A 47,411-nucleotide genomic window follows, 5' to 3' on the forward strand; every position below is an offset into this window, starting at 1 on the left:
GTCGCAGATCGACGTTCGCCGCCCCCGTGAACCTCGATCTGCGACACCTCAGCGAGGTTGCCACCCGCGCCCGCGCCGGTTTCGGCAGCCGTCGTTGCGGGAGCGGGCTGAGCAGACGGACGAGGCCCGCGGATGTCGCGGGGGACGTGAAAAGGCCCGTACCGGCCCCAGGGGGCTGGCACGGGCCTCTCGGCAGTGCGGGCGGGTCAGCGACCCGGCGGGTCAGGCGATGCTGACGGGCTTTTCGTCCTTTTCCGCGTCAACGTCCTTAGCGAGGGTGCCGAGGTAGAGCTCGATGACCTTCGGGTCGTCGGCCAGCTCGCGCCCGGTTCCCGTGTACGCGTTGCGGCCCTGGTCGAGCACGTAGCCGCGGTCGCAGATCTGCAGGCAGCGGCGGGCGTTCTGCTCGACCATCACGATCGTGACGCCGGTCTTGTTGATCCGGCGGGTGCGGATGAAGGTCTCGTCCTGACGCACCGGGGACAGGCCGGCGGACGGCTCGTCGAGGAGCAGTACGGACGGGTCCATCATGAGCGCACGAGCCATCGCGACCGACTGGCGTTCGCCGCCGGACAGCGAACCGGCACGCTGGTTGCGGCGGTCGGCAAGGGCGGGGAACAGGTCGAAGATCGCGTCGAGTCGTTCGACGAGCAGCTTGGGCCGCAGGTACAGACCCATCTGCAGGTTCTCCTCGATCGTGAGTGAGGGGAACACGTTGTTGTTCTGGGGGACGAAGCCGACGCCGGCCTGCACCAGGCGGTTCGCCTTGAAACCGGTGATGTCTTCGCCCTTGAGCGTGACGCTGCCGCTGCGGACGGACACCAGTCCGAACAGCGCCTTGAGCAGCGTGGACTTGCCCGCGCCGTTCGGGCCGATGATTCCGATGAGCTCACCGGGGTAGACATCCAGGTTGCAGCCGTTGAGGATGTTGACCCCGGGAACGTAACCGGCGACGAGATCCGTCGCCTGCAGGACCGGAGCGGGGGAGCCTGTGGGTACAACCATGACTACGCGTCGCCTTCCGTGCGGTTTTCGAGTTCGACCTCTTTGGCCAGTTCCTCCGCGACTTCGTCCGTGAGGAGCGCGTCGTCGCCGAGGTCGGTGTCGTGGTGGGCGCCGAGGTAGGCGTCGATCACGGCCTGGTCGTCCATCACGGTGGCCGACGGGCCCTCCGCAACGACCTTGCCCTCGGCCATGACGACGACCCAGTCGGAGATGTGTCGCACCATGTGCATGTCGTGCTCGACGAACAGAACGGTCATGCCCTCGTCGCGGAGCGACTTGATGTGGCCGAGCAACGACTGGGTGAGTGCGGGGTTGACCCCGGCCATCGGCTCATCGAGCATGATCATGGTCGGTTCGCTCATGAGCGCCCGCGCCATTTCGAGGAGCTTCTTCTGGCCGCCGGAGAGGCTGCCGGCCATGTCGTTCTTCTTCTCGAGCAGCTTGAAGCGTTGCAGGAGGTCCTCGGCTTGCGCCGTGATCTCCCGTTCGCGCGCCGCCCAGAGCGGCTTGATCACCGCGGCGAAGAGATTCTCGCCCGGCTGGTCCTTTGCGCCGAGGAGCATGTTCTCGAGCACCGTGAGCCTGCTCAGTGCCTTGGTCAGCTGGAAGGTGCGCACCATGCCGCGCTGGGCGACCTTCGCCGCACCCATGTTGTTGACCGAACGTCCGTTGAACACCGCACGGGAAGCGTGTTCGGCCTTGGGGCCGCCCACGAGGCGCGGAGCGGAGCTCGGCTTGTCGAAGCCCGTGATCAGGTTGAAGAACGTGGTCTTGCCGGCGCCGTTCGGGCCGATCAGGGCCGTGATGATTCCCCGCTGCACCTCAAGGTGCGGCACGTTGACGGCGGTCATGCCGCCGAACTGGCGAACGATGTTGTCGACGACGAGGATCGGGTCCGGCTTGGGGACGCCGGGAACGGTCGCTACGGTGGCGACGCTCGCGGTGGCGGCGGCGGCGGCCGCGGTCGGGGCGGCGGCGAGTCCGAGGTCAGTTGACATTGAAGCTCAGCTCCTTCTTGTTACCGAGTACACCCTGGGGTCTGAAGATGACCACGAGCATGAGCACCACTCCGATCAGGATCCAGGAGAACTGTTCGGCCTGCTGGCCGTTCATGATGCTGTCCGGCACGAACTGGCCGGCGATGCCCTGCACGAACAGCCGCAGGGCGAAGAAGATGATCGAGCCGAGCACGGGACCGAACACGGTCGCGGCGCCGCCGAGCAGCAGTGCGGTCCACACGAAGAACGTCATCGAGCGTCCCATGCTGTCCGCCTGGACGGATGCCGGCAGCACGTAGATGATGCCGCCGAGCGCGCCGATGGTGCCACCGAGGATGAGCGCCTGCATCTTGTAGCTGTAGACGTTCTTGCCCAGGCTGCGGATCGCATCCTCGTCTTCGCGGATGCCGCGGAGCACGCGACCCCACGGGCTGCGCATGAGCAGGAAGACGAAGAGGCAGAGGATTCCGACGATGGACCAGGCCACCAGGCGGATCCACCAGCCGTTCGACCCGGTGTTGTCATAGGTGAACGGGCCGAGGGTGGTCTGGCCGTCGCCCAGGAAGGACAGGTCGGTGAACGGGCCGCGGTAGCTCTGGCCCGTGAGGCCGTTGGACCCGCCGGTGATGTCGGTCAGGAGCGACGAGCGCCCGATCATCCGCACGATCTCGGCGGCCGAGATCGTGACTATCGCGAGGTAGTCACCGCGCAGCTTCAGCGTCGGGACACCGAGGATGAGCGCGAACACCGCAGCGGCGACGAGCGCGATCAGCACGGCGGGGAACAGCGGGATCCCGGCGACGATGGAGATGGCGAAGGCGTATGCGCCGACGAGCATGAACCCGGCCTGGCCCATGTTGAGCAGGCCGGTGTAGCCGAAGTGGATGTTGAGCCCGATGGCGGCGATGGCGAGTGCCGCCGTCGATGGCGAGAAGGCGGAGGCGGCGATCGCCGTCAGGGTCGTCAGAAATTCATTCACGGTCTTGTCCTTCCTAACCGATGCGCTCTCGGCGCCCGAAAATGCCTTGTGGCCTGACGAGCAGGACGAGGATGAGAATGAGCAGTGCCGTGGCGTACTTGAAGTCGCCGGGCAGCACGAGGTTCGTGAGCTCGACGACCATGCCGATGATCATCGCGCCGGCGAGGGCGCCGAACGCGGTGCCGAGGCCGCCGAGTGTGACCGCGGCGAACATCAGCAGCAGCAGCTGCAGGCCGGTCTGCCAGTTCACGCCGTTGAGCACGAGGCCGAGCATCACTCCGGCGAGTCCGGCGAGACCGGCAGATGCCGTCCAGACCAGGCGGATGATGGCGTCGACGTCGATCCCGGAGGCCGCGGCAAGCGAGGGGTTGTCCGAAACGGCGCGGGTGGCCCGGCCGATGCGGGAGCGGAGCAGGAAGAGGCCGACGAGGATGATGACCGCGACGGCGATCCCCATCGCCCAGAGCGACTGCACCGAGAGGGTGATCGGGCCGATTTCCACGGTGACCGGGTTCGCCTTGTCGATGCGGACCGTCTTGGCCCCGATGAAGAACTGGAACGCATACTGCAGCGCGATCGAGAGCCCGATGGTCACGATCATCAGCTGGGTGTTCGGCAGGCCGCGCTTGCGCAGCGGCTTCCAGATCAGCGCGTCCTGGAAGTACCCGGTCGCCGCGCAGACGACGACGGTGAGGAAGGCCGCAAGGAAGAGGTTGAGGCCGAGCTGGTTGGCGAGCACGAACGCCAGCAGTCCACCGAGGGTGACCTGCTCGCCGTGGGCGAAGTTGCTCAGCCCGGTCGTCCCGTAGATCAGCGAGAGGCCGACGGAGGCGAGGGCGAGCAGCAACCCGAGGCGGATGCCCGACGCGGCCTGCTGGAGGAAGCGCTCCCACGTGACGGAGCCGGTCGTGGTGGAGTCACCGGGCGACGGGGCAGCGGTCGAGAGGCCGGTGCTGTCCGCGCTGACCAGTTTGAAGATGGTACCGGCGTTGCGGCCCAGGCCGCCGTTGACGGTTGCCGGGTTGGCGATGCTCGGGTCGAGCGTGTTCCCGCTCGGCAGGCTCGTGGTGTCGAGGGTGACGGTGGAGGGACCGGTGACCGTGATCGCCACGCCCCACTTGCCCGCGGCATCCGTCACGAGGTTCTCGGTCGTGCCACCGGTCGTGACCGTGAGCTTGACGCCGACCGCGGGGTCGCCGTTGCCCTGCTTGATCGTGCCCTGGATGCAACCCGTGGTGGCATTGGCCACACACGCCGTCGTCGGCGTGGCCGTCGCGGCTGATGCGCTCGTCGCGCCGAGGCCCATCAGGCCCAGACTGGCGACTCCGATGAGCAGGAGACCGGCGAGCATCCGCCGGGACGACAGGAGGCCTGCCGTGCGGGTTCGCTGCGTGAGTGGTGTCAAAACGTAACCTCCGTGAACGGGCGGGGCCTAGGGGCGGTCGAGGGGAAAAAACTCGGGTGAACCGGCCCCTGCCAACTTCTTCGTTGACAGTACGTCCCGATTATGTCGCAAATGTTTCGGAGTGGTCCTCGGAATCGATTCCTTCGTCAAGGAATGCGCACGCGGAGAAGTCGCTTAACATTGATGAACCGGTCGTTTCGATGAATTCCCGGACTTTTCTGTAATTACTGTGCACCAGCAAAAAGGGGTTTCATGGATCAGCCAGATCCGTTCGGTTTCACCGGGCTCACCTACGACGACGTCCTGCTCCTGCCGGGCCACACCGACGTCATTCCCAGTGAAGCAGTGACAATGTCGCGGTTGACCCGCAGAATCAGCGTCGCGACGCCGCTGCTTTCGAGCGCCATGGATACGGTCACCGAGACCAGGATGGCCATCGCCATGGCCCGCGAAGGAGGGCTCGGTGTCCTGCACCGCAACCTCTCGATCGCGGACCAGGCCGAACAGGTCGATCTCGTCAAACGCAGCGAATCCGGGATGATTACCAATCCGGTAACAACTTCGCCCGAGGCCACCGTCGCGGACGTCGACGCCCTCTGCAGGCAGTTCCGGATCAGCGGACTCCCCGTCGTCGACGCAGACGGCGTGCTCGTCGGCATCATCACGAACCGCGACATGCGCTTCGTCACGGCCACCCAGAAGCACACCATGCGGGTGCGCGAGGTGATGACGCGGATGCCGCTCATCACCGGCAAGGTCGGCATGGCCCCGATGGATGCGGTGGCCATTTTCGCGACCCACAAGATCGAGAAGCTTCCCCTCGTCGACGACGCCGGGAAGCTCACGGGTCTGATCACCGTCAAGGACTTCGACAAGAGCGAGGAATACCCGCACGCGACGAAGGACGACGCCGGCCGGCTGCGGGTCGGAGCGGCCATCGGCTTCTTCGGCGACGCCTGGCAGCGCGCTACCGCGCTGCTCGACGCGGGCGTCGACGTGCTCGTCGTCGACACCGCCAACGGCGACAGCGCCGGCGTGCTCGAGATCATCCGCCGCCTCAAGACCGACCCGGCCTTCGCTGCCGTCGACGTCATCGGTGGAAACGTCGCGACCCGGAGCGGGGCGCAGGCGCTCATCGACGCCGGCGCGGACGCGATCAAGGTCGGTGTCGGGCCAGGCTCCATCTGCACGACCCGCATCGTCGCCGGTGTCGGAGTTCCGCAGATCACGGCCGTCTACCAGGCCTCCCTCGCCGCGCGCGAGACCGGGATCCCGGTCATCGCCGACGGCGGCCTGCAGTACTCCGGCGACATCGCCAAGGCGCTCGTCGCCGGCGCGGACACGGTCATGCTCGGCTCGCTCCTCGCCGGCTGTGACGAGAGCCCGGGCGAGCTCGTCTTCGTCAACGGCAAGCAGTTCAAGACCTACCGCGGCATGGGCTCACTCGGCGCGCTGCAGACCCGCGGCACCAAGACCTCCTATTCCAAGGACCGCTATTTCCAGTCGGACGTCCCCTCCGACGACAAGCTCATCCCCGAGGGCATCGAAGGCCAGGTCCCGTACCGCGGCCCGGTGTCCGCCGTCGCGTACCAGCTCATCGGCGGCCTCCGCCAGTCGATGTTCTACGTCGGCGCGCGCACGATCGACGAACTCAAGCAGAAGGGCAAGTTCGTGCGGATCACCTCCGCAGGGCTCAAGGAGTCGCACCCGCACGACGTGCAGATCGTGGTCGAGGCCCCCAACTACCGCCGCTGAACCGGTGCGGCTCAGGTCGCAGCGGCGATTCGCGAGACGGCCTCGCTGAGCACCTCGGGTGAGCAGCCGAAGTTGAGTCGCGCGAAACCGGCGCCCGGGGTGCCGAAGAGCAGCCCGGGCATGAGGGCGACTTTTGCGCGCTCGAGGGCGACCGCCGCCGGGTCGTCACCCCAGCCGAGGGAGCGCAGGTCCAGCCAGGCCAGGTAGCCCGCATCCGGCTGTTCGTACCCGACACCGCCCAGGTGCGCGTGGAGCAGCTCGGCCAGCAGCCCCCGGTTCGCCTCGAGCGCCGTGAGCGCGTCGTCGAGCCACGGTCCGCCGTCGCGGAAGGCCGCGGCGCTCGCGAGCAGCCCCAGGTGGCCGGTGCGCTCGCGGATCCCGGGCGGCAGGGCGGAGGTGAGCAGGCGCATCCGCTCTGACGCCGTGACGATGAGCGCGCAGGTGAGCCCGGCGAGGTTCCACGCCGTGCTCGCGCTCGTCACGCAGACGCCGTGCTGGGCTGCGGCGGGGGACACCGTGAGATACGGCGTGAAACTCTCGGTGCTGTAGGCGAGCGGGGCGCTCACCTCGTCGCTGACCACGAAGGCCCCGTACCGGTCCGCAAGCTCGGCGAGGGCGGTGAGGTCTTCGATGCCGTGTGGGTGGCCGATCGGGTTCTGTGGATTGCAGAGCAGCACGGCGCGGGCGCCCCGCCGGAGCGCGGCTTCGAGGCCGTCGAGGTCGAGCGTCCAGCCGGTCTGGCCGTGCAGGAGCGGCACGTCGACGACCCGGCCGCCGGCCTCGGGCACGAGGTCGAAGAACGGCGGGTAGACCGGGGGAGTGATCACGACCTCGTCGCCCGGCTCGAGGATCATCCGCAGCACCTCGACGACGGCCGAGCCGACCTCGTTCGTCGCGACCACCTGCCCGGGGTCGACCGGCCAGTCCCAGCGCCGGGCGGCGAAGGCGGCGAACGCCTCGGCGAGCGGGTCGGCGGATGCGGCGTAGCCGGTGTCGCTGCGGCGCACGGCCTCGAGCAGGGCATCCCTGATCGGCTCTGCGAGCGGGTAGTCGAGCTCGGCGACGAAGAACGGCAGCACGTCGTCGGGGAATGCGCGCCATTTGAGGCTCGTGCGTTGGCGCAGCAGGGACAGCGGTTCGGCGAAGATCTCCATGCCAGCAGCTTGCACCTCCTGTGCCGCCGCCGCACCCGGTGATGCCCCCGCTGAGGTGTCGCACATCGAGGTTCGCGGGCGTCGCGAACGTCGATCTGCGACACCTCACGAAAGCGGGGGTAGGCAGTTAGCGCGGGCACGCGGGGCGCGCGGGGCACGCGGGGCGCGTGGGTCAGGGGACGGTGGCGGTGCCGCTCGCGGTCGCGCTGTTGCCTCCGAAGTCGGTCACCGTCAGGTCGACCCGCAACCGGCTGCCGGACGGGAGCCTCGCGAAGGCGTAGTGCAGGGCCGGGAGGTCGGCGTAGAGGCCGTAGTCGCTCGTGCCGACCCAGCTCTCGCTGCCGTCGCCCTGCACGTTGAGACGCTCGGGAACGATGATGCCGGCGGGGTCCGCGGTGAGCTCGCCGTAACTGCCGAGCTTGTCGTCGTACGCGAAGTAGGTCTCGTTGAGGATGTTCCCGCTCGCGCGATCGAGGGTGAGGCTCAGGAGCACGTCCTGGTAGGTCTCTCCTGCGACATCACCGGGCGAGTAATACGCCATCGGCACGTCGATCGTGACGGAGCCGGACCCCGAGTCGGACGCAGGCGTGGCCGTGCCCGCGTCGTCGCCGCGCTGCGCGTATGCGGGCGTCGTGTCGGTGCCGTCGCCGAGGGTGAGCTGGGTGAGGTCGTAGCTGCCCCGCACCCGTCCCGTCCCGCCCTCGTCCACCGTCGCCGGCCGCTCGCCGAGGTAGGTGACCGAGCCGTCTGCCTCGATGAGGCCGTAGCGAATGGATGCGCTCGCCGCGTTCCCGAGCCCGGCCGGGTCGAGCGTGGCGCTGATGCTCAGGCCCTCCGCGTCGAAGGAGACCTCGGCGTCACCCCCGGTGAACCGGGCCTTCTCGTCGCCCGGGATCGCGTCGCCCGCCGTGTAATAGGAGGTCAGGAAGTCGAGCCAGCCACCCGCGGTACCGAGTGCGCGGTAGCCGTCCGCGAAATAGGCCTTCCGGGGCGGGAAATAGATCGACAGCCCGGTGGCACCCGCGGTGGACTGGCCGTCGACCTTGTCGACCACCGCGGCGCTGATCGCCCGCACGAGTGTCTCGGCCGCGTCGGCTTCCGCGGTGTCGCCCTGTCCGATCTCGCCGGCGAGGATGCCGAGGTCGGTCATGAACGAGTCCTCGGCCGGATCGGGGCTGCGCCCGAAGCCGAGGGTGCTCGCGAGAGTCCGGCCCACGACGGGAGCGAGACCGGCCCCGCGTCCGACCAGGCTGCTGCTGAAGGCGGCGAGGGCGGCATCCACCGCGGGCAGCTTGCCGAGGTCGATGAGGGACAGCGTGATCTCGGCCGCGTCCCCCTCGGTTTCGGCCTGGGCCTTGAACCCGTTGATCAGGGCGGAGCCGAGCTCGTCGGTGGTGGCGCCGTCGGCGGCCGTCTCGAGGGCCGTGTAGTTCCAGCCGTGACCGGGCTCGAGCTCCTGGGAGGCGAGGAGGCGGTCCGCGCGCGGGGCCAGGGTGCTTGCGACCTCGTAGGTCGCCATCAGGCAGGCGTCGAAGCCAAGCAGGTCGAGCTTCGCCACACCGGCCGCGCTCAGTCCACTGCCGATGGCGTCGTTCAGTTCGGCGAGGCTCAGCGAATCGCCGCCGGCCGACTCGTCACCACCGACGCCCGGCCAGGATGCGCCGTGATCGGAGATGATCACGGCGTAGTGCTCGGCGGGGTACGCCCTGATGCCGCGGGCGATGAAGTCGGAAAGCACGGCGGGGTCGCCGGTGTCCACGGGGCCGAGGTCGTCCATCACCTCGGAGCCGCCGGGCAGGATGTGCAGGAGCTTTCCGCCGGTCCAGTCGGGCTGGCCGAGCACGGGTTCTGCGCTGTAGTCCGCCGAACGGTCGACGAGGGCGACGAGATTGAGGCCGCCGTGCGAGCCGACCTCGCCCATTTCGCCGAGATCGGCCATCATGAACGGCTCGAGGTCGGTGTCGGCGATGGAATACGTGAGCACTGTCCAGCTGCCGGCGGCAGGCCCGTCACCCCCGTTCTCGGTGGGGGTGTTCCCGGTCGTGCATGCGGCCAGGCTGATGACCAGGGCCAGTGCGGCCAGCGCCGCAAGGGTCCTGCGCGCTGTTCGTGCCGCTCGCACAGCGCGCCCGCTACAGGCCGACGTAGGGAATCATTGCGGTCAGCGCGGCCGCCACGACGAAGATCACCACACCGGTCGACATCAGGACGAGCTGCACCCTGAACTGTCGCACGAGGGCGGCGATGCCGAGCAGGAAGAGCGAGATGGACATCAGCACGGTGTTCAGGGTGAGCCGGTCGCTGAAGCTGTTGTACACGTCACCCTGGCTGATCGTCGCGACCGACTTCGCCTGCGTCTCCGCGTAGCTGCCGAACAGGGTGCTCTGGTATTCCTTGTCGTCGAGCGGGCTGTGGTACACCGTGGCGTCTGCCGTGTTCTCGGCGTCGGCCCGGGCGATGGCCGCGGCGAAGTCCGTCGACACCGCCTGGAAGGTGAGCGTGTCGTACTTGCCTGTCGCGTCCGCGGCGATCGCGGCATCCGTGCTGTCCTTCTCGATGTCGAGCTCGGCGAGACGGTTCCAGACCTGGGTGTCCTCGAGGAACTGCTGATTGGCCTCGAGGTAGAGGGACTCCGCCTCGGTCGACTGGGTCGATCCCTTGGTGTACGAACCGGCCATCTGGCTGTCGTAGAGGGCCGCCTGGAACGATGCGTACGCCGTGGCAATCGAGACGAGGCCGAGGAGCACCGCGATCACGAGCTCGAGATTGCTGAACATCAGGTTGAGGCGGGGTTTCGCGGACTCGGTGGGGGCGTCGGACGACAGCGGGTGCTCCTGGTGCATCGGGCAGGGTTGCGGGTCTCTTCTGCAGGATTTGCGCCAGCCTAGCGGTTCACACCCTCCGGTTACGGGCTGCGCCTAAGCTGGGGGTATGGAAATCGAGATCGGCCGCTCCAAGCGCGCTCGCCGCGCGTACGCCTTTGATGACATCGCGGTCGTGCCCAGCCGGCGCACCCGCGACCCCGAAGACGTCAATGTCAGCTGGACGATCGACGCGTATGAATTCGCGATCCCGTTCCTCGCGGCTCCGATGGACTCCGTGGTCTCCCCGACGACGGCGATCATGATGGGCCAGCTCGGCGGCATCGGCGTTCTCGACCTCGAGGGCCTCTGGACCCGTTACGACGACCCGGAACCGCTCCTCGCCGAGATCCGCGAGCTGCCGGCCGACCGTGCGACGGCCCGCATGCAGGAGATGTACTCCGAACCGATCAAGCCCGAACTCGTCACCGCGCGGCTCGCCCAGATCCGTGCGGCCGGTGTCACCGTCGCCGGGGCGCTCTCCCCGCAGCGCACCCAGGAACTCTACGAAACCGTCGTCGCCGCCGGCGTCGACCTCTTCGTCATCCGCGGCACCACCGTGTCCGCCGAGCACGTCTCGCTCAACCAGGAGCCGCTCAACCTCAAGAAGTTCATCTACGAGCTCGACGTCCCCGTCATCGTCGGCGGCGCGGCCACGTACACGGCGGCGCTGCACCTGATGCGCACCGGCGCTGCCGGCGTGCTCGTCGGCTTCGGCGGCGGCGCGGCTTCGACCACGCGGGCCTCGCTCGGCATCCACGCCCCGATGGCAACGGCCGTCGCCGACGTCGCCGGCGCTCGCCGCGACTACCTCGACGAATCCGGCGGACGCTACGTGCACGTCATCGCCGACGGTGGCCTGAGCACCTCCGGCGACATCGTCAAGGCGCTCGCCTGCGGCGCAGACGCCGTCATGCTCGGCACCACGCTGGCACGGGCGACGGATGCCCCCGGCGGCGGATTCCACTGGGGCGCCGAGGTGCACCACCCGCAGCTGCCCCGCGGCAAGCGTGTCGAGGTCGGCACCGTCGCCCCGCTCGAGACCATCCTGTACGGCCCGACGCCCATCGCGGACGGCACCGCCAACCTCGTCGGCGCCCTGCGTCGGTCGATGGCGACCACCGGGTATTCGACATTGAAGGAATTCCAGCGCGTCGAGGTGGTTGTCGCGCCGTACCGAACGAACTAGCGTCGAGGTACGCACCACCACCTCGATGGGAGTACGCACATGGCAACAGGGAATTCGGTCACGCGGTCGAACAAGCTGGGACCGGCGGAACGCGCCGCGGCCATTGAGCGGCTGAAATCCAAGGAGGTCGACATCCTCGTCGTCGGCGGCGGGATCGTCGGCGCGGGAAGCGCCCTCGATGCGGTCACCCGCGGACTGAGCGTCGGCATCCTCGAGGCACGGGACTGGGCCAGCGGCACGTCGAGCCGCTCGTCCAAGCTCGTGCACGGCGGCATCCGCTACCTCGAGCAGCTTGACTTCCGCCTCGTGCGGGAGGCGCTCACCGAGCGGGGGCTGCTGCTGCAGCGGATCGCCCCGCACCTGGTCAAACCGGTGCGCTTCCTGTACCCGCTGAAGAAGCGCGTCACCGAGCGCTTCTACGTGGGCGCTGGCATGTTGCTCTACGACATCTTCTCCTACACCGGCGGTCGGCCGCCCGGCGTTCCGCACCACCGGCACCTCTCCAAGCGCCAGGTGATGGGCATGATCCCGAGCCTCGACGCCGAAGCCACGGTCGGCGGCATCACCTACTACGACGCTCAGGTCGACGACGCCCTCTATACGGCGTCCCTCGTGCGTACCGCGTCGTTCTACGGAGCCCACGCGGCGAGCCGGGTGCGGGTCGAGGGCTTCATCAAGGTCGGCGAGCGGGTCGTCGGGGTGAAGGCACACGACCTCGAGACCGACGAACGTTTCGAGGTGCGAGCCAGGCAGGTCGTCAACGCGACCGGCGTCTGGACCGATGACACCCAGCGGATGGTCGGCGAGCGCGGCACCTTCAAGGTGCGGGCGAGCAAGGGCATCCACCTCGTCGTGCCGCGCGACCGGTTCCAGTCGGCGATGGGGCTGCTGCTGCGCACCGAGAAGAGCGTGCTCTTCGTGATCCCGTGGGGCAGGCACTGGCTCATCGGCACCACGGACACCGACTGGCACCTCGACAAGGCGCACCCCGCCGCGACGGCCGCAGACATCGACTACCTGCTCGAGCACGTCAATTCGGTACTGCGGGTTCCACTGACCCGCGAGGACGTCGAGGGCGTCTACGCTGGCCTCCGGCCGCTCCTCGCCGGGGAATCGGAACAGACGTCGAAACTGTCCCGCGAGCACCTGGTCGGGCACTCCGTTCCCGGTCTCGTCGTGATCGCCGGCGGCAAATGGACCACCTACCGGATCATGGCGAAAGATGCCATCGACGCGGCCATCGACGCCCTCGACGGGAAGATCGCCCCGTCGACGACGCACGAGATCCCCCTGCTCGGTGCGGAGGGGTACAAGGCCGCGTGGAACAAGCGCACCCGGATCGCCACCGCCTTCGGGTTGCACACCGTGCGGGTCGAGCACCTGCTCAACCGGTACGGCACCCTCACCGACGAGCTGCTCGACCTCATCCGTGAGCGCCCGGAGCTGATCGAACCGCTTCCGGGAGCCGACGACTACATCCAGGCCGAGGTCGTGTACGCGGCCGGTCACCTGGGGGCCCTGCACCTGGACGACGTGCTCGCGCGCCGCACCCGCATCTCGATCGAGGCGTGGGACCGTGGTGTGTCCGCCGCTCCCGTCGCGGCCCGGCTGATGGCCGGCGTGCTCGGCTGGGACGCCGAGCACGAGGAACGCGAGGTCGCCGTCTACCTCAAGCGCGTCGCCGCCGAACGGGCCTCGCAGCTCGAACCCGACGACGAGTCCGCCGACCGGGTGCGCCTCGAGGCACCCGACATCGTCCTGACCGAGCGGTCGGCGATGGGCGACTCCGTCACGACCTGACACGCAGCACCACTCCCGGGCGGATGCCGGGCGCACGACGTGCGCCTGGCATCCGCCCGTGTCCTGCGCGCCCCCGCGCGCCCGCGCCGGTCTTGGCAGGCCGCGCAGGGTTGTGTTCGAGCCCGCGCCGGTTTCGGCAGGCCGCGCCCGCCGTTTCGGGTGCGGCTTGCGGAAACGGGCGCGGCGGCGGGTGCCGAATGTGTGGCCTGCCTGTCCTCCGTGGCTGCCCGGCGTGGGCGTGAGGTTCATGCCGGCGCCCGCGCCGGTTCCGGCGGGCCGCGCCGGTCGTGTTCGCGCCAGTTTCGGCGGGCCGCGCCGGTCTATGTTCGCGTCCGCGCCGGTTTCGGCAGCCCGCGCCCGCCGTTTCGGGTGCGGCTTGCGGAAATGGGCGCGGCGGTGGCGTCAGGATGCGGGTCGCGCCCGGGTCTCCGTGGCCGTCCGGCGTGGGCTTGAGGTTCAGGCCCGCGTTCCCGCTCGCGCCCGCGCCGTCGGACCAGGCCGTCAGCGCACCTGCGGAACACCCCGGGCGGTGAGGAATCGGCCGAATGCGGAGGGGTCCTTGAGTAAGTCCCAATCCCACCGAGAAACCGTCGGGCCACAGGCGCGGACCCGGTCTTCGCGGCGCTTTTCGTCCATGATGACTTGCACCAGCGTGCGCCCCTTGGTGTATTCCTCTTTGACGTACTTGCCGAAACCGTCGAACTCGCCGACCTTCGAGATCGTGCGCCAGTAGAAGTCGACGAAGGCAATGAAGCCGGCTTCGTCGTCGAAGCGCACCTGCAGTTCGGGCACGACGAAGCCCAACATGAATACCAGCGCGCGGCTCACGGACTCGCCCGCCGAACCTGATTCGGGGTTGGCGAAATCGACCGCCCGGAATGCCGCAGACCGACCGATCGCGCGTGCATGGCGGGGAAGCCCGTCGAGGGCGGTCTCGAGCTCCTCCCGGGTCGCCAAGGCCGTGCCGTGTCGCGGTTTGTGGATCGCCCTGTCGACGATCGCGACGGCGGCAGGGAAGGAAACCACGCGCGCGAGCGCGACGGCGGTGTCGGCCGGGGCAGTGACGAGGAGGCCGTCGTGTTCGACGATGGAGACCGGTCCGTCCTGGAATCGCCGGATCGTGCCGTGTTTCGACCGGCCGCCGCTGGCCGCAGCCGTCAGGACCTCGATTCCCGCCGGCCAGCGGCCCACGACGGGCAAGTCCCAGATCGCGGCGGCGGAGTGATGCGAGAAGACGACCGGTGCCTCGCTCATCGCGGCCAGCGCGCGAACGCGGAGCAGATACTGCTTTTCCGGCTTGAGTAGCCTCCATTCGACCGCGAGCGTGTACGCGCCCCAGCGCAGTCGAACGAGGTGGCCACGCTCAACCTCGGAGCGCAGCTCTCGCTCCAGGCCAACGGCCCGCGCATCGCGGCTGAGGATGATCCCGTCCCGGCGGGCGATGGCGACGAGGAGGGAGAGGGGCGTCACTGCTGAGATTGACATATGCCGAGGTTCCACCTGGAGGCCGAACGCGGGGCCGTGAGATCCGGGACTGTGCGGAAACTCCCCGTCGGAAACCCGGTTGAGGAGAGCCCTGCCAGCCTCCCATCGCCGTCGCTCGCTCGCGCCCGCGCCGCCGCTCGCACTCGCGCCCGTTACGGCAGGCCGCTCCGGTTTGGTCCCGCGCCCGCGCCGGTTTGCGCAACCCGCGCCCGCCGTTTCGGGCGCGGCTCGCCGAAACCGGCGCAGTGGTGGGGCCGATGCTGCAGCGCACGAGCGGATGCTTGCGGCGGCCCGCGACTGGCATCCGCCCGTGCGCGTTGCTGCGCCCGGGCTGGGTCGCGGGCGGCTTCGATAGACTAGGGCCCACTTGCCCTTTATCTTCAGGAGTCGTAACCATGGTTGACGTTCGGCGGGTCAAGCTTCCCGGAGTGGGTGTGCTGCACACCTTCATCACCGATGACGGCGGCAAGGTCGGCGTCATCGCCCACCGCTCCGGGCACAGCGACCTCATCACCTTCGCGGACGACGAGGGCGGCCCCGACGCGAGCAAGGTTTCCCTCCGCCTCAACGAAGACGAGGCGCACACCCTCGCCGAGCTCCTCGGCGGCACCCAGATCACCGAGTCGCTCACCGCGCTCGACCAGATCCCCGGTCTCAGCATCGACTGGTTCACGGTCGACTACGAGGACCACATCGCCGGCCAGACCCTCGGCAACCCGGCCGACCGCGGCATCGCCGGCCTCACGGTCGTCGCCGTCGTGCGCGGCGAATCCGCGAACCCGGCACCGGCCCAGGACTTCCGGGTCTTCCCCGGCGACACCCTTGTCGTCGCAGGATCCCCGGAGAAGGTCGCCAAGGCCTTCACGTTCTTCCGCACCGGTGAACTCAAGGCCAAGACCGTCGACGCGCCCCCCGGGGGCTAACCAATGAACCTTGGCACGGACCTGATCACACTCGGCATCCTGCTGGTCGTGGCCTATGTGCTCGGGCGCGCCGCGAAACTGATCGGCCTGCCGTCGATCCCGATCTACATGATCGTGGGCCTGCTCGCGAGCCCGTACACCCACTGGTTCCCGATCGACTTCCACTCCGCCGACATCGAGCTCATCGCCGTCTTCGGGCTCATCCTGCTCCTGTTCAGCCTCGGCCTCGAGTTCGACCAGGAGGAATTCTTCAACGACGCGGGGAAGCTGCTGCTGTCCGGCGGCTCCTATGTCGTGATCAACATGGGCATCGGGTTCGCCTTCGGCATGATGGTCGGCTGGGGCACCCGCGAGGCCCTCGTCATCGCCGGCATGACCGGCACGTCCTCGAGCGCGATCATCACCAAGCTCCTGATCGAGCTGCGCCGCCTCGCCAACAAGGAAACACCGATGATCCTCGGCGTGACCGTGGTCGGGGACATCTTCATCGCGGTGTACCTGTCGATCGTCTCGGTCGTGCTGAGCGGCAAGACCGAGATCTGGCCGATCGTGCTGCAACTGAGCATCGCGTTCCTCTTCCTCGTTGTCATGTTCTCTCTCGCCCGCTGGGGCGGCCGGGTCGTGTCCCGTCTGGTCCGCACCAAGGACGACGAACTCTTCACGATCCTGTTCTTCGGGCTGGCCGTGCTCTTCGCGGGCATCGGCGAGATCATCGGGGTGACGGATGCGATCGGCGCGTTCCTGATCGGTGTCGTCCTCGGCGCGAGCACCTACCGCACCCGGCTCGAACGTGTCGCGGTCCCGTTGCGGGACATCTTCGCCGCGTTCTTCTTCCTCAACTTCGGCCTCGCGCTGCACATCGCAGAGTTCGGTTCGGTCATCCTCGTCGTGCTTGCGGCGGTCGTGATGACCTTCGTGCTCAACCTGATCTCGGGGATGCTGCTGGCCCGGTTGCACTCGATGGGAATCTCCGAGGGGCTCAATGCCGCCGCGATCCTGGTGAACCGCGGAGAGTTCACGCTCATCCTCGCGACCCTCTCGGTCGGAGCGGGCCTGAACGGTCTGCTCCAGCCCTTCGCGGGCCTCTACGTGCTCACCATGGCCATCCTCGGTCCGCTCTTCGCCGCGAATTCGGAGAGGCTCGGCGCCCTGCTGCCCGGACGTCGCCGGAAGCGCGCGGGTATCCGCCCCGACCGCGACCCGATGTACGCCGAGGAGTTCCGGCTCGTCGACGCGGCCACGGCCGGCGCACTGAGCGACCAGGACGCGCAGCGCGCCGCCGCCCACCTCGGCGACCAGCCGCTGCCGACATCACGGCCGGAACCGCGGAAGCGCATGGACCACGACCGCCGCGCCGACCACGACGAACGGGCGGAACAGGCCGAACGTGGCGAATACGTCAAGCACGTGGTGGACGACGGCATCGACGAACTCGACGGTCCGACGCCGCTGCCGGCATCAGTCCGATCGAACACGGCCCCGCGCCCGAGCGCGCGCGTGAACCCGGAGGCCGATGACGAGACGCAAGCGCACGTGCCTGTCGACGCGCACGTCCCTGCAGACTCGCACTCCTCCGCCGACCCGGAATCGGACCTGGATTCCGGCGTATATTCCGACCAGGCCGCAGACGCAGACGCAGACGCCGGCACCGCCGCAGACGCAGACGCAGACGCAGACGCAGACGCCGTCACCGGCGCAGACGCCGACCCGATGGCCGACTACGCCAAACGACTTTCGCGCACTCGCGCCCAGAGGGACAAGCCGGCACCCGACGCCGGGACAGGTGACTACCAATGATCCGCATGATGCTCCGCCCCCGCTGGATTCTCGCGCTCCTGCTCGCCCTCGCCGTTGCGGCCGGCTTCGCGGCGCTCGGGCGCTGGCAGCTCGAACGCGCCGTCGCATCCGGCGTGGTCGTCGAGAAGACCACGGAAACCGTGAAACCCCTCGTCGACGTCGTGACTCCCGGAGGCGCCCCGCGTGACGCGGCGACCGGCCAGCTCGTCACCGTCGACGGCAGCTACGTCCCCGGCGACGAGCAGCTGATCAGCGACCGTTCCAACGACGGGACCTCCGGCTACTGGGTCGTGAGCCACTTCATCGTCGGTGCGGCAGGCACGGGGAGCGGCGCGGGCGCGAGCATCGCCGTCGCCCGCGGCTGGGCGGCGGACGAGACGACGGCCCGATCGACGATGGCGGCCCTCGCGGCGGCGCCCGCCAACCAGGTCGTCACCCTGGCCGGCCGGTTCCTCCCGACCGAAGCCCCCGTCGTCCCCGCAGACGGGCGCGACCCGCACGGCCTGACGACCGTGTCCACCGCGGCCCTGATCAACCTCTGGGCCGGCTTCGACGGCACCGCGGTCTACCCGGGCTACATCGTCGACGGGACCGCGGCATCCGGTCTCACCGAGATCGATTCGCCCGCACCTCTCACGGATGCCTCCCTCAACTGGCTGAACATCTTCTACGCCATCGAGTGGGTCGTCTTCGCGGGCTTCGCCGTGTTCCTCTGGTACCGCCTCGTCCGGGACGCCTGGGAGCGCGAGGAGGACCTCCGCGAGGAAGCGGCAATCGTCGCCGGTTAGAATTGGCGCATGCCACTCGAACCCAGACCCGCTGATGTCCCCAGCATCCCGGGTGCGCTGAAGCTCTACCAGACCTCCTCGATCATCACTGGCGTCTTCCTGCTGCTGCTCTGCGCCGAGGTCATCCTCAAGTTCGGCTTCCAGTACGAGCTCGAGCTCGGCGGCCCCTACGGGCTGCTCGTCCCGCGCGACACCGTCACCGCGTTCAACCTGAGCACCGCGATCCTGATCATGCACGGCTGGTTCTACGTGCTCTACCTCTTCGCGGACTTCCGGCTCTGGAGCCTGATGCGCTGGACGTTCCCCCGGTTCCTGCTGATCGCCCTCGGCGGAGTCATCCCCACCCTGTCCTTCTTCCTCGAGGGCCGCGTCGCCCGCGAGGTCCGCGCCTGGCTTGCCGCCAGGACGCTTTCCGACGCCGAGGGTGCGGAGGCCCATTCATGACTTCAGTTGCCGACTCGACCGCGGTCGTGACCCCGACGGAGGCGTCCGGCATCGACCGCCCCGTGCTCGTGGTTGACTTCGGCGCCCAGTACGCCCAGCTGATCGCGCGCCGCGTCCGCGAGGCATCCGTCTACTCGGAGATCGTCGCGCACTCGATCACCGCTGCGGAGGTCACCGCGAAGAACCCGGTCGGGATTGTGCTGAGCGGAGGACCCTCGAGCGTCTACGCCGAAGGCGCCCCGACCTTCGACCCCGCCATCTTCGACCTCGGCATCCCCGTGCTCGGCATCTGCTACGGCTTCCAGGTGATGGCGACCGCCCTCGGCGGCGAGGTCGCGCACACCGGGCTCAGCGAATACGGCTCCACCCCCGTGACGGTCGCGACCGACGAGAACGTGCTCCTCGCCGGGCAGCCGAACGAACAGACCGTGTGGATGAGCCACGGAGACTCCGTCTCCCGCGCCCCCGACGGCTTCAAAGTGCTCGCCTCGACCGGCTCGACCCCCGTCGCCGCGTTCGCGAACGACGAGCGCCGCCTCTACGGCGTGCAGTGGCACCCCGAGGTCAAGCACACCGAATTCGGCCAGGACGTGCTCGAGAACTTCCTGCACCGTGCCGCCGGGATTCCCGCCGACTGGAACAGCGGCAACGTCATCGCGGAACAGGTCGCGAAGATCCGCGCCCAGGTCGGCACCGGCAAGGTCATCTGCGGGCTCTCCGGCGGCGTCGACTCCGCCGTCGCGGCCGCCCTCGTGCACAAGGCCATCGGCGACCAGCTCGTCTGCGTCTTCGTCGACCACGGCCTGCTCCGCCAGGACGAACGCCGTCAGGTCGAGGAGGACTACGTCAAGGCCACCGGCGTGCGCCTCGTCACCGTCGACGTGCGCGAGCAGTTCCTCGCCGCGCTCGAGGGTGTCAGCGACCCGGAGACCAAGCGCAAGATCATCGGCCGAGAATTCATCCGCACCTTCGAGCAGGCCCAGGCCGAGCTCATCCGTGAGGCCGCGGAGCTGGACGGCGACCCGATTCGTTTCCTCGTGCAGGGCACCCTGTACCCCGACGTCGTCGAGTCCGGCGGCGGCAGCGGGACCGCGAACATCAAGAGCCACCACAACGTCGGCGGCCTGCCCGAAGACCTGAAGTTCGAGCTCGTCGAACCGCTCCGCACCCTCTTCAAGGACGAGGTGCGCGCGATCGGCGCCGAGCTCGGACTGCCGCCGGAGATCGTCCAGCGCCAGCCGTTCCCGGGACCCGGCCTGGGCATCCGCATCGTCGGTTCGATCACCTTCGAACGGCTCGAACTGCTGCGCCACGCGGATGCGATCGTGCGCGCCGAGCTGACTGCCGCCGGCCTCGACGGGGTCATCTGGCAGTGCCCGGTCGTGCTGCTCGCGGACGTCCGCTCCGTCGGCGTCCAGGGCGACGGCCGCACATACGGCCACCCGATCGTGCTGCGCCCGGTCTCCTCGGAGGACGCGATGACGGCCGACTGGACCCGCCTGCCGTACGACTTGCTCGCCCGTATCTCCAACCGCATCACGAACGAAGTGGATGGCGTCAACCGCGTCGTTCTCGACGTCACGTCGAAGCCGCCGGGAACCATCGAGTGGGAGTGACCCTCTCCCGGTGAAGCACGGACAAAGCACCCTCGTCGTCACGACGAGGGTGCTTTGTCCGTAACTGGGCGAGAACTGGGTCGCTCCCAGATGACAACTGTCATGGGGGAGCGGTGACAGGGGGGACTTCCCGCGCCGCGGCATCCGCGTGAGGATGATTGGGAAGCGTCGACGGGAGCCGCTTCGGCTCTCCGGCGTTCCCCGCGGAGGCCTCCTCGCGGCGGCAGCCGGCCGGGCATTCCGGTCGGGGCGCCGTCCCCGGACGAAGGTGACGCCCATGGATTCCACGGTTTCGGACGACGGGTTCGACGACGAGCCAGGCCGGGCGGCCGGCGCGAGCCCGGGCGTCCCCGTCGAGGCCTCCGGTGCCCGACACCGCGTGTCGCCGGACGGCGACGAGATCGCAGCAGAGGCCCTCGCCCTGTTCCGGAACGCGGCGGCCCGGCCGCGGGTCGAGGCCGTCTACACCGGCGTCGAGGGCTGGGTCGACGTGCCGGGCCGTGCCGTGTTCACCCGCGCACTCGCCGACCACTACCGGCAGTCGGGCGTCGCGATGGTCCGCCTGGCCTGGCGGTTCCGCACCCGCACCTTCTCGATGAGCCGGGCGACATCTCGCCCCGGCGGGACGGGTGAGCAGTGGCGCGTCGAGTCATCGGCGTCCCAGCGCTGAACGCTCCGTCTGTGATCGGGACTTCTCTGCACATTCTCACCCCGTTCGGGGGGTTTTTCCGCGCCCGGGTTTGCTAGAGTCCATACGCGTCCTTCCACCTCACAACTGCCGTGATCGCGGGCAGTCGACCGACGTGGGGAGGTACCGGGATGAGCTTCGAAACCACCGAGCCCGCGGTTGCCGCCCCGGCGCCGGGGCCTGGCGCGCTGATCCGGGTGCTGCTCGTCGAGGAGCACGCGCTCCTGCGCACGGCGCTCGAGGCGGTCTTCTCCTTCGAGGCCGATATCGACGTCGTTGCCGCGATCGGAGACGGCGCCGATGTCCTGTCGACGGTGCTCCGCACCTCTCCCGACGTCATCGTCCTCGACATTCACCTGCCCAGGATCGACGGCCTCGGGCTGCTCCCGCTGATCCAGGCCGCCGACCCGCGGGTCAAGGTTCTGCTGCTCGCGAGCCATCCGCGCCCTGGTGACGTCCGCCGCGCCATCCGGGGCGGCGTGGACGGCTTCCAGCACACGGACCTGGCCTCGCAGCGCCTCCTCGCGGTCATCCGGAGGCTCCAGGCCGGCGAACGCGTGATCGACCCGCAGCTCGCGATCAACGCGATGATGCACGGCGAATCGCCGCTCACCGTGAGGGAGACCGAGGTCCTGTTCCTCGCGGCCGAGGGACGCAGTGCGCCCGAGGTCGCGCGCTCGCTGCACCTGAGTGCAGGGGCCGTCCGGAACTACCTCTCGGCGGCATCCGCCAAGCTCGGGGCAAACAACCGGTCAGAGGCCATCCGCATTGCGACGGACAAGGGCTGGATCTGAGCCGGACCCCGGCCCTGCGACCCTTGCCTTAACGACGTGAAGTCGGAGATTTCCCCGACACACCGTTCATCCGGCCAGCGGATGCGGCGTGTCGCGAGAATCTCCGACTTCACGTTCTGTGCGGCGCGGTCCTTGCTCGCGCCAGGGCGAGTTAGTTGCGCGAAATCGCGAAGAGGCGCAGCAGCTCGACGTAGAGCCAGACCACGGTCACCATGATGCCGAACGCTCCGGACCAGCCGTACTTGCGGGCGACCCGGTTGTTGACGCCGCGCTGGATGAAGTCGAAGTCGAGCACGAGGGAGTACGCGGCCATGAGCACGGCGAGGATGCCGATCGCGACGCCGAGGGGGATGCCGAAGATCTTCACGTTGCTGCTGAGGCCGAACGGGCTGTCAACCGCTCCGAAAGCGACGAGGCCGAAGTTGAGGATCGAGAACACGAAGTAGCCGACCATCGCGACCAGGAACACCTTCGTCGCTCGCTTCGAGGCACGGACCTTGCCGCTTGCGAACAGCGCGAGGGTCACGCCGACGACCACGAGGGTCGCGAGCACGGCCTGGACGACGACGCCCGGGTAGATCGCTTCGAAGATGTAGGAGATACCGCCGACGAAGAGGCCTTCCGCTGCGGCGTAGCCGAGGATCAGGCCGGGGGAGGGCTCCTTCTTGAAGGCGTTGACGAGGCCGAGCACGAGGCCGACGATCATGCCGAGGAACGGCAGGAACGGCATCGTCGGGGTGAGGAGCCACGCAGCGGCCGCTGCGACGAGCAACAGGGCGAAGCTCAGCGTCGTCTTCACGATGGTGTCTTCGTAGGTCATCCGGCCGGTGTCCTGCGAGCCTGCGGACGGCGCTTCGTAGATGCGCTGCAGGTCAGCTTCGGTCAGGCCGGTCGCTGCCGCGGATCCTTGTGCGGCAAAGGCGGGATTGCGCGAGAATGCGGGGTTTGAGGATGCCATGTTCCTAAGATCTCAATCAGCTCGGGTATTGTCAACGCCAGGGATCCGGCACGGCGCCGGTGGGCGTTTCTGAGAGTCTATTCAGCCCTGCTGGGCGTCTGCCTTGTAGATCCTGAGGGGTCGTCCCCGGTGTCCCCGGTGTCGCCTGTTCCGGCCGTCTGACCGGCGGGCGACGGATTGAGCCGCGCCCAGCGCCGCTGCGCGAGCCACCGGGCGACCCACGCCGAGGCGATCACCGTCACCGAACCGACCACGTCGCCGACCCAGTTCTGCGACGAGTTGTGCAGCGACAACTTGAGGACGAAGCTCACGCCAACGGGGGCGAGCAGCACGAGGTAGCTGATGCCCGGCCGGTGTCGCACGAACAACCAGCACGCGAGGAGCACGGCGAACGCGCCGGTGAAATCGGGGCCGGCCAGGAGTGTGAGCGCGGCGAGCTCCGCGGGGAGGATCACCAGCAGCCGCCTCCAGAGCGCCCCGGGCAGCGCGAGCCAGCCGAGCAGTTGCAGGGCCGGACCGAGGGCGAGGAAGAAGAGACTGTACGTGCTCGTGAGGTTCGTCGCGGCCACGCCGAGCGCGATCGCCGAGACTCCGACCGTCAGGCGGGCGCGATAGACCGACGGCGTGTGGCGCCGGGTGTCGGGTTCGCTCCAGAGTGTCATCGCTTCGAGTCTGCCAGCAGCGCGTATGGTCAGGGAATGCAACCGATCGTGATCGGTCACCGCGGGGCGAGCGGTTACCGGCCGGAACACACCCGCGGCGCCTATGAGCTCGCGGTTGCCCTCGGTGCTGACGCGGTCGAGCCCGACGTCGTCGTGACCCGCGACGGCGTACTCATCGTGCGGCACGAGAACGAGATTTCCGCGACGACGGATGTCGCGGCGCACCCCGAATTCGCCGCCCGCCGCACCCGGAAGGTCATCGACGGCATCCGCACGACGGGCTGGTTCACCGAGGACTTCACCTGGGCCGAGCTGCGCACCCTGCGCGCACGGGAGCGTCTGCCCGCCCTGCGCAAGGCCAGCGCATCCTTCGACGGTCGATTCCCGCTGCTCCGGTTGCGCGACGTGTTCAAACTCATGGACCGGGTGTCCAGCCGGGCGAGGCGCCCGGTCGGGGTCATCGCCGAGATCAAGCACGCGAGCTACTTCGAGTCGATCGGCCTCCCTGTCGACGAACTCTTCGCGGCGGAGGTGAACACCGCCGGCTGGAACGCGGGCGACGGGCGGCTCACGATCGAGAGCTTCGAACGCACCCTGCTCGACCAGGTTTATGCGAGGGGCGTCTACGGGAAGCGGATCTTCCTGCTCGAAGCGACGGGGAAGCCCGCGGACCAGGTGCGCCTGCTCGGCCGGTCGGCCCCCGACTACGCGGACTACCTGACCGACCAGGGGCTCTACGGGTTGAGCGGTCTCGTCGACGGCATCAGCGTTCCGAAGTCGCTCGTCCTCGAGATCGGGCCGGACGGGCACGTCTCGGGGGCCTCCGACCTCGTCGACGCCGCGCACGCCGCCAACCTCGAGATCTATTGCTGGACCCTGCGCCCCGAGAACGTGTTCCTCGCGAAGACCTTCCAGCGCGGGCGGTTCCGAGCCGACTTCGGCGACTGGCAGACCGAGTTCCGCACGATCATGGGTACCGGGATCGACGGTGTCTTCGCAGACCACCCCGACCTCGCCGTCGCGGTCCGCGACGAACTCGCCGCGGAGGCCCGCGAAGACCGGTGAACCGGGCGGTATCCGGCGGACCCGCGGCGGGTCACGCTGCCGGGGCGCCCCGGCCGGTGTCAGGGGCACCGCTTAGACTTGGAGGCGAGATGATGACGCCCTTCGACCCGGACAACACCCCCGCACGCACTTCCTCGGCAACGCCGATAATCCTGGATGGCTACGGTGCCGGCTATGGCCCCGGCCCCGGCGGCCCCACAGAAGAGCCCGGCCACCGGCAGAGCCCCCTGCTGGACGGGCTCAACCCACAGCAGCTCGAGGCCGTCGAATACCGTGGCCCCTCCCTCCTCATCATCGCGGGCGCGGGAAGTGGCAAGACGAGCGTGCTGACCCGGCGCATCGCGAGCCTGCTCGAGACCCGGGAGGCATACCCGAGCCAGATCCTCGCGATCACCTTCACCAACAAGGCCGCCGCCGAGATGCGCGAGCGCGTCAAAGTGCTCCTCGGAGAGGGGGCCGAGGGGATGTGGATCTCGACGTTCCACTCGTCCTGTGTGCGGATCCTGCGCAGCGAGGCCGAAAGCGCGGGCCTCTCGTCGAGCTTCAGCATCTACGACTCCGCGGACACGAAGGTCACCCTCAAGCGCATCATCAAGTCGCTCGATGCCGACACGTACGGATTCACGCCCGGCAACGCCGCCGCGAAGATCTCCAAGCTCAAGAACGAGCTCGCCGACGTCGATTCCTACGCGCGCAACGCCAATCTCAGTGACCCGCAGGAGGTCATGTTCATCGAGATCTTCCGCCAGTACACGCAACGGCTGCGCGCGGCGAACGCCCTCGACTTCGACGACCTGATCGGCGAGACGGTCTACCTCTTCCGCGCGTTCCCGCGGGTCGCCGCAACTTACCGTCGCCGCTTCCGGCACATCCTCGTCGACGAATACCAGGACACCAACCACGCCCAGTACTCCCTCGTGCGCGAGCTCACTCTCCCCGTCACCCCTGAGCTCGCCGACGAGCTCGAGGCGACCGGCGTGCACGTGCGCAACCTGCGCGAACCGAGCGGCGGCATCCCCGGGGCCTCCCTCACCGTCGTCGGCGACTCCGACCAGTCCATCTATGCCTTCCGCGGCGCCGACACCCGCAACATCAGCGAATTCGAACGCGACTTCCCCGGCACCAAGGTCATCCTGCTCGAGCAGAACTACCGCTCGACCCAGAACATCCTCTCCGCGGCGAACGCCGTGATCGGCCACAACTTCGACCGCAAAGAGAAGAAGCTGTGGAGCGCGGGTGGCGACGGCGAAAAGATCGTGGGCTACACCGCGTACAACGGGCACGACGAGGCCCAGTTCGTCGCGGACGAGATCGAGACCCTGCACGGGGCGGGCATGGCCTACCGGGACATGGCGGTGTTCTACCGCACCAACGCCCAGACCAGGGCGCTCGAGGAGATCTTCGTCCGCGCCGCCGTGCCATACCGCGTCGTCGGCGGCACCAAATTCTACGAGCGAGCCGAGATCAAGGACGCCCTCGCCTACCTGATCGCCGTTGCCAACCCCGACGACGAGCTCGCCCTGCGGCGCATCCTGAACACCCCCAAGCGCGGCATCGGCCCCGCCACCGAGACCGGGCTCGGCAGCTTCGCCGAGGCCAACCAGATCAGCTTCCGCGAGGCCATGCGCGACTCCGCATCGCTCGGACTCGGCCCGAAGGTCACCGGTGCGATCCTTCAACTGGCCGGCGTGCTCGACGAGGCCGCCCTCAAGATCGACCCCGCGTATCCCGGCGGGCCGGTGAACGTCTCCGAGCTGCTGACCTTCGTGCTCGAGGGCAGCGGGCTGCTCACCGTGCTGCGCAACAGCCGCGACCCTCAGGACGAAGCACGGGCCGAGAACATCGAGGAACTCGTCGCGCAGACGAAGGACTTCAACCGGGAGAACCCGGACGCCGGCCTCGTCGACTTCCTCACCCAGGTGTCGCTCGTCGCTGCAGCCGACGACCTCGACGACGCCTCGGGCACCGTCTCCCTGATGACCCTGCACACCGCGAAGGGACTCGAGTACGAGGCCGTGTTCCTGACCGGGGTCGAGGAGGGGCTGCTGCCCCACCAGATGTCGGCGAACGAGCCCGGCGGCCCCGCCGAGGAACGCCGACTCTTCTATGTCGGCATCACCCGGGCAAGGCAGCGCCTCTACCTCTCGCTCGCGATGACCCGCGCCCAGTTCGGCGAGATCAACGTGGCCATGCCGAGCCGCTACCTGCAGGAAATCCCGGCCACTCTGATCGACTGGAAGCAGTCGCCCGGCATGGCCAACTCGCGAAACGGCACCCAGTCGCGTGCGCTCAATCGCAGGGACGGCTTCGGCGGCGGCTTCAACTCCACCCGCAGCGGTTTCAGCGAGCTGCCGCCCGCCCCGAAACCGAAGACCGAATGGGCGAACGCCGTCACCCAGGTCCGCGACAACGGCGACCTCGAGCTCGCCGCCGGCGACCGGATCCGGCACTCGAGCTTCGGCGACGGTCGCGTCAACCAGGTCACCGGCGAAGGCACCAAGCGGGTCGCACATGTCCAGTTCGACTCGGCGGGCGCAAAGAAGCTCCTGATCAAGATCGCGCCCATCGAGAAGATCTAGTGCCGAGAGAGCTCGTTCCCGGGCCCCCTGAGACTCCGGGGAGCCCGGAAACTCCGGCGGCCCCCGAGACCCTGCTCGCCCGGCTCAGGTCCCTGCGCGCACTCGACGTCGAGGTCGCGCTGCGGGCCAGCCTCGCCGTGGCGATCCCCCTCATCGTGCTCATCGCCGCCGGTCGGATCGACTGGACCGCATACGCGTCCTTCGGCGCGATGACCTCCCTTTACGGCCGCGGAGAGCCGTACCGGCTCCGGGCGCGCACGATCACGATCGCCGGCGCCTTCCTGCTCGGGAGCATCGCCCTCGCTCTCGGCGTCGCCGTCGCCGGCGCTGGACTGCCGCTCCTCGTCGGCGGACTGCTGCTCGTGGTCATCGGCGGCATCCTCGTGGCGACGACGGCCGGGCTCGTGCCTGGCACGCCGCTGTTCTTCGTCTTCGCGTTCTCCGTGTGCGCGCAACTGCCGACTCCGCCGGGCGAGGTCGGCGAGCGGATGCTCGTCGCCACCGGCGCCGCCGTGCTCGCCTGGCTGCTCACCATGTCCGGCTGGGGCCTCCGGCGGATGTTCGAGCCGCATTCGACCGGCCTGTTCAAGGACCTGCCGCGCGCTCCGCGGCTTCGCCCTGCCACCTACCGCGACCCTCAGGTCTGGCTGGTGATCCTGCAGAACGTGGTCGGCGTGCTCCTCGCTGGAGGCCTCGCCCTGATCGTGGGCATCGGGCACCCCTACTGGGCCGTCGTCGCCGTCGTCGCGGTGCTGCCACCGCCCCGGGCGGCCCACTCGATCTCCCGGGCCGTGCACCGCGTGGCCGGGACGGCACTCGGCGTGGTGGTGACCGGTCTCGTGCTGCTGCCCGGGCCATCCGTCGCCTGGCTCGTCGTCGTGATCACGGTCAGCCAGTTCGGCGCCGAGATCCTGGTCGGCAAGCACTACGGCGCTGCTCTGCTCTTCATCACCCCGCTCGCCCTCTCCGTCGTGCACCTCGGCAGCCCCGTTCCGGTGCCCGCCCTGCTCGTCGACCGGATCGTCGAGACTGCACTCGGGGCAGGGGTCGCGATCCTGCTCGTGCTGCTGTTCCGGTTCGGGGCCGGTCTCGCCGCCCCAGATCGCGACCGCCGGGGAACAACCAAAGCCCCCAGCGCTTCATAGCCGGTTCATAGGCTTTCGCAAGCCTCCACATGGGCGGTGGCCCGATGCTCGGAATATGAGCCTCGACACCAGACCCCTGCTCCTCCAGCAGCGTCTCCCCGAGCCGACGCAGACCAGCCGTCGGCCCGCCCCGCGCGTCAACCCGAACTACCCGAGACGGATGCGCCTCGCTGACACCCTGCAGGTGCTCTGCATTGTCTCGGTCGCGCTCGCCGTTGCCCTCTTCCTCGGCTCCGGCGGGGCAGCCCGCTTCGGCACCCCCGCGGACGCGCTCACCTCGATCGGGATCCTGACCGGCCTCGTCGGCACCGACCTGCTCCTCGTGATGCTGCTGCTCGCCGCCCGGCTGCCCGCGATCGACCGGGCCTTCGGCCACGACAGCGCAATGGCGCTGCACCAGTCGCTCGGCAAGCCCGCGCTCTACCTGATCTTCGCCCACGCGGTGTTCCTGATCATCGGCTACGCCCTCTCGAGCGAGGTGAACGTGTTCGCCGAGACCTGGAGCATGCTCACCGGGATGCCCGACATGCTCCTGGCGTTCATCGCCCTCGGCCTGCTCGTCCTCGTGGTCGTCACCTCGCTCGTCATCGTGCGCCACCGCCTGCCCTACGAGGTCTGGCACATCGTGCACCTGCTCTCCTACGTCGCCGTGCTCGGCGCACTGCCGCACATGCTGACCGCAGGCACGGTCCTGGTCATCGGTTCTCCGCAGTGGTACTACTGGCTCGCCCTGTATGCCGGCGTGGCCGGATCCGTCGTGGTCTACCGGGTTGTGCTCCCCATCGTGCGGTCGCTGCGCTCCCGGCTCGTGGTCGCCGGCGTCGACCGCGAGGCGCCCGGAGTCGTGTCGATCCGCCTCTCCGGCCGAAAGCTGCACCACCTGCAGGCGAGCGCAGGCCAGTTCTTCATCTGGCGGTTCTGGACGCCGGGTCAGTGGTGGCAGGCCCACCCGTTCTCGCTCTCGGCCGCGCCTGCCCACAACTCTCTCCGGGTCACGGTTCGCGCCCTCGGCGACGGCTCGACCGACCTCGCCTCGGTGCCCATCGGCACCCGGGTGAGCTTCGAAGGCCCGTACGGGCTCTTCACCGACCGGGCCAGGACCAGCCCACGGATCGTGCTCGTCGCCGCCGGCATCGGGGTCGCCCCAATCCGGGCGCTGTTGGAAACGGCGACCTTCGCGCCGGGGCAGGCGACCGTGCTGCTGCGCTCGCACTCGGTGGCCGACAGCTACCTCGTCGAGGAGATCGCCGAGCTCTGCCGCCTCCGGGGCGCCGAATTCCGCATCATCACCGGCAAGCGTGCCCCCGGAGCCCACAGCTGGCTGCCCGGAGACGCCGTGAACGCGCGGATTTCCCTGAAGACCCTCGTTCCGATGCTCGGCGAATCGGACGTCTACATTTGCGGCCCGCGGCGGTGGACCGACGAGGTCGTGCGGGACGCCCGCTCGGCCGGGCTGCCCACGCAACAGATCCACTTCGAAAGGTTTGACTGGTGAGAAAACGAGCAGCGGCTGCGGCCGCTACAGCGTCCCTGTCCGTTCTGGCGATCGGGTGGGCGGTCGGGTCCCCGGCAGTCGCCTCCCTGCAGAACACCCTGGGCGCCGCCCTGACGGATGTGACGACCTCGGCCGCCGCACCGGCCGTGGTCGCGTCGACTCCGACCGCGACGGCCACTGCCGCGGCAACTGCCTCGACAGCCACGGCGACTCCGACCGCGCCCGCGACACCGGCGCCCGCGGCAACGACGACCGGGATCACCGGCACCTTCACCGGCTCGGTCGTCGCCACCCGGTTCGGCAACATGCAGGTTTCGGTCACCCTCGCGGACGGCACGATCACCGACGTCACGGCGCTCCAGCTGACCGACAAGGACTCCAGGTCGGTGCAGATCAGCAACCGGGCCGCGCCCGTGCTCAAGTCCGAAGTGCTGAAAGCCCAGTCCGCCGCGGTGGCGAACGTGAGCGGCGCGACCTACACGACCCAGGGGTACCTCACCTCGTTGCAGGCGGCGCTCGACGCCGCCGGGTTCTAGCCGCGGGCATCCATTGTGCGGCGCCGGAGGGGAACCTGTGAACTCGTGCAGCGCACATTGGCGACGCACAGGTTCCTCTCAGGTCCTCGATAGAGATTCATTGGATTCGCCGGGGATGCTCACCCTATGAGCCTCGACACGCGTGCACGACAGCACAACGCCCGGCCGCGCATCCACCCGAATTACCCGCGGCGGATGCGTCTGGCCGACACCCTGCAAATCCTCGCGGTGGTCTCGGTGGCGCTCGTCGTCGCGGTCTTCCTCGCCGACGGGGGAGCGGCCAGAATCACCACGCCGGCGGACGCCATCACGGCACTCGGCATCGTCACCGGCCTGGTCGGAACCGACCTGCTGCTCGTGATGATGCTGCTCGCCGCGCGGCTGCCCGCGATCGACAGGGCCTTCGGCCACGACAGCGCGATGGCGCTGCACCAGTCGCTCGGCAAGCCGGCGCTCTACCTGATCCTCGCCCACGCCGTGCTGCTCACCATCGGGTATGCACTCGTGCAGCCCGCCGGGTTCTTCGACGAGGTCTGGATCATGTTCTCCTCACTCCCGGACATGCCGCTCGCGTTCCTCGGCCTGGGCCTGCTCATCGCCGTCGTGATCACCTCGCTCGTCATCGTGCGGCACAAGTTCCGCTACGAGGTGTGGCACCTCGTGCACCTGCTGTCCTACGTCGCCGTGCTCGTCGCGATTCCGCACCAGCTCAGCGTCGGCACCCTGTTCCGCGAGGGGTCCCTGCAGCGCTACTACTGGCTCGCCCTGTATGCCGGCGTCGCCGGGTCCATCATCCTCTTCCGCTTCATCGTCCCGATCGTGCGCTCGCTCAGGGCCCGGCTCACCGTGGTCGGAGTCGACCAGGAAGCCCGCGGAGTCGTCTCGATCCGCCTCTCCGGGCGTCAGCTGCGCAGCCTCAAGGCGAAGTCCGGCCAGTTCTTCATCTGGCGGTTCTGGACCCCCGGGCTGTGGTGGCAGGCGCACCCGTTCTCGCTCTCTGCCGCGCCGACCCACAATTCCCTCCGCATCACGGTGCGCGGGCTCGGCGACGCATCGTCCACGCTCCCGCGCCTGCCTGTCGGCACCCGGGTGAGCTTCGAAGGCCCGTACGGACTCTTCACCGACTTCGCCCGCACCTCGCCGCGGATCGTCCTGATCGCCGCGGGCATCGGGGTCGCTCCGATCCGCTCCCTTCTCGAGACCGCCACGTTCGCCCCCGGGCAGGCGACCGTGCTCCTCCGGTCGAGCACCGTCGACGACACCTACCTCGTCGAAGAACTCGCGGCCCTCTGCCGGGCACGTGGAGCCGAACTGCGCATCATCGCCGGCAAACGCGCCCCGGGAACCAGTAGCTGGCTCCCCGGCGATGCGGTCCGGGCCCGGATCACGCTCGCGACCCTCGTCCCCAAGCTCCGCGAGGCCGACGTGTACATCTGCGGGCCACGCAAGTGGACGGACGAGGTCGTGCGGGACGCCCGGTCGGCAGGCCTGCCGACCCGGCAGATCCACTTCGAAAGGTTCGACTGGTGAGGGCCCGCGCAGTCAGCCTGGCCACCCTGGCGTCCCTGTCCGTGCTCGCCGTCGGTTGGCAGGTCGGCGCCCAGGCGAACGCCTCGATGCAGGCACTCTCCGCGCCGCAGGCCGTGCCCGCGACGATCCCGGCGCCGAGCGCCGGCCCGGCGACACCGACACCGGTCGCCTCCGCGCCTGCCGTGTCCGGTCCGGTGGCGACGTCTGCCGGTTCCACAGCCACCGCTCCGACAGCGGCGGCCCCTGCTCCGGCGGCGCCCGCCCCGGCGGCCCGGCCGACGGGGACCTTCACGGGATCATCCGTGCGGACCCCGTACGGGCCCGTCCAGGTCTCCGTCACGATCGCCAACGGCACGATCACCGAGGTCACCGCCCTGCAGCTGACCAACGACGGCGGCCGCTCTGTCGCGATCAGCGCGCAGGCCGCCCCCATCCTCCGCTCCGAGGTGCTCTCCGCCCAGTCCGCGAAGGTCAGCAACGTCAGCGGCGCCACATACACGACGAGGGGCTACCTCACCTCCGTCCAGGCGGCGCTCGACACGGCCGGGTTCTAGGCCGTGCAGCCGGCGAGGGCCGCCGCTAGCGTGGGAGGCATGGACGCGCAGACCTTCGAGACCATGGGCACCGTCGTGAGCCTCAGAATCGGCGGCGCGGCGGGCGACGGCGACCGCGCCGGAGTCCCCTCGCCGGAGGCGGCCCTCGACGCCGTGCGAAACGTGTTCACCCGCTGGGACGAGCGGTTCAGCCTGTACCGGCCCGATTCGGAGATCAGCAGGATCGCGCGCGGCGACATCCGCCTCACCCAGGCGAGTGCCGAACTGCGGGACTGCTACGCCGTCGCGCTCGACTGGCGCGATAAGACGGACGGCGTCTTCACGCCGCACCGCGCCGACGGTGTGCTCGACCTGTCCGGGGTCGTGAAAAGCCTCGCGATCGCGGAAGCGGGGGAGGCCCTGCGGGGCCTCGGCCTTTCGGAGTGGTCGGTCAACGCCGGAGGAGACCTGCTCGTGAACGGCGACCAGTCACCGGGCCAGGACTGGGTGGCCGGCATCGTCGACCCGGCAAGCCGGCAGGAACTCCTGGCCTCCGTGCCGCTCGTCGCCCCGGTGCGGGCCGTCGCGACCTCGGGAAGCGCCGAGCGCGGGGAGCACATCTGGACCAGCGTGGGCGGCGGGCCCTCGCCGTACCGGCAGGTCAGCGTGATCGGGCTCGACATCGTGACCGTCGACGTGCTGGCCACCACGATCGTCGCCGGAGGCGAGGCGGCGCTGAACCGCAGCGTCGAGACCTTCCCGATCGAGGTGCTCGCAGTCCTGCAGGACGGTTCGCTCGTCGCCACAGCGGGACTGCGCTCCCGCAACGGCTGAGCAGGCCTGCGGCTCCGCACGGGCTCCACGCCGCTTCGGAACGGTTGTGCACAGGGTCGATCGGCCCCTTGTCGGTGGCGGGGCGGTGGCGTACCGTTGCTCGCGCGGGGGCACCCAGCGGGGGACGTCCCTCTTCCGACGAGGAGGCAGCCACAATGAGAATTGACCCGGACGGACTCTGGCCACGGCGCACAGACTCCGGCAGCGATGGACTGGACGAAGATCGCGACATCGACGACGTCGGGCTCACCCTCGAGGATGACCTGGTTCCGGAAGACAACCCGGACGATGATCTCGATTGGACCATCGACGCCGACGACCGCGCCGTCGAGCAGGACGACGAGGACGAGGACGATCGCGGCGTCGACGAGCACAGCATCATCGACATCGATGATGCCGACGAGTTCGACGACGTCGACGACTACGAACGGTAACCCGGGGCGGCTCAGCTCGGGCGGAGCAGGCGGTGGTCGGGGTCGAGCGTGCCGAGCAGGCTGCCGCAGATTTCGGAGAGCTGGCTGACCTGCCCGGGAGTCAGGGAATCGAAGACGACCGAGCGCACCTCCTCGACGTGGCCGGGCGCGCTCGCGACGACCTTCGCCCAGCCGGCCTCGGTCAGCTGGGCGATCGAGGTACGGCCGTCGCTCGGTGAGGCGCACCGGGTCAACAGGCCCTGGACTTCGAGCCGGGCGATCACGTGCGACAGCCGGGAGAGCGACGAGTTCGTGCGTGCGGCGAGCTCGCTCAGGGCCAGGGAACGCTCGGTGCTCTCCGAGATCATCGCGAGCACGTAGTACTCGAAGTGGCTCAGCCCGGCATCCCGTTTCAGCTGCGTCTCGAGTCGTCCCGGCAAGTGCATGGTCACGGCCATCAGGCGCAGCCAGGCTTCGCGTTCGTCATCTGTCAGCCAGCGCGGTTCGGTCATGCCGAGAATTCTACCGGTTAACTTGACGGTTCAACTAAAGAGTCCTAGTCTTTAGTTGTTGCTTCAAGTAATTGTGACGGGAATCCCGCCGGAGGCAGCATCCACTCGACACTTTTCCGGAGGAAGAACGACTATGACGAACATCACGATCATCGGCAGCGGCAACATGGCTCGCGGCATCGGCACCCGTGCCGTCGTCGCCGGAAGCGGCCTCCAGATCCTCGATCGCGACCCGGCCAAGGCCGCGTCTCTTGCCGCGGAGCTCGGCGCCGAGGTTACCTCTGGCACGCTGACCAGCCCGCTCACCGGCGAGATCGTGGTGCTCGCGCTTCCGTTCGACGCGGCCAAGGAGGTCGTCACCGCCCTGGGTGCCGCCCTGTCCGGCAAGACCGTGATCGACATCACCAACCCCGTCGACTTCAACACCTTCGACTCCCTCGTCGTCGCCCCCGGCACCTCCGCAGCCGAAGAACTCGCCGCGCTCGCCGCGCCCGGAGCGACCGTCGTCAAGGCCTTCAACACGACCTTCGCCGGTGCACTCGTCGCGGGCACGGCCGCGGGCCTCCCGCTCGACGTGTTCATCGCCTCCGACTCCGACGAGGCGAACGCGGCCGTCGCCGCCTTCGTCACCGCCGCCGGCCAGCGCCCGATCGTCGTCGGCCCGCTGCGTCGTGCCCGCGAGCTCGAGGGTTTCCAGTTCCTCGTGATGACCCTGCAGGCCAACCCGGCATTCGAGGACTTCAACTGGAACACCTCGCTGAAGGTGCTCGTCTAACCGGCCGACCCCGGCATCCCCCTGCCAGCGCCCGCACCCGCGTAGCGCTGGCAGTGCCATGTCCGCCGTTGTTGAGGCATGACTCCTGCACATTCAGCGGAAGCGACGCCCGAGCCCCGGAAACACCGGGTCACCGCAGCGGCGGCTTTCCCACCGCCCGGAGATGTGCAGGAGTCATGCCACTGACGGCGAGGTTGCGGAAGGGTGCGGCTACTGGATCTGCGTCGTGGCCTGGCTACGGGCACGGACGCGGCGCACCAGCACCGCGATGCCGCGCCAGCCGACGAGGAACAGGCCGAGCACGATCGCCGTCACGACGATGAAGCTCGGCTGTACGCCCTGGCCGCTCACGACGCGGAGCAGCAACCCTCCCGCGACCGTCCAGAGCCAGACGCCGAGCCCGGTGTAGACGATCCGCTGCGGGGCGTGCCACGCGCGCATGATCAGCCAGCCGATCGTGAGGCCGCCCAGGAACGGCCACCAGGTCGTCAGCACGCCGAGCAGGTCCTCGCCGTGGCTCGCACGGCCGATCGCGGCGAAGACGAGCACGAGGGCGGCGTCGATGCCCGCCGCGAGCAGGGCGGATGCGTGGAGCGTACGTGGTGAAGACATGGCACCAGCCTACGGTCAGACCGAGGTGCCGATGAGGCCGCCGATCGCCCACGTGACGCCGAGGGCGAGCAGGCCTCCGACGAGGACCCGGGCGATCGCGCGGCCGCGGGGACTGCCGCCGAGGTAGGCACTCAGCCAGCCGGTGATCGAGAGGGCGACCGCCACCGCGAGAAATGTTGCAGGCAGCCGCCACGCCGGCGGTGGCAGCAGCACGGCGAGCAGCGGCAGGATCGCGCCGACCGTGAACGCGAGCGCGGACGCGAACGCCGCATGCCACGGGTTGGGGAGTTCTTCGGTGCCGATGTGTAATTCCACCTCGAGGTGCGCGGCAAGGGCGTCGTGCGCCGTGAGCTCGTCGGCGACGCGCCGGGCCGTGTCCGCGCTCAGTCCCTTGGCGCGGTACATCTCGGCGAGCTCGGCGAGCTCCTGGTCGGGCAGGTTGGCGAGCTCCCACCGCTCCTTGGCGATCAAGGCGCGCTCGGTGTCACGCTGGCTGCTGACTGAGACGTATTCGCCGAGGGCCATCGAGATCGCCCCGGCGAGCAGGCTCGCGACTCCGGCGATCAGGATCGCCGCGGAATCCGGTGTCGCCGCCGCGACGCCCACCACCAGGGCGGCGACGGAGACGATGCCGTCGTTCGCGCCGAGCACACCGGCGCGCAGCCAGTTGAGCCGTTCGGCGTGGCCGGGGGCGTGCGGTTCGATGCCGTGATCGAGTTCAGTCATGCCGGAAGTCAAGCAGCCCCGGTGCGTTCGCGCTACTCACGGGTGCCCCGGCCCGGCGGCCCCGGCCCGGCGTACCCGTGACCCGGCGCGCCCGTGGCCCGGTGGCCCGCTATCCAGCGCGGCCCCGTTGCCGTGGGATCCGTCGTGCTGGAGGATGGTGTCGTGATTCTGGTGGTCGTGCTGACGCTCGCGTCCGCGCTGTCCTATGGCGTTTCGGATTTCTTCGGAACCCTCGGCGCACGGCGGTTCGGAGTGCTGCCCGCGACGACCCTGACCTACCTGTGGGCGACGGTCACACTCAGCGCGGGCCTGCTTTCCGTGGGCGGAACCTGGTCGGAGGGCGCCGTGTTCTGGGGCGCGGTCTCGGGAGCGGCGGCCGTCGTCGGTTTCGTGCTGTTCTACCAGGCGCTCACTGTGGGTCCCGTGAGCGTGCTCTCCCCGGTCATCGGCCTCCTGGTCGCCGGTGTGCCGGTCGGCGTCGCCACCGTTGCCGGCACGCAGCTCTCCGGTGCGGCCTGGGTCGCCGTTGGTCTCGCCCTCGCGAGTGCCGTGCTGGTGTCGACCTCGCGCCGCGAGGGAAGCGCGCGGGTGTCCCGCCAGGCCTGGACCGTCGGCATCGGTTCCGGGATCGCGTTCGGTCTGTCCGTCGTCGCCCTCTCTTTCGCCCCCGGCTCCGCCGGGTTGGTCCCGGCCTTCGTAGAGATCGGCCTCGGCCTCCTGCTCCTCCTGGTGCTCGGGATGTGGCGCAGGATGTCCGCCGGCCTGCGCCCGTTCTCGCTCGGTCCGCTTCGCTCGGTGGGTTCGCGCTGGATCGGCGGGAGCATGATCGCCGGCGTATTGCTCGGCGTCGGGGACGCCCTTCTGCTCATCGCCCTCTACTCCGGCAACCTCGCCGTGGTCGGCGTGCTGGTCGCCCTGTACCCCGTTGCGACGATCCTGCTGTCGATCGCCGTCCTCGGGGAGCGCCTCACGCTGCCGCAGTCCATCGGCGTCGGCACCGCCCTCGCCTCCTCCGCCCTCTTCGCGCTCGGCTGACCCCCGGCATCCGCCCCCTCGGCCACCGGACCGAACGCGCGTGTTGCGCCGCTCCGCGGGTGGCGCACCACCCGCGCAATGGCGCAACACCCGCGCTCGACATGGGAGCCTCGCGGAGGCTAGCCGGGAAGGGCGGTGCCGGCGAGGTCGGCGAGCGCGTCGTGGTACTGCCGGGTGCGGTAGTACTCGCCGTGGGTGCCGACCGCGCCCGTGTACCCGCTCGTATCGATCTCATCGGCGAACCGGTCGATCGGGTTGCCTGGCGCCCGGTTCGACCAGGCCGGGAACCCGAGCGGATCGGTCGCCCGCCACAGGCTGATCCAGCGCCCCACCGGCAGCGCGGCGGCGGGCGAGGCCGGTTCCGGCGGGAGCGGCGTCGCCCCGGCATCCGCCAGCCACGGGTCCGCGCTCCACAGCCGCGGGCGCAGGCACGGCTGGGTGCCAAGCACCTCCGGCCCGAGGATCTCGGGAAAGAACCGCCCGAAGTACGGCCGCACCTGCACGCCGAAGCTCAGCAGCGTCACCCGGTCCCGCCGCGCCGACCAGTCCGGGTGCGCGGCCAGGGAGAAGAGGGCGGCGATCGCGACGACCGTTCCCATGCTGTGGGCGGCGAGCACGACCTCCCGCCGGCGTGGCGGTGTCCCTTCCGCCCGGCCGTCCAGCCACCAGAGCACCCGGCGGCAGACCTCGGGCACGGCCCGTTCGGTGTAGCAGGGAGCCCCGAGCGGATGCCCGGCGCGCGGCAGGAAGCAGGCGAGGTCCCAGACGATCGCGAGCGGCCTCGTCGCGCGCCCAGGGGTCGGGCGAAGGACGAGTCCGGCGAGGACGATCACGGCGACGCCCGCCCAGCCGGCCATCGACACGTCGAGCCAGGCGAGCAGCCCGGGCGGGGCGGTCACGCCGTCGGCCGGGGCGGACCCCGGCGCCGCGGCATCCGCCGGCAGCAGGCGGGGCACGACGACGGTGAGGATCTCGGTCGCGAGGAGGGCGAGGAAGCCGGCCGCCGCGACGATCCCGGTGACCGGTTCGACGAGGTGCAGGCGAGCGGCGAGCGCGCGTTTCCGGTCGCGTACGGGACGCAGCAGGGCCACGAGTTCGGCCTCGGATCCCGCGGGCATCGGGGTCTCTCCGCCGGGGATGCCCGGGCCGTCTGGTTGGCCGGAGCCCGGAGCCCGGAGCTCCCGCGCCGGCGGCGGCCGTTCCGGTGGTGGATGCGGCGGCGGCTCCGCCAGAGCTGTCCGGGTGCGCCGCGTCGCCAACCCCGCTGGCCTCGCGCCGCCCGTCGCCGCCTGACCCGGGCGGGACATCGTCCGGGGTCCACTCCGCGACGCGGGGGCCGACCCGGCGCGGCCGGATCAGGGAGCAGGCGACGGAGAGCACCGCCACGGCGAGGAGCGCGAACGCAAGCCCGCCGAACCACGGGTACACGCCGGGCACGGTCAGCACGGGCGTCGCCGGTGATCCTGCCGCGTTCGTCGGCGCGCCGAGCAGGGCGCTCGCGCCCGCACCGCCGTTCAGCCAGGTGCCGACGCCGACGGTGAGGAGGCTCGACAGGATGAGCCCGACCGTGAGCGCCAGGGTCAGGAACACCGCGGGTGCGAGGCCGTGCCACGCCTCGAACCGGAGCCGGCCGCGCGGGGCGGGGTACCGGAACACGGCGCTCGCCGCGACGCAGGCGAGCATGCCGCCGAGAAGCGCGAGCAGCGTGATCGAGGAGACCTGGGACACCGAGGAAACCGCGGCCGCCGCTCCCTGGGTCGCTCCGGCGCCGGCCGCGCCGTCGTCCCCCTGCGCGGGCGGGGCAAGCCCGAGAACCAGGAGCGCCGCGAGGTGCGTCACGATGGCGAGCAGGACGAGCGCGGTGTGCCACCGGGCCCCCGCCGTGCGCGCGATCGGCTCGACGGGAAGGGTGCGGGTGCAGAACGCGGTCACGAGGGCCGCCAGGAGCAGGGCCCCCGCGACGAGGAAGACGACGCCCGCCGCCGTGCCGGACACACCCGTACTCACCCCGCCGGCCCCGCCGGCCAGGGCGGCGCAGGAGAGCACCGAGGTCAGGCTCAGCCCGGCCGCGAGGTGGGCGAGCGAGAGCCGATGGGTTTCACCGCGTCGGTTCCACAGGTGCGGCGACTCCAGCAGCGGCCGGGGCCCTGCGGGAGACGCAGCCGGGGCTCCGGGTCGCCCGTCCACCGGGCGGACGCTCGGTCCTGCCGCTGCCGGACGGGCGGCGAGGTAGCGGTCGGCGACGTCATACCGCAGACGCGCCCCGTTCGAGAGTTGCCAGATTCCGAGGATCATCGCGATCGGCGCGAGCGAGAAGAGGGCCATCCGCTGCCCGGCCGTCCACGCGGCGAGGCCGCCGAGCGCCCCGGGCAGCCCGGAGCAGACCAGGGCCCCGCCGGCGTAGCACTGCCGGGCCAACAGGTCGATGCCGAGGTTCGCGACCGTCGCGACGAGCAGCAGCGTGAGCAGCACGCCGAACAAGCGGATGATCCCTGCCCTGACGCTGAGCCCGCGCGGCACACCCTGGGTCGGGAGCCGCCAGCACCAGGCGGCGGCGTTGGCGATCGAGAACGGGAGCAGCAGGGCCCAGCCGATCCGGGCGAGTGCGGCGAGGACCGCCCAGACCGGCCCGTCCCCGCCCGGGGTGCTGCGCACCAGTCCGCCCCAGGAGTACGCCTCACGGCGGATCCGGCGCGGGACGTAACCGCGTTGTTCCGCGGCATCCGCTGCCCGGCGATGACGCCGGAGGGAGTAGTCCGTCGGCGTCCAGAAGCTGCCGAGCACGTCGCCCGCTGCGAGCTCGACCTCGTCCGGCGGCAGGTCGAGCAGCGCGAACGGCGACGTGTTGTTGATGCCGTGCACCCGCAGTTCGAGAAAGTGCGGGGGAGCGGATGTCCTGAACGGTCCGGCCATGCGCGGTCCCTTCCGGGTGTCGGGGGGTGTGGCTGGCATGGTACTGCCGCCCGGACGGTTTGGCGAGGCGGGGGTTACGTGTGACGCTAGAGTTTGAACTGGTCAGATTGTCTCGACGTCGAGCTACATTCGATGCCGGACGCTGTCCCGTCATACCCCTCGTACCCTGCAGGAACGCTCAGTCGTGGATTGGAAAGAGCAGCGTGGACCTTTACGAATATCAGGCAAGAGACCTGTTTGAGCAGTATGGAGTCCCGGTTCTGCCGGGCATCATCGCGGACACACCCGAGGAGGTGCGCGCCGCAGCGGAGAAGCTCGGCGGTGTCGTCGTCGTCAAGGCCCAGGTGAAGGTCGGCGGTCGCGGCAAAGCCGGCGGCGTCAAGGTCGCCAAGACCCCCGACGACGCCTTCGCGGCAGGACAGGCGATCCTCGGACTCGACATCAAGGGGCACACCGTCAACCGGGTCATGGTCGCCGGCGGCGCGCGCATCAAGCAGGAGTTCTACTTCTCGGTGCTGCTCGACCGGTCCAACCGCTCCTACCTCTCGCTCGCGAGCTACGAGGGCGGCGTCGAAATCGAGGTTCTCGCCGTCGAGAAGCCCGAGGCGCTCGCCTACGTCGCGATCGACCCGAACCTCGGGATCGACCTCGACACCGCCCGGCGCATCGCCGTCGAGGCGAAGTTCCCCGCCGAGCTCATTGAGAAGGTCGCCCCGGTCTTCGTTCAGCTCTACAACGTGTTCAAGGGTGAGGATGCGACCCTCGTCGAGGTCAACCCGCTCGTCCTGACCGAAGAGGGCGACATCATCGCCCTCGACGGCAAGGTCACGCTCGACGAGAACGCCGGCTTCCGCCACCCGAAGCACGCCCTGCTCGAGGATGCGGCCGCCGCAGACCCGCTCGAGGCCAAGGCCAAGCTCAACGACCTCAACTACGTCAAGCTCGACGGTGTCGTCGGCGTCATCGGAAACGGCGCAGGGCTCGTGATGTCCACGCTCGATGTGGTCGCATACGCGGGCGAGAACTTCGGCGGCGTCAAGCCGGCCAACTTCCTCGACATCGGCGGCGGAGCATCAGCTGAGGTCATGGCGGCGGGACTCGACGTCATCCTCGGCGACCCCCAGGTCAAGAGCGTCTTCGTCAACGTCTTCGGCGGCATCACCGCCTGTGACGCGGTCGCCCGTGGCATCGTCGGCGCGCTTGCCGAGCTCGGCAGCGCCGCGAACAAGCCTCTCGTCGTGCGCCTCGACGGCAACAACGTCGAGGAAGGCCGCCGCATCCTCACCGAGGCCAACCACCCGCTGGTCACCTTGGCCGCCACCATGGACGAGGGCGCCGCCAAGGCCGCCGAACTCGCCTACGCCGCGAAGTAAGGGATTTTTCGAACATGTCTATCTTCCTCAACAAGGACTCCAAGGTCATCGTCCAGGGCATCACCGGCGGTGAGGGCACCAAGCACACCGCCCTCATGCTGAAGGCGGGCACCCAGGTCGTCGGCGGCGTCAACGCCCGCAAGGCCGGCACCACCGTCGTGCACGGCGACGTCGAACTCCCCGTCTTCGGCTCGGTCGCCGAGGCCATCGAGAAGACCGGGGCGGATGTCTCGATCGCCTTCGTCCCTCCGGCCTTCACCAAGGACGCCGTGATCGAGGCCATCGACGCCGAGATCCCGCTGCTCGTCATCATCACGGAGGGCGTCCCGGTGCAGGACTCCGCCGAGTTCTGGGCATACGCCAAGGCGAAGGGCAACAAGACCCGCATCATCGGGCCGAACTGCCCCGGCATCATCACGCCGGGTGAGGCGCTCGTCGGCATCACGCCGGCGAACATCACCGCTAAGGGCCCGGTCGGCCTCGTCTCCAAGTCGGGCACCCTGACCTACCAGATGATGTACGAACTGCGCGACCTCGGCTTCTCGACCGCGATCGGCATCGGCGGCGACCCGATCATCGGAACGACCCACATCGACGCCCTCGAGGCCTTCGAGAACGACCCGGAGACCCTCGCGATCGTGATGATCGGCGAGATCGGCGGCGACGCCGAGGAGAAGGCGGCCGACTACATCCGGGCGCACGTCACCAAGCCCGTCGTCGGCTACGTCGCGGGCTTCACCGCTCCGGAGGGCAAGACCATGGGCCACGCCGGGGCGATCGTCTCCGACGGCGCCGGAACCGCCCAGGGCAAGAAGGAGGCCCTCGAGGCCGCCGGGGTCAAGGTCGGCAAGACGCCGAGCGAGACCGCGACCCTGCTGCGCGAGGTCCTCGCCGCACTGTAGTCCGGCATCCGCACGACAGAGGGGCCCGCCACCACGGCGGGCCCCTTTTTTTTCGCCTGCTTCGGCGGGGGCGCGCGGGGCGGTCAGGCGGGCGAGGTAGGCTCCCCCCGGATGAACCGCTTAACGACAGCCCTGCTCGCCGCACTCGAGGCGCTCATTGTCGTAGCCATCGGAGTCGGCGTCTCCCTCGTGCCCCTGACCATCCTCTGGGCCACCCAGTATGGCCTCGCGGTCGACTGGCTCGTCTTCTGGCGCGCCTCGGTCTCCGTCTGGCTGCTCGGCAACGGCGTGGACCTCGCCGTCCAGCTGGATCCCACCGTCGTCGCCGCTCTCGGCCTGCCCGGCGCGGAGGCCCCGTTCTCGCTCACCATCGCGCTCCTCGGCTTCGCCCTGCTCGCCCTGTTCCTCGGCAGGCACACCGGGCGCCGCGCGGCGGACTCGCCGCACCGCTGGACCGGCGTGCTGACCGCGATCCCCGTCTACGGGCTGCTCGCGACCCTGCTCACCCTCACCGTCGGCACGGATGCCCTGCAGCCGTCGGTCCCGCAGGGCGTGCTCCTGCCCACGGCCGTGTTCGCCGTCGGGGTGTTCATCGGCGCCCGCCACCGGACCGAGTCACCAGAGCATCCGGTCGCCGGCCAGGCACCGCACCTCGCGGGAGCGTCGGCGCACCCGGCGCCGGGCCGTGGAGCCACCGGCCGCCCGGACGCGACCGGAGCCGGCGCAGCCGCTTCCGGCAAGTCCCGCCCGGCCTGGCTGCGCGCCCTTCCCGCTTTCCCCGCGCTTCCGACCCTGCCGCGGTTGCCCGAGGTGCCCGCCGACTGGCGCTCGATCCTGACCGGCGCCCTCCGCGCGGGCTTCGGAGCCGCGACCGGGACGATCGGGATCGCGGCCCTCGCCGTCTTCGTGCTGATCCTCGGCAACTTCGCGACCGTCATCGGCCTCTATGAGACCGTGCAGGCCGGTGTGATGGGCGGCATCACGCTGACCATCGCCCAGCTCGCCCTGATCCCCAACCTCGTGATCTGGGCGGCGGCCTGGTTCGTCGGGCCCGGCGTCGCCGTCGGCCTCGGGTCGAGCGTGTCCCCGGTCGGCACCGTGCTCGGCCCGCTGCCCGGCCTGCCGCTGCTCGGGGTGCTCCCGCAGGGCAGTCTCGCCTTCGGCTTTCTCGGGCTCCTCGTGCCCGTCCTCTTCGGCTATCTCACGGCCGTCGCGACCCGGCAGCGCCAGTACCGGGCGGGTGGGCCCGGCGCCGATCGCGGACGGCTCGCCCTGACCGGAGTCCTCGCCGGCATCGTCGCCGGCATTATCCTCGGTTTGCTGGCCTGGTGGTCCGGCGGGGCACTCGGCCCTGGCCGGCTCGTCGACGTCGGACCGAACCCGATGCTGGTCGGCGCTTTCGCCGCGCTCGAGGTCGGCGTCGCCGCAGTGCTCGGCATGCTGACGCCCCCGATCCGGCGGCGCGTGGCCACGTCCGGCGCCACGGCTCCCGCCCCGGCCTCACCGGCGAGGACCGGCAAACGATAGGCTCGACCAGTGCTGTCATTGGTCGTATTGATTTCCGGCGGGGGATCCAACCTCCGTTCCCTCCTGGAAGCGTGCCAGGACGCCGAGTACCCGGCACGCATCGTCGCGATCGGCGCGGACCGGGATGCGGACGGCCTCGACCTCGGTGAAGAGTTCGGCGTGTCCACCTTCACGGTTCCGTACAGCTCCTTCTCGTCCCGCGAGGAGTGGGGCGACGAACTGCTCGCCGTGATCCAGCAGTGGTCGCCCGACCTCGTCGTGCTGAGCGGCTTCATGCGCCTCCTGCCCGCCCGGGTCGTCGCCGCACTGTCCCCGCACCTGCTCAACACGCATCCGGCCTACCTGCCCGAGTTCCCGGGAGCCCACGGGGTGCGCGACGCGCTCGCCGCCGGCGTTCCCGAGACCGGCGCCAGCCTCATCGTCGTCGACACCGGTGTCGACGACGGCCCCATCGTCGCGCAGGAGCGGGTGCCGGTGCTTCCGGATGACACCGAGGACTCCCTGCACGCCAGGATCAAGATCGTCGAACGACGCCTGCTCGTGCAGGCCGTTCTCGACATCGCCAACGGAAACACGAACCTCAAGGAGCACTCCCAGATATGAGCGGGCACAGCAACGACCAGAGCCTTTACCGCGAACGCGATGTCGTCCCGGTGCGGCGGGCGCTCATCTCGGTGAGCGACAAGACCGGCCTGGTCGAGCTTGCGGCCGCCCTCGTGGCGACCGGCGTCGAAATCGTGTCGACGGGGTCGACCGCTGCAAGCATCCGTGCCGCCGGCTTCGCCGTGACCGATGTCGCCACCGTCACGGGCTTCCCTGAGTCCCTCGACGGCCGGGTCAAGACCCTGCACCCCGGAGTGCACGCCGGTATCCTCGCCGACCTGCGGCTCGCCGCCCACGAGGCCCAGCTCACCGAGCTCGGCATCGCGCCCTTCGAACTCGTCGTGGTGAACCTGTACCCCTTCGTCGAGACCGTGAACTCCGGCGCCTCTGCCGCTGAGGTCATCGAGCAGATCGACATCGGCGGGCCCGCACTCGTGCGCGCAGCGGCGAAGAACCACCCGAACGTCGCGATCGTGGTCGACCCGGAGAACTACGGCGAGATCGTCACCGCCGTTGCGGCAGGGGGCACGACGCTCGAGCTGCGCCGCAAGCTCGCCTCGCTCGCCTTCGAGCACACGGCCGGCTACGACCTCAGCGTCTCCGCGTGGTTCACCGAGAACGTCTACGACCAGTGGCAGGACGACACCGAGGCCCTCGACGAGGCCATCCTCGACGAGTTCGACGCCGTGATCGGCACCGCATTCGACGACGAAGGTCCCTTCCCCGGCACCCTCGCGATCGAGGCCACCCGAGGCAGCGTGCTGCGCTACGGCGAGAACTCGCACCAGGCCGCTGCGCTCTACCTCGGCGAAGGCGGAGAAGGCATCGCCCAGGCGGTGCAGCGCCACGGCAAGGAGATGTCGTACAACAACTACGTCGACGCCGACGCCGCCGTGCGTGCCGCCTTCGACTTCGCCGAACCGGCCGTCGCCATCATCAAGCACGCCAACCCGTGCGGCATCGCCGTGGCCAACCCCAAGGCGCCGGATGCGATCGCCTCCGCCCACAAGCGCGCTCACGACTGTGACCCGGTCTCCGCCTTCGGCGGGGTCATCGCGGCCAACCGCATCGTGACCCTCGGCATGGCCGAGACCGTCAGCCAGATCTTCACCGAGGTGCTCGTCGCACCCGGCTTCGAACCGGCCGCGTTCGAACTGCTCAGCCAGAAGAAGAACATCCGCCTGCTCGAGCTTCCGGAGAACTACCACCGATCCTCGCTCGAGCTGCGCCAGATCTCCGGCGGGCTGCTCGTGCAGGAAACCGACTCCTTCGAGGACTTCGACTCCTCGACCTGGACCCTGGTCGCCGGCGAGGAGGTCGACGCGGCCACTCGGGCAGACCTCGAGTTCGCGTGGAAGGCGTGCCGGTCCGTGAAGTCGAACGCGATCCTGCTCGCCCGCTCCGGGGCATCCGTGGGCGTGGGAATGGGCCAGGTCAACCGGGTCGACTCGTGCCACCTCGCCGTGCTGCGGGCCGGGGACAGGGCCGCAGGCTCCGTGGCAGCCTCCGACGCGTTCTTCCCGTTCGCCGACGGCCTGCAGGTGCTGCTCGAGGCCGGCGTCACCGCGGTCGTGCAGCCGGGCGGCTCGGTGCGCGACCCCGAGGTCATCGCCGCTGCCACGGAGGCGGGCGTCGCGATGTACTTCACCGGGGAGCGCCACTTCTTCCACTGATCCGCAGAGGCTCCTGCCAGCGGGATCTGGCACGATGGAAGGGTCCGGGTCGCCAATCGGGGTTCCGGGCGGAGGGACACCCGTGCCGTTGCTCGATGGTTTCATTGAACCCACCTTCCTGATCGCGTTCGTCGTCGCGGTGATCAGCGCCTTTGTGATCACCGCGATCGCCGCGTTCGTCTTCCGGATGGCCGCGCGCAAGCGGGCCTGGGCGCGCACGTTCATCCGCCTGTGCCGGCGTCCGTTCCGGATCGTGATCCTGGTCGGAGCCCTCTGGATCGCCACGTCCGTGTACCTGGTCACGACACCGGAGCTGACCCTCGCCGTCGACTTCATCATGCGCGCCCTGTTCATCGCGGCGGCGACCTGGCTCCTCGCGGCGCTGCTGTACTTCTTCGAGGAGGTCATCGCCGCCCGGTACCGCATCGACGTGCGGGACAACCGGGTGGCCCGGCGGGTCCGCACCCAGCTGCGCATGCTCCGCCGGATCAGCGTCGTCGTGGTCATCGTCTGCGCGATCGGCACGGTGCTCCTGAGCATCCCCGGTGCCGCGGCGGTCGGGGCGAGCCTCTTCGCCTCCGCGGGACTCCTGAGCGTCGTCGCGGGCCTCGCCGCGCAGTCGAGCCTTGCCAACGTCTTCGCCGGGATGCAGCTCTCCTTCAGCAACGCCCTCCGCGTCGACGACGTCGTCATCGTCGAGAACGAATGGGGCAGGATCGAAGAGATCACCCTCACCTACATCGTCGTGCACATCTGGGACGACCGGCGGATGGTGCTCCCGTCCACGTACTTCACGACGACCCCGTTCCAGAACTGGACCCGTCGCACGAGCGAACTGCTCGGCTCCGTCGAGTTCGACGTCGACTGGCGGGTCAGCACCGGGGCGATGCGCGAGGAACTCAACCGGATCGTCGCGCAGACCGAGCTCTGGGACCGGCGGGTCGCCGTGCTCCAGGTGACGGATGCCGTCGGCGGCTTCGTCCGCATCCGTGTGCTGGTCTCGGCCGGGGATGCCGCGATGCTCTGGGACCTGCGCTGCATCGTGCGGGAGAACCTGGTCGAGTGGCTCGTCGCCGAGAACCCGGACGCCCTCCCGCTCGGTCGCGTCGAGGTGCGTCAGCCAGCCCGCCCGTCCGGGGCCGCGGCTCCCAGGCCGGCGGGGGCACAGCGCCCGGTCACCGAGGCGCCCGGCCTGTTCTCCGGCGACTCCGAGGCCGTGCACCGCGGCGAGGAATTCACCCGCTCGATGCCGATCCAGGAAGTCAACGACCAGAAATTCTGACCCGGCCGGCGCGGGGGCGCGAGGTCGGCCGACCCCCTGACCCACCC

General features: G+C 69.5%; 43 protein-coding genes. 29 read left to right on the forward strand and 14 right to left on the reverse strand.

Annotation, left to right across the window (positions count from 1 at the left end):
• Window positions 1-222: 222 nt before the first annotated feature.
• The 4 genes from QN350_RS07490 to QN350_RS07505 are packed head-to-tail and all read right to left on the reverse strand — an operon-like array spanning window position 223 to window position 4,387.
• Window positions 223-1,005: an ABC transporter ATP-binding protein gene (locus tag QN350_RS07490; protein WP_281535878.1), complete on the reverse strand. Its 783-nt coding sequence runs from the start codon at window positions 1,003-1,005 to the stop codon at window positions 223-225.
• A 2-nt stretch (window positions 1,006-1,007) separates the two neighbouring features.
• Window positions 1,008-2,003, reverse strand: a complete 996-nt coding sequence (locus QN350_RS07495; protein ID WP_322137989.1) for an ABC transporter ATP-binding protein — start codon at window positions 2,001-2,003, stop codon at window positions 1,008-1,010.
• Entirely contained in the window at window positions 1,993-2,982 is a 990-nt protein-coding gene (locus QN350_RS07500) for a branched-chain amino acid ABC transporter permease (protein ID WP_322137988.1), read from the reverse strand. The genes QN350_RS07495 and QN350_RS07500 overlap by 11 nt, the downstream gene beginning before the upstream one ends.
• 13 nt (window positions 2,983-2,995) lie before the next feature.
• Window positions 2,996-4,387, reverse strand: coding sequence for a branched-chain amino acid ABC transporter permease (locus QN350_RS07505; RefSeq protein ID WP_281535876.1), 1,392 nt, complete (start codon window positions 4,385-4,387; stop codon window positions 2,996-2,998).
• A gap of 252 nt (window positions 4,388-4,639) precedes the next feature.
• Here QN350_RS07505 and guaB point away from each other — a divergent pair, with 252 nt between their 5' ends.
• Window positions 4,640-6,142: an IMP dehydrogenase gene (gene guaB / locus QN350_RS07510; RefSeq protein WP_322137987.1), complete on the forward strand. Its 1,503-nt coding sequence runs from the start codon at window positions 4,640-4,642 to the stop codon at window positions 6,140-6,142.
• Between the two features lie 11 nt (window positions 6,143-6,153).
• Here the strand turns inward: guaB and QN350_RS07515 are convergent, their stop codons facing one another.
• The 3 genes from QN350_RS07515 to QN350_RS07525 all read right to left on the reverse strand — a co-directional run bounded on the left by QN350_RS07515 (window position 6,154) and on the right by QN350_RS07525 (window position 10,139).
• A complete protein-coding gene (locus QN350_RS07515) occupies window positions 6,154-7,296 on the reverse strand; it encodes a MalY/PatB family protein (protein WP_322137986.1) in 1,143 nt (380 codons plus the stop codon).
• Between the two features lie 172 nt (window positions 7,297-7,468).
• Window positions 7,469-9,418, reverse strand: coding sequence for a clostripain-related cysteine peptidase (locus QN350_RS07520; protein ID WP_322137985.1), 1,950 nt, complete (start codon window positions 9,416-9,418; stop codon window positions 7,469-7,471).
• 10 nt (window positions 9,419-9,428) lie between these two features.
• Window positions 9,429-10,139, reverse strand: a complete 711-nt coding sequence (locus QN350_RS07525) for a hypothetical protein (protein ID WP_322137984.1) — start codon at window positions 10,137-10,139, stop codon at window positions 9,429-9,431.
• A gap of 88 nt (window positions 10,140-10,227) precedes the next feature.
• Between QN350_RS07525 and QN350_RS07530 the strand changes: the two genes are divergently transcribed.
• Both QN350_RS07530 and QN350_RS07535 read left to right on the forward strand, forming a co-directional pair.
• Window positions 10,228-11,346, forward strand: coding sequence for a GuaB3 family IMP dehydrogenase-related protein (locus QN350_RS07530; protein WP_134534095.1), 1,119 nt, complete (start codon window positions 10,228-10,230; stop codon window positions 11,344-11,346).
• A gap of 39 nt (window positions 11,347-11,385) precedes the next feature.
• A complete protein-coding gene (locus QN350_RS07535; protein ID WP_322137983.1) occupies window positions 11,386-13,146 on the forward strand; it encodes a glycerol-3-phosphate dehydrogenase/oxidase in 1,761 nt (586 codons plus the stop codon).
• Window positions 13,147-13,647: 501 nt separating this feature from the next.
• Here QN350_RS07535 and QN350_RS07540 read toward each other — a convergent pair.
• Window positions 13,648-14,631 carry a hypothetical protein gene (locus tag QN350_RS07540; RefSeq protein ID WP_322137982.1) on the reverse strand — a complete coding sequence of 328 codons (984 nt, stop codon included), beginning with the start codon at window positions 14,629-14,631 and terminating at the stop codon, window positions 13,648-13,650.
• Between the two features lie 395 nt (window positions 14,632-15,026).
• Here QN350_RS07540 and QN350_RS07545 point away from each other — a divergent pair, with 395 nt between their 5' ends.
• The 7 genes from QN350_RS07545 to QN350_RS07575 all read left to right on the forward strand — a co-directional run bounded on the left by QN350_RS07545 (window position 15,027) and on the right by QN350_RS07575 (window position 21,681).
• Entirely contained in the window at window positions 15,027-15,554 is a 528-nt protein-coding gene (locus tag QN350_RS07545; protein WP_134449944.1) for a cation:proton antiporter regulatory subunit, read from the forward strand.
• A 3-nt stretch (window positions 15,555-15,557) separates the two neighbouring features.
• The gene (locus tag QN350_RS07550; protein ID WP_323516046.1) at window positions 15,558-17,351 is read left to right on the forward strand and encodes a cation:proton antiporter; all 1,794 of its coding nucleotides are present in this window, start codon (window positions 15,558-15,560) and stop codon (window positions 17,349-17,351) included.
• 5 nt (window positions 17,352-17,356) lie between these two features.
• Window positions 17,357-18,139 carry an SURF1 family cytochrome oxidase biogenesis protein gene (locus tag QN350_RS07555; RefSeq protein WP_322137980.1) on the forward strand — a complete coding sequence of 261 codons (783 nt, stop codon included), beginning with the start codon at window positions 17,357-17,359 and terminating at the stop codon, window positions 18,137-18,139.
• A 9-nt stretch (window positions 18,140-18,148) separates the two neighbouring features.
• Window positions 18,149-18,583 (forward strand): DUF3817 domain-containing protein, encoded by a 435-nt coding sequence (locus QN350_RS07560; protein ID WP_322137979.1) that lies wholly within the window; start codon window positions 18,149-18,151, stop codon window positions 18,581-18,583.
• Entirely contained in the window at window positions 18,580-20,199 is a 1,620-nt protein-coding gene (guaA, locus tag QN350_RS07565) for a glutamine-hydrolyzing GMP synthase (protein WP_322137978.1), read from the forward strand. The genes QN350_RS07560 and guaA overlap by 4 nt, the downstream gene beginning before the upstream one ends.
• Before the next feature lie 277 nt (window positions 20,200-20,476).
• On the forward strand, window positions 20,477-20,869 hold the full coding sequence (locus QN350_RS07570; protein WP_322137977.1) for a hypothetical protein: 393 nt from the start codon (window positions 20,477-20,479) through the stop codon (window positions 20,867-20,869).
• Window positions 20,870-21,018: 149 nt separating this feature from the next.
• The gene (locus tag QN350_RS07575) at window positions 21,019-21,681 is read left to right on the forward strand and encodes a response regulator transcription factor (RefSeq protein ID WP_322137976.1); all 663 of its coding nucleotides are present in this window, start codon (window positions 21,019-21,021) and stop codon (window positions 21,679-21,681) included.
• Window positions 21,682-21,832: 151 nt separating this feature from the next.
• On the opposite strand, the gene QN350_RS07580 is transcribed toward QN350_RS07575, so the two are convergent.
• Both QN350_RS07580 and QN350_RS07585 read right to left on the reverse strand, forming a co-directional pair.
• Window positions 21,833-22,639, reverse strand: a complete 807-nt coding sequence (locus tag QN350_RS07580) for a Bax inhibitor-1/YccA family protein (RefSeq protein WP_322137975.1) — start codon at window positions 22,637-22,639, stop codon at window positions 21,833-21,835.
• Between the two features lie 77 nt (window positions 22,640-22,716).
• Window positions 22,717-23,301, reverse strand: coding sequence for a hypothetical protein (locus tag QN350_RS07585; RefSeq protein WP_322137974.1), 585 nt, complete (start codon window positions 23,299-23,301; stop codon window positions 22,717-22,719).
• Window positions 23,302-23,337: 36 nt separating this feature from the next.
• Here QN350_RS07585 and QN350_RS07590 point away from each other — a divergent pair, with 36 nt between their 5' ends.
• The 9 genes from QN350_RS07590 (at window position 23,338) to QN350_RS07630 (ending at window position 33,452) form a co-directional block, all read left to right on the forward strand.
• Window positions 23,338-24,366: a glycerophosphodiester phosphodiesterase family protein gene (locus QN350_RS07590; protein WP_281535865.1), complete on the forward strand. Its 1,029-nt coding sequence runs from the start codon at window positions 23,338-23,340 to the stop codon at window positions 24,364-24,366.
• Window positions 24,367-24,455: 89 nt separating this feature from the next.
• Window positions 24,456-26,945 (forward strand): ATP-dependent helicase, encoded by a 2,490-nt coding sequence (locus QN350_RS07595; RefSeq protein WP_416347724.1) that lies wholly within the window; start codon window positions 24,456-24,458, stop codon window positions 26,943-26,945.
• Window positions 26,945-28,090, forward strand: coding sequence for an FUSC family protein (locus QN350_RS07600; protein WP_322137973.1), 1,146 nt, complete (start codon window positions 26,945-26,947; stop codon window positions 28,088-28,090). The genes QN350_RS07595 and QN350_RS07600 overlap by 1 nt, the downstream gene beginning before the upstream one ends.
• 55 nt (window positions 28,091-28,145) lie before the next feature.
• A complete protein-coding gene (locus tag QN350_RS07605; RefSeq protein WP_322137972.1) occupies window positions 28,146-29,585 on the forward strand; it encodes a ferredoxin reductase family protein in 1,440 nt (479 codons plus the stop codon).
• Window positions 29,582-30,121: an FMN-binding protein gene (locus QN350_RS07610; RefSeq protein ID WP_322137971.1), complete on the forward strand. Its 540-nt coding sequence runs from the start codon at window positions 29,582-29,584 to the stop codon at window positions 30,119-30,121. Before QN350_RS07605 ends, QN350_RS07610 begins: the two co-directional genes overlap by 4 nt.
• 126 nt (window positions 30,122-30,247) lie before the next feature.
• Window positions 30,248-31,651, forward strand: a complete 1,404-nt coding sequence (locus tag QN350_RS07615; RefSeq protein ID WP_322137970.1) for a ferredoxin reductase family protein — start codon at window positions 30,248-30,250, stop codon at window positions 31,649-31,651.
• Entirely contained in the window at window positions 31,648-32,205 is a 558-nt protein-coding gene (locus QN350_RS07620) for an FMN-binding protein (RefSeq protein WP_322137969.1), read from the forward strand. Before QN350_RS07615 ends, QN350_RS07620 begins: the two co-directional genes overlap by 4 nt.
• Before the next feature lie 39 nt (window positions 32,206-32,244).
• Window positions 32,245-33,018, forward strand: a complete 774-nt coding sequence (locus tag QN350_RS07625) for an FAD:protein FMN transferase (RefSeq protein WP_322137968.1) — start codon at window positions 32,245-32,247, stop codon at window positions 33,016-33,018.
• A gap of 155 nt (window positions 33,019-33,173) precedes the next feature.
• Window positions 33,174-33,452, forward strand: a complete 279-nt coding sequence (locus QN350_RS07630; protein WP_281535858.1) for a hypothetical protein — start codon at window positions 33,174-33,176, stop codon at window positions 33,450-33,452.
• A gap of 11 nt (window positions 33,453-33,463) precedes the next feature.
• On the opposite strand, the gene QN350_RS07635 is transcribed toward QN350_RS07630, so the two are convergent.
• On the reverse strand, window positions 33,464-33,943 hold the full coding sequence (locus tag QN350_RS07635; protein WP_322137967.1) for a MarR family winged helix-turn-helix transcriptional regulator: 480 nt from the start codon (window positions 33,941-33,943) through the stop codon (window positions 33,464-33,466).
• A 133-nt stretch (window positions 33,944-34,076) separates the two neighbouring features.
• Here QN350_RS07635 and QN350_RS07640 point away from each other — a divergent pair, with 133 nt between their 5' ends.
• A complete protein-coding gene (locus QN350_RS07640) occupies window positions 34,077-34,718 on the forward strand; it encodes an NADPH-dependent F420 reductase (protein WP_322137966.1) in 642 nt (213 codons plus the stop codon).
• A gap of 210 nt (window positions 34,719-34,928) precedes the next feature.
• Here QN350_RS07640 and QN350_RS07645 read toward each other — a convergent pair whose 3' ends face one another.
• Window positions 34,929-35,330 carry a DUF3054 domain-containing protein gene (locus QN350_RS07645; protein WP_322137965.1) on the reverse strand — a complete coding sequence of 134 codons (402 nt, stop codon included), beginning with the start codon at window positions 35,328-35,330 and terminating at the stop codon, window positions 34,929-34,931.
• A gap of 15 nt (window positions 35,331-35,345) precedes the next feature.
• On the reverse strand, window positions 35,346-36,056 hold the full coding sequence (locus QN350_RS07650; protein ID WP_281535854.1) for a VIT1/CCC1 transporter family protein: 711 nt from the start codon (window positions 36,054-36,056) through the stop codon (window positions 35,346-35,348).
• A gap of 162 nt (window positions 36,057-36,218) precedes the next feature.
• Between QN350_RS07650 and QN350_RS07655 the strand changes: the two genes are divergently transcribed.
• Window positions 36,219-37,091 (forward strand): EamA family transporter, encoded by an 873-nt coding sequence (locus QN350_RS07655; RefSeq protein ID WP_323516049.1) that lies wholly within the window; start codon window positions 36,219-36,221, stop codon window positions 37,089-37,091.
• A gap of 119 nt (window positions 37,092-37,210) precedes the next feature.
• On the opposite strand, the gene QN350_RS07660 is transcribed toward QN350_RS07655, so the two are convergent.
• Window positions 37,211-38,209 (reverse strand): hypothetical protein, encoded by a 999-nt coding sequence (locus QN350_RS07660; protein WP_323516051.1) that lies wholly within the window; start codon window positions 38,207-38,209, stop codon window positions 37,211-37,213.
• 86 nt (window positions 38,210-38,295) lie between these two features.
• Between QN350_RS07660 and QN350_RS07665 the strand changes: the two genes are divergently transcribed.
• From QN350_RS07665 to QN350_RS07700, 8 genes are all read left to right on the forward strand, one after another.
• The gene (locus QN350_RS07665) at window positions 38,296-39,324 is read left to right on the forward strand and encodes a hypothetical protein (RefSeq protein WP_323516055.1); all 1,029 of its coding nucleotides are present in this window, start codon (window positions 38,296-38,298) and stop codon (window positions 39,322-39,324) included.
• 192 nt (window positions 39,325-39,516) lie between these two features.
• Complete coding sequence (locus tag QN350_RS07670) at window positions 39,517-39,795, forward strand: hypothetical protein (RefSeq protein ID WP_323516057.1); 279 nt, start codon at window positions 39,517-39,519, stop codon at window positions 39,793-39,795.
• A gap of 412 nt (window positions 39,796-40,207) precedes the next feature.
• On the forward strand, window positions 40,208-41,377 hold the full coding sequence (gene sucC, locus QN350_RS07675) for an ADP-forming succinate--CoA ligase subunit beta (RefSeq protein WP_322137962.1): 1,170 nt from the start codon (window positions 40,208-40,210) through the stop codon (window positions 41,375-41,377).
• A 14-nt stretch (window positions 41,378-41,391) separates the two neighbouring features.
• Entirely contained in the window at window positions 41,392-42,279 is an 888-nt protein-coding gene (gene sucD, locus QN350_RS07680) for a succinate--CoA ligase subunit alpha (protein WP_323516061.1), read from the forward strand.
• Between the two features lie 111 nt (window positions 42,280-42,390).
• Window positions 42,391-43,806 (forward strand): DUF6350 family protein, encoded by a 1,416-nt coding sequence (locus QN350_RS07685; RefSeq protein WP_322137961.1) that lies wholly within the window; start codon window positions 42,391-42,393, stop codon window positions 43,804-43,806.
• A gap of 9 nt (window positions 43,807-43,815) precedes the next feature.
• Window positions 43,816-44,409 carry a phosphoribosylglycinamide formyltransferase gene (purN, locus tag QN350_RS07690; RefSeq protein WP_281535850.1) on the forward strand — a complete coding sequence of 198 codons (594 nt, stop codon included), beginning with the start codon at window positions 43,816-43,818 and terminating at the stop codon, window positions 44,407-44,409.
• The gene (gene purH, locus QN350_RS07695) at window positions 44,406-46,082 is read left to right on the forward strand and encodes a bifunctional phosphoribosylaminoimidazolecarboxamide formyltransferase/IMP cyclohydrolase (RefSeq protein ID WP_322137960.1); all 1,677 of its coding nucleotides are present in this window, start codon (window positions 44,406-44,408) and stop codon (window positions 46,080-46,082) included. Before purN ends, purH begins: the two co-directional genes overlap by 4 nt.
• 82 nt (window positions 46,083-46,164) lie before the next feature.
• Window positions 46,165-47,364 carry a mechanosensitive ion channel family protein gene (locus tag QN350_RS07700; RefSeq protein ID WP_322137959.1) on the forward strand — a complete coding sequence of 400 codons (1,200 nt, stop codon included), beginning with the start codon at window positions 46,165-46,167 and terminating at the stop codon, window positions 47,362-47,364.
• Window positions 47,365-47,411: the final 47 nt, after the last annotated feature.

The sequence above is a fragment of the Cryobacterium sp. 10I5 genome (assembly GCF_035019865.1).
GTDB lineage: Bacteria > Actinomycetota > Actinomycetes > Actinomycetales > Microbacteriaceae > Cryobacterium > Cryobacterium breve_A.

What these genes read in the sequence shown, in the direction of transcription:
- QN350_RS07490 (WP_281535878.1), bottom strand. Translation starts at nt 1,005, where the DNA reads ATGGTTGTACCCACAGGCTCCCCCGCTCCGGTCCTGCAGGCGACGGAT.
- QN350_RS07495 (WP_322137989.1), bottom strand. Translation starts at nt 2,003, where the DNA reads ATGTCAACTGACCTCGGACTCGCCGCCGCCCCGACCGCGGCCGCCGCC.
- guaB (WP_322137987.1), top strand. Translation starts at nt 4,640, where the DNA reads ATGGATCAGCCAGATCCGTTCGGTTTCACCGGGCTCACCTACGACGAC.
- QN350_RS07515 (WP_322137986.1), bottom strand. Translation starts at nt 7,296, where the DNA reads ATGGAGATCTTCGCCGAACCGCTGTCCCTGCTGCGCCAACGCACGAGC.
- QN350_RS07525 (WP_322137984.1), bottom strand. Translation starts at nt 10,139, where the DNA reads ATGCACCAGGAGCACCCGCTGTCGTCCGACGCCCCCACCGAGTCCGCG.
- QN350_RS07530 (WP_134534095.1), top strand. Translation starts at nt 10,228, where the DNA reads ATGGAAATCGAGATCGGCCGCTCCAAGCGCGCTCGCCGCGCGTACGCC.
- QN350_RS07535 (WP_322137983.1), top strand. Translation starts at nt 11,386, where the DNA reads ATGGCAACAGGGAATTCGGTCACGCGGTCGAACAAGCTGGGACCGGCG.
- QN350_RS07540 (WP_322137982.1), bottom strand. Translation starts at nt 14,631, where the DNA reads ATGTCAATCTCAGCAGTGACGCCCCTCTCCCTCCTCGTCGCCATCGCC.
- QN350_RS07545 (WP_134449944.1), top strand. Translation starts at nt 15,027, where the DNA reads ATGGTTGACGTTCGGCGGGTCAAGCTTCCCGGAGTGGGTGTGCTGCAC.
- QN350_RS07550 (WP_323516046.1), top strand. Translation starts at nt 15,558, where the DNA reads ATGAACCTTGGCACGGACCTGATCACACTCGGCATCCTGCTGGTCGTG.
- QN350_RS07555 (WP_322137980.1), top strand. Translation starts at nt 17,357, where the DNA reads ATGATGCTCCGCCCCCGCTGGATTCTCGCGCTCCTGCTCGCCCTCGCC.
- QN350_RS07560 (WP_322137979.1), top strand. Translation starts at nt 18,149, where the DNA reads ATGCCACTCGAACCCAGACCCGCTGATGTCCCCAGCATCCCGGGTGCG.
- guaA (WP_322137978.1), top strand. Translation starts at nt 18,580, where the DNA reads ATGACTTCAGTTGCCGACTCGACCGCGGTCGTGACCCCGACGGAGGCG.
- QN350_RS07570 (WP_322137977.1), top strand. Translation starts at nt 20,477, where the DNA reads ATGGATTCCACGGTTTCGGACGACGGGTTCGACGACGAGCCAGGCCGG.
- QN350_RS07575 (WP_322137976.1), top strand. Translation starts at nt 21,019, where the DNA reads ATGAGCTTCGAAACCACCGAGCCCGCGGTTGCCGCCCCGGCGCCGGGG.
- QN350_RS07580 (WP_322137975.1), bottom strand. Translation starts at nt 22,639, where the DNA reads ATGGCATCCTCAAACCCCGCATTCTCGCGCAATCCCGCCTTTGCCGCA.
- QN350_RS07585 (WP_322137974.1), bottom strand. Translation starts at nt 23,301, where the DNA reads ATGACACTCTGGAGCGAACCCGACACCCGGCGCCACACGCCGTCGGTC.
- QN350_RS07590 (WP_281535865.1), top strand. Translation starts at nt 23,338, where the DNA reads ATGCAACCGATCGTGATCGGTCACCGCGGGGCGAGCGGTTACCGGCCG.
- QN350_RS07595 (WP_416347724.1), top strand. Translation starts at nt 24,456, where the DNA reads ATGATGACGCCCTTCGACCCGGACAACACCCCCGCACGCACTTCCTCG.
- QN350_RS07605 (WP_322137972.1), top strand. Translation starts at nt 28,146, where the DNA reads ATGAGCCTCGACACCAGACCCCTGCTCCTCCAGCAGCGTCTCCCCGAG.
- QN350_RS07615 (WP_322137970.1), top strand. Translation starts at nt 30,248, where the DNA reads ATGAGCCTCGACACGCGTGCACGACAGCACAACGCCCGGCCGCGCATC.
- QN350_RS07625 (WP_322137968.1), top strand. Translation starts at nt 32,245, where the DNA reads ATGGACGCGCAGACCTTCGAGACCATGGGCACCGTCGTGAGCCTCAGA.
- QN350_RS07630 (WP_281535858.1), top strand. Translation starts at nt 33,174, where the DNA reads ATGAGAATTGACCCGGACGGACTCTGGCCACGGCGCACAGACTCCGGC.
- QN350_RS07635 (WP_322137967.1), bottom strand. Translation starts at nt 33,943, where the DNA reads ATGACCGAACCGCGCTGGCTGACAGATGACGAACGCGAAGCCTGGCTG.
- QN350_RS07640 (WP_322137966.1), top strand. Translation starts at nt 34,077, where the DNA reads ATGACGAACATCACGATCATCGGCAGCGGCAACATGGCTCGCGGCATC.
- QN350_RS07645 (WP_322137965.1), bottom strand. Translation starts at nt 35,330, where the DNA reads ATGTCTTCACCACGTACGCTCCACGCATCCGCCCTGCTCGCGGCGGGC.
- QN350_RS07650 (WP_281535854.1), bottom strand. Translation starts at nt 36,056, where the DNA reads ATGACTGAACTCGATCACGGCATCGAACCGCACGCCCCCGGCCACGCC.
- QN350_RS07660 (WP_323516051.1), bottom strand. Translation starts at nt 38,209, where the DNA reads ATGCCCGCGGGATCCGAGGCCGAACTCGTGGCCCTGCTGCGTCCCGTA.
- QN350_RS07670 (WP_323516057.1), top strand. Translation starts at nt 39,517, where the DNA reads ATGCCGAGGTTCGCGACCGTCGCGACGAGCAGCAGCGTGAGCAGCACG.
- sucD (WP_323516061.1), top strand. Translation starts at nt 41,392, where the DNA reads ATGTCTATCTTCCTCAACAAGGACTCCAAGGTCATCGTCCAGGGCATC.
- QN350_RS07685 (WP_322137961.1), top strand. Translation starts at nt 42,391, where the DNA reads ATGAACCGCTTAACGACAGCCCTGCTCGCCGCACTCGAGGCGCTCATT.
- purH (WP_322137960.1), top strand. Translation starts at nt 44,406, where the DNA reads ATGAGCGGGCACAGCAACGACCAGAGCCTTTACCGCGAACGCGATGTC.